Genomic DNA, 54983 nt, shown 5'->3' with positions numbered 1-54983 from the left:
GTCATCCCGGCAATGAAATCCGCGATATGCCGACTGCGCCGTGGCTCCCCGGCGGGCTTGGACGCGCGCCATTCGTCGGGCAGCGTGCCCGCGTCCTGATCGTATGCGGCGAACAGGCGGGAGACAACGTCGCGGGCCCGCTCGGCTGTCTCGATCTGGTCGGGGTGGTAGTAGAGCCGGTCGTACATGAAACGTTTGAGCCTGCGTTCGTCATTGGCCATGCCGGGCGAAAATCCGGCGAGCGCGCGGCCCGCAGCGCGCACGTCGCCGACAACCTCCAGGCCTTGCGTTGCCTTGCGGGTGGCGGCCAGCACATCGTTGACCATTAACCCGATCTGCGCGCGGACCAGTTCGCGCAACTGCCGCTCGCGCGGAGCATCGGGGAAACGCTTTTCGACGTCCCGCCACTGGTCTGCGACGAAGTCGATCTGGAGAAGGTCGTCGAGGTCGATGAAGCCCGCGCGCAGCCCATCGTCGATATCGTGATTGTCATAGGCGATGTCGTCGGCGACGGCAGCGACCTGCGCCTCCAGCGAAGCCCAGCTGCCAAGCTCGAGCGGAAACGCCTGGTCGATCTCCGCGAGCGCCCAGTTCGGCGCGGCCACGGGGCCGTTGTGCTTGGCCAGCCCCTCGAGCACTTCCCAGCTCAGGTTCAGCCCCTCGTGGTCGCAGTAGGGGCTTTCGAGCCGCGCGAGCATCCGCAGCGACTGTGCGTTATGATCGAAGCCGCCGTGCTGCTCCATCGCATCGGACAGCGCCTGTTCTCCGGCATGGCCGAATGGGGGGTGGCCGATGTCGTGGGCAAGGCACAGGGCCTCGGTCAGGTCCTCGTCGAGGCCGAGCTCGCGTGCGATCACGCGGCCGATCTGTGCCACTTCGAGCGAATGGGTCAGCCGCGTGCGATAATGGTCGCCATCTGGCGCGATGAAGACCTGGGTCTTGGAGCGCAGCCGCCGGAAGGCGATCGAGTGGATGATCCGGTCGCGATCGCGCTGGAATTCGCTGCGCGGACCACGCGCACCTTCGCGATCTTCGACGAATTCGCGGCCGCGCGAGCGGGCAGGATCGGAGGCGAGTGGAGAACGGGCCATGGGCCGGGTCCGCTTAGGTCAGGCGGGCAGGCCGAACAACGGGAACAGTGTGGGAACGGGCACGGTTTATCCCGCCCGCCAAGCGCAGCGACGTCAGTCTCCGCCCATGATCCAGTCGGTTGCGGCCTCGCAGTGGATCGTAGTGGAATCAAAGATCGGCAGCACATTGGCGTCGATATCGACGACCATTTCCAATTCGGTGCAAGCAAGCACGATGGCCTGCGCCCCGTCCTGTTCCTTGCGCGTGATGATCGTGCGCAGCGCCCGCTCCGCATCCCGCGTGACCTTGCCCAGCATCAGTTCCTTGTAGATGATCCCGTCGACCATCTCGACGATGTCCATGTCGGGCGGGACGAGGTCCACGCCGTGCTTGACCAGCCGCTGACGATAGAAACTTTCGGTCATCACGTAACGCGTGCCGAGCAAGGCAGCCTCGGTCGCCTCGGCCTGCTTCATCTTCTCGCCCACGCAATCCGCGATGTGGAGCACGGGCACGTCGACTGCCCCGGCCACCTTGTCGTAGATCTTGTGCATGGAATTGGCGCAGATCAGCAGGCAACCGGCGCCGGCATCGGCCAGGCGCTTCGCGCTATCGATCAGGATGCCCGCCGCACGATCCCAGTCTTCCTGCGTCTTGAGCCCGTAAAGCGGCGCAAAGTCGAGGCTTTCGATCAGCAGCGGCGCGCTCGACATCGGCGTGGCGCGCTTCTGGACCATGTGATTGATGCGATTGTAATAGGTGTAGGTCGAGACCCAGCTCATACCCCCGATCAGGCCTAGTTTCCGCAAGTCTGCCCCCTGAAAGCGCTGGATCCGTGTACGGGGAGCTTATGCGCCCCCTCATTTCAAAGGCCTAAACGCTCGGGACGCAGTTGGTTTCCAAGAGCCTTCAAAGCCCGTGCGATGACGGAGCTTCTCGCTCTATCCCGGAGAGGAACTTGCGAAGATCCGAAGCCGAGCGGTCCGGCGCTTCCTCCATCGGAATATGGCCGATACCCGGATAAACCACGAGGGTGCTGTTCGGCAGCAGTCCGTCGTACCAGCGCGCTGCCTCGACCCGGATCAGCGAATCCTCCTCGCCCCACATGACCAGCGTCGGCACGCTTACTGCGCGCAACTGCGCCTCGGCGAAGGGAATGCGGGGGGCGGAGAAGCGCTTGCGCGTGGCACCGCGGTTTCCGGGATAGCGCGCCAGTTCCCAGTAGCGGTCGACCGCCTCGTCGGTGACGATCGCCTGGTTGGAAACGCTCTGGCGGAAGCTCTTGTCGACCAGGCTGCGCGGCAGCAGCTGGCTCAGCACATCGCCGACGACGGGCATGCCGGCCAACGTGAAAGCGAGATTTCCGCCGCCTTCGCGCTGGATGTCGGCCCCTGCGGCGTCCACCAGCACCAGGCCTGCCAGCCGTTCCGGGTGATCGATCGCGTAGCCCATCGCGATCCCGCCGCCCATCGAGTTGCCAGCGAGCACGAAGCGCTCGAGCCCCAGCTTGCCGGCGACCTGGTCGATGGTCTTCTCGAACTCGGCGCGCTCGTAGTTTCCCGATACCGACGGCCCCGTCAGCCCATGGCCGATCTGGTCGTAGCGGATGACCCGGTAATCGGCCTTCAGACGATCGACCCAGGGCTGCCAGGTGTGGAGGTCCGCATTGGAGCCGTGGAGCAGGACCACCGGCAGCGCATCCTTCGGCCCTTCGTCGCGCAGGTGAACCACCTGCCCGTCGTCGAGCGTCAGGAATTGCGACGGCGCAGCGCCGTATTTCGCGCGCATTTCCGCCGGATCGGTATCCGGCACCCGCAGCACGAGAAACGCGACCACGAGGAGCGCGACCAGTCCAAGCAGCATCCTGCCGAACAGTTTCACAGGCCGGCAATCCAGTCGCGCACGACCTTCAGGCCGTCCTCGTCGACCGTCGACTTGCCGAGTTCTGGCATGGCCACCCCGCCTTCGAGATTGCCCATGCGATAGGTCATGATCGATTCCTCGGGCTTTCCTGGCACGATGTCGAACAAATGCCCGCCCGCGCCGCGGCCGGCTGCGACGGGTCTTTTCATGATCCCGATCGCCTTGGGATCCGTCTGCTCCCAGCGCAGGTCCAGCCCGGAGTTGGATGCGGTCGCGCCCGGCCGGTGGCAATGCGCGCAATTGACGTCGAGATAGCCGCGCGCCGCGCTGTCGAGATCGGCACTGGCGCGGGCTTCCCAGACCGGAAGGCCGGCGGCGACTTCAGGCACCATGTCGAGCCTGCCCGCATCATGCAGCGCCGAGAGCCAATCGCGCGACAGATTGCGCGCCTTGGGTCCGATCGGGATGACGGCGCCGTTGAGGCCGTGGCATTCCTTGCACTGGTTCTTGTTCGGCACGCGGTAGCTGATCGTCTTGCCAGCAGGGGTCACGACATCGCGCCGCCCGCCCGCGATGGATAGCTTCGCGTCGGTCTGTGCCTCGTCCCAGATATAGGGCAGTGCCACCCAGCCGTCGGCGCGGTGCAGCAGAACGCGGGTTTCGATCAGGCGGCGATCGTCGCCTTCGCCGAAGGCAAAGGTCTTGATGAGCGCAGCCCCGACCGGAAGGTCGAGCAGGTTTTCGCCATCGGCCTTAGCCTGCGCGCCCGGCGGCAAGTAGACAAAGCGCAGTTTCTCGGCCCCGTCGGAATAGAGCGGCGTGTTGAGGCGATAGGGCGTCACGCTCTTGCCCGGCACCTGCGCGACCGCATCGGCAAAGAAACCATAGTCGCTCAGTTGCGCGGGCATTCCCTCGAGCACGGCCTGCTGGTTCACGCTGCCGATCGGCGTCGCGCGCGCCATGAAGGCTCCGGCGAGCGCGGCAATGGAAAGGACAAGGGCGACCCCGGCGCGTTTCACTTCAGCCGCGCCTCCAGATCCGCCGTTGCGCCGACCTGGCTGCGGTCGAGCGCATCGGCAAAGGCGGCGAAGGTGGCCGGCGACGGGCTAGCCCCTTCGAGGCCGACGCCCTGTCCCGTCACGCCGACGTTCCAGCCCTGCAGACTGGGCACGACCGTGATGGCATTTTCGCCCAGCCCGTCCCACATCACGGTCGGCAGCTGGCCGCCGAATGCCGCGAGCAGCATGTCAGCCCCTTCGAACTGCGGCTCGTAACCGCTTCGATTGTCGAAGTTTTCGCCGATCGCCACGCGGCGCGGATAGGGGTTGTAGGTCTTGTCGTCGTAAGGCTGCGGATAGGCGATCACCATGATCCCGGCGGTGGGGTTGTTGTCGAGCACGTTGCCTTCCACCGTGACCGCATCGTTCGCCATCACCATGATCCCGGTACCGCGGCGCACGCCGGCGACGATATTGCCCGGCGGCGCGAAATTGGGCGTGTCGTTGTCGACCACCAGATTGCGGCGGACGAGGACGTTGCCGCCGCCCATCACCGGCAGGTTCGGCAGGTCGAAGATCAGAATGCCGCCGGTATTGCGGGTGACCATGTTGTTCTCGACCACCGCGTTGCGGCTGTTCTCGATCTCGATCCCGGCGACATTGCTTTCGGCGAGCGAGTTGCGGACGGTGATGCGGTCGCTCTGTCCGACATAGATGCCGGCATCGGACGCGCCGGAGACCTGCGCCCCGTCGACCAGCACGTTGGTGCTTTCGACCGGGTAGATGCCGTAAGCGCCGTTTTCAGGGTCCGGTCCGCCAGTCCAGGCGACGCGGATCCGATGGTAGATGATGTTGTCCGCGCCCTTGGACTTGATTCCGTCGCCCGCGGTGTTCTCCATCGCGAAATCGCGCAAGGTGACATTGTCGCTGGTGACCAGCAGCCCCTCGCCCGCGCCCTGCTGGCCGGAGAAGTCGAGGATGGTGGCGTCCATCCCCTCGCCGCGCACCGTCACGTTGTCGACATCGAGGCTGAGCCCGTCGGTGAGGGTGTACCGACCCGCGCCGATGACGATCTCGTCCCCCGGCTCTGCCATGATGAGCGCTTCCTGCAGGCGCTCGGCAGCATCGTCGCCCGGCGCGATCGTGTGCGTTTCGGCCAGCAGCGGCGATGCGCTCGCCAGCAGCACGGCGGCAAAGGTCAATGTCTTCATGTGAGTCTCTCCCTTGCAACCCATTGTGCCGCAAGGAATACGGAATGCAAGAAGGACGCTGAACGCGCGCCCGGGTGCGCACGATCTTGCCGCGCTCAGTCCAGCGCCTTGACGATTTCCTCGACCATCTTCTTCGCATCGGCGAGCAGCATCATGGTTTGGTCCATGTAGAAGACGTCGTTGTCGACGCCAGCATAGCCCACGCCGCCCATGCTACGCTTGATGAAGAAGACCTGCTTGGCCTTATCGACGTCGAACACGGGCATGCCGTAGATGGGGCTGGACTTGTCGGTCTTGGCCGCCGGATTGACCACATCGTTCGCGCCGATGATGAAGGCAACGTCGGCCTGCGCGAATTCGGAGTTGATGTCCTCCAGCTCGAACACGTTCTCGTACGGCACCTGCGCTTCGGCGAGGAGCACGTTCATGTGCCCCGGCATCCGGCCCGCGACGGGGTGGATGGCATATTTCACCTCGACGCCCTTTTCCTCGAGGATATCGGCCATCTCGCGCAAGGCGTGCTGCGCCTGCGCCACCGCCATGCCGTAGCCGGGGATGATGATGACCTTTTCCGCCTGTTCGAGCATGAAGGCCGCATCGGCCGCGCTGCCCTGCTTGTATGGGCGCTGTTCCTTGGCCTCGCCCCCGCCCGCGCCGGCATCCGCGCCGAACCCGCCCGCGATCACGGAGATGAAACTGCGGTTCATCGCGCGGCACATGATGTAGCTGAGGATCGCGCCCGAAGAGCCGACCAGCGCGCCGGTGATGATCATCGCCGTGTTGCCGAGCGTGAAGCCCATCGCCGCTGCCGCCCAGCCCGAATAGCTGTTCAGCATCGAGACGACGACCGGCATGTCCGCCCCGCCGATGGGGATGATCAACAGGAAGCCGATAAGGAAGGCCAGCACCGTGAGCGCGACGATCAACGGCATGGTCTCGGCGGGGCCGGCCATGGCGAAGAGCGCGGTCAGCACAATGATCGCCGCCAGCGTGCCGAGATTGATGACGTGCCGCGCGGGCAGCAGGATCGGCGAACCGCTCATCCGACCCGAAAGCTTGGCGAAAGCGATGACCGAGCCGGAGAAGGTGATCGCGCCGATGGCGATGCCGAGGCCCATCTCGACCTTGGAGACCGCTCCGATGCCGCCGTCGACCAGCAGCCCGAATGCGCCCGGATTGAGATAGGCCGCCCAGCCCACCAGCACCGCAGCGAGGCCGACCAGCGAGTGGAACGCCGCGACCAGCTCAGGCATCGCGGTCATCGCGATGCGGCGGGCGATGGTGATCCCGATGATCGCACCGATGACGATGGCGATGAGGATTTCGCCTGCGCTGAACCAGTCCGGGTATGACATGTAACCACACGGCCCTGGCCCGTCGAAGGCGAACGTCGAACCATCGCTAGAAACATTCCGAATTTGCGCGCACTTCGCCGCATCCGGTCTGATCCACGGGAAATGCGTCACCAGCGTCGTCACCACCGCTACAGCCATCCCGATCATGCCGAAGCGGTTGCCCGTCCGGCTCGTCGCAGGGCTCGAGAGGCCACGCAGCGCGAGGATGAAGAACACGCCCGACACGAGATAGGCCAGCGCGACCCACGGGTTCACTGCCTCGCCGGTCGAGGCGTGGGCGGGGGTGGCCCACATCGTCATCCCAGCGAAAGCTGGGATCGCTGTCCATATAGCGCGGAGCGTGCCGAGGCGGATCCCAGCTTTCGCTGGGATGACGGAGAAGAGCGAGCCCATCACTTCTTCTCCTTCTTCTTGTACATGGCGAGCATTCTCGCCGTCACCGCAAAACCGCCGAAGATATTCACGCTGGCGAGCACGATGCCAAGCAGCCCCAGCCACTTCGCCCCCGGCACATCCGCCGCCGCCGCCGCGATGAGCGCGCCGACGATGATCACCGAGGAAATCGCATTGGTCACCGCCATCAGCGGCGTGTGCAGCGCGGGCGTGACCGACCAGACCACGTAATAGCCGACGAAACACGCCAGCACGAAGATCGATAGGATGCTGATGAAGTCCATGTCAGTCCCTTCTGGCGGTCCATGGCAGGACGAAGTCGCGACCCTCGCTCCAGCTCTGGCCCACGATGGTATCCCCTTCGAGGCAGCCGGAATGCTGATAGGGTCCGCTATTGTCGAATGTGCGCCATGCCGCACAAACGCGGCCTTGGCCGGCTCCCGCACGGCCTTCGCTTATCTCGCTGCCGTAAAATGTCCCCGTCATCTCGCCGGACCGCGATACCGTCAGAACCATCTGCTGGTCATATGGAGCATCCTCGAAGGAGGGGCGCAGATCGACTGTCCATTCGCCCGATAACGCCTGGACCGGCGCAGGATCTTTCGATGTCAGGGTTTCGCACCCCGCAAGCGGGATCGCAACGAGCGCCAAGGCCGAGGCATAAGCCCTCACCCCTGAAGCCTCTCGTTCACGATCTTGCCACCCTGCGTCAGCCGCACGGCATCGCCGATCTCTTCGTCGAGCACGGGCTTGCCTGCCTCGGCGTCCCAGAACGCCGACAGAAAATTGTAGAGATTGCGCGCATAAAGCGCCGATGCGTCCGCCGCCAGGTGTCCGGCGGTGTTCGAATAGCCGACGATCTTCACCCCGTGCTTCTCGACCACCTCGTCCGGCCGCGAGCCCTCTACATTCCCGCCTTGGGCGACCGCGAGGTCGAAGATCACGCTGCCCGGCTTCATGCTCGCGACCTGCGCGTCGGAGACAAGCCGCGGCGCGGGCTTGCCCGGGATGAGCGCGGTGGTGATCACGATATCCTGCTTGGCGATATGCTCGGAGACCAGCTTGGCTTGGGCGGCCTGGTATTCCTCGCTCATTTCGGTGGCATAGCCGCCCGAGCCTTCGCCTTCGATACCGGCCACTTCCTCCACGAAAACGGGCTTCGCGCCGAGCGACTGGATCTGCTCTTTCGTGGCGCTACGCACGTCGGTCGCGGAGACTTGCGCGCCGAGGCGCTTGGCCGTGGCGATTGCCTGCAGGCCCGCCACTCCCACGCCCATCACGAACACCCTGGCCGCCTGCACCGTGCCGGCAGCGGTCATCATCATCGGAAAAGCGCGGCCGTATTCGTTCGCGGCGGTCAGCACCGCCTTGTAACCGGCGAGGTTCGACTGGCTGGAGAGCACGTCCATGCTCTGCGCACGCGTGATGCGCGGCATGAACTCCATGCTCAATGCCTCGAGCCCCGCATTCGCATAGCTCTCGACCAGCGCGCCGTTACGGAACGGATCGAATGTCGCCGCGACCCATGCGCCCGGCCTCGCGCCCGCCAGCAGGGCCGGATCGGGCGCGACGACTCCCATCACGATGTCGGCGTTCGCCACCGCATCGGCAGCGGAAACGACTTCGGCACCGGCTTCGGCATAGGCCGCATCGGGGATCGAAGCCCCTGCACCCGCCCCGTGCTCGACCGCGACAGTCGCGCCGAGGGCGGCAAATTTCTTCACCGTCTCGGGGGTCAGCGCGACACGGTGTTCACCGGCCGCACGCTCTTTCAGGACTGCGATCCGCAACTGCGCGGGCTCAGCCCGAGATCAGGATGACGACGATGAAAGCGATGACCGCGATCAGGGGGACCATCCATTTCAGTTTCGCGATGAACCCGGCGTAGGTGCCGGAATGCGCCTTCATGTCGTTGCCCGAAGCCATTTTACCCTCTTGAGAATGGAATGCGTTGAATGTCGGGCGTGGGCTTAACCCGCGCGCGCACGCACCTCAAGCCCCACGGCCACCCTCGCCCGCAGGCTTAACAACCTCTTTACTCCGAACCGCTAAAGCGTGGCTTCGTACCGATGCGGGACGGATGGGAGATCATGGCGGACGATTCGCGCCTGCTGATGCTGATCGACAGGGAACCGGCGCAGAGCCGGCTCATCACGGCTGTCGCCCTGCGTGAAGGCTGGCGTACGCTGGTCGTGCGCGATGCCGAAGCCGCACTCACCGCCCTCAAGAGCGCCGAAGGCAAGGCGGTCACCGCGATCATCCTCGACCAGGCTGCGATCGGCGACCAGGCCTGCAGCCTGATCGGTGCGCTCAAGGACAAGCGGCCCGATGCACCGGTACTGATGCTCACCGGAAGCGCGTCGCCGCTGCTCGCGGTCGAGGCCATGCGCGCCGGAGCCAACGACTATCTCATCAAGCCGGTCGCGCCGGAGCGGCTGATGCAGTCGCTGCGCGCCGCGACGCAGGTCGAGGCACCGCGCAAGGAACTCCAGCCGCTTGCCGAAAAGATGCAGGGGACGCTCGACTTCGATTCGATGATCGGCACTTCTCCGCCATTCCGCTCTGCACTGGCGCAGGCGGCGAAGACCGCGCGCGGCAACGGCTCGGTGCTGATCGAGGGGGAAAGCGGCACCGGCAAGGAAATGCTGCTGCGCGCGATGCATGGCGCAAGTGCGCGGGCCAAGGCGCCGCTGCGGATCGTCAACATCGGCAGCGCATCTGCCAGCGCCATCGAATCGCTATTGTTCGGGCACGAGCCCGATGCCTTTCCGGGCGCTTTCGACCGCCAGGTCGGCGCGATTCAGCATGCCGATGGCGGCACGGTGGTGCTCGACGACATCGACCGGCTCGAACCGGCGACACAGGAAGCGCTGGCGACCATGATCGAGAGCGGCATCGTGCGCCCGGTCGGGGCGAGCCACGGCTTCCGCGTCGACGTGCGCTTCATGGCGACCAGCAACCTGCCGCTCGCCGACATGGTTTCCGAGGGCCATTTCCGCCGCGACCTGTTCGAGGCGATGTCGGGCACGCGCATCGAATTGCCGCCGCTGCGCGAGCGCGCGGGCGACATTCCGGCGCTCACTCGCCATTTCCTCGCCCGCATCGGCGAACAGCCGGGCCTGCGGCATCTGTCGATCTCCGACAGCGCATTGTCGCTGCTCGCCGCCTTCGACTGGCCGGGCAATGTCCGCCAGCTCCAGGCGGTGCTTTTCCGCGCCGCCGTGTTCTGCGACGCGCAGACGCTGACGCCGGAAAGCTTTCCCGATCTCCACGCGATCCTCGGCGATCGCGAGGACGGTGCGGGCGCGCCCTCGCAGGACGGCATGGGGGTGATGCTATACCAGCCGGACGGCAACTTGCGCCCGCTCGAGGAGATCGAGGCGGACGTCATCCGCCTCGCCATCGGCCACTATCGCGGACGTATGACCGAAGTCGCCCGGCGGCTCGGCATCGGGCGCTCGACACTCTATCGCAAGCTTTCGGACCTCGGCATCGACAATGCGGCCTAGAGACCGCGTAGGAATCGACGGGATCGTCTGACCCGGAACCCGCAGTCCGACCCTCCGTTTGGCGATCGAACCGTCAAACGAAGGAAGACCACGATGGACATCGTCGACTGCATTCTCGCCGACCACGACCGCCAGCGCCGCATGTTTGCCGCGCTCGACATGGCCCGCGACGACACCGAATCGCTCGGACAGATTTTCAACCGCCTGCGCAATTTCCTCGAGGCCCATGCCGAGGCAGAGGAACTCTATTTCTACCCCCGCCTGCTGCAGTGCGGCTCGGGCGCGCTCGACAGCGACAGCGCCGAAGAAACCACCGACGATGCGATCGACGATCACAACAAGATCGCGCACGCGGCGGAAGCTGCCGGCAAGGAGGAAGTCGGCTCAGATGCTTGGTGGAAATGCGTCGACCAGGCGAACCTGCAGAATTCAAAGCACATGAGCGAGGAAGAGCGCCAGGGCCTCACCGATTTCCGTCGCCGCGTGCCGCTGGAAGAACGTATCGCGCTCGGCATCAAGTATCTCGCCTTCGAATCGAAGCATTCGGGCCACTACGACCGCGAGGACAAGGATCCCGACGCTTACATCAAGGAAAACGAACACGCCTGAGCCTGGGCGCACAGCCATCGAGGGGCTGCTTGCCGATAGGCAGGCGGCCCCTTATCACGTCCGGTCATGGGAAAACTCGACGGAAAGATCTGCGTCGTCACCGGCGGCGCGCGGGGCATCGGCAAGGCCGTGTGCGAGGCTTTCGCGCACGAGGGCGCGCATGTCGTCCTGACCGACGTCGACGCCGATCAGGGGGCGCGGACTGCTGCCGCGCTCGGTTGCGAGTTCCTGAAGCTCGACGTCGCTAGCGAGGACGAGTGGCTCGCTTTTGCCGAGGCGCATCCGGCTATCGACGTGCTGGTCAACAATGCGGGGATCACCGGTTTCGAAGACGGCCCGGCACTACACGATCCCGAACATGCGAGCCTTGCCGAATGGCACCGCGTCCACGCGGTCAACACCGACGGCTGCTTTCTCGGTTGCCGCTATGCCCTGGGCGCAATGAAGCAGGCGGGCACGGGCGCGATCATCAACATGTCCTCGCGCTCGGGCCTCGTCGGAATACCCGGTGCGGCGGCCTATGCGGCGAGCAAGGCGGCGATCCGCAACCATACCAAGTCCGTGGCACTCTATGCGGCGCAACAGGGCTGGCAGATCCGCTGCAATTCGATCCATCCTGCCGCGATCCTGACCGACATCTGGGAGCCGATGCTTGGCGACGGGCCCGACCGCGATGCGAAGATGGCGGCGCTGGTCGCCGATACGCCGTTGAAGCGCTTTGGCACGGTAGAGGAAGTCGCCGCGCTTTGCGTGTTCCTTGCCAGTGACGACAGCGCGTACATGACCGGGACGGAGCTGACGCTGGACGGTGGATTGCTCGCCGGGAGCGCCGCCTCGCCGGGTTGATCAGTCTTCGGGCAGCATCGAGAAATCGGTCAGCGCGGCATCGCGCAAGCCCCGCCAGACGTCCCTCGCCTGGACCGTTTCCGCCACGTCGTGGACGCGGACAAGCTGAACGCCGGCGTTCATTCCGGCCACGGACAGCGCGATGCTGCCGCCGAGCCGCGCATCGACGGGTGCTTCCTTGCTCAGCGCGCCGATCATCCGCTTGCGGCTCGCGCCGAGTAGCAAGGGCTGGCCGAGCGCGTGGAACATCGGCAGCGCGTTGATCAGCGCCAGGTTTTCGGCCAGCGACTTGCCGAAGCCGATGCCCGGATCGAGCACGATCTTGGCGCGCGAGATGCCCGTCGATACCGCGCGGTCGCGCGCCCGGGCCAGCCAGTCGAACACATCGAGGACGACATTGGCGTAATTGCCGTCGGCGTGCGGATCCTCGCCTTTGCCGGGCGCGTGCATCAGCACGACCGGACAGCCACGGGCCGCGCAGAGCTCGGCGCTCCGCGGATCGAAGCGAAGGCCCGACACGTCGTTGACCACGTGCGCGCCCGCATCGAGCGCGGCTTCCATAACCGCCGCGCGCCGGGTGTCGATGCTGATCGCCGCGCCCATCCCCGCGCAATATTCAACTGCTGGCACGACCCGGGATATCTCGTCGCCTTCCCATGTCGCCGGCGCGCCCGGACGCGTGCTCTCGCCACCGATATCGACCAGCGATGCGCCCGCCTCGAGCATGGCAGCGGCGTGCTGCCGACCTGCTTCGGGATTGTCGAGAAACTGGCCGCCATCGCTGAAACTGTCGGGCGTCACGTTGAGGATGCCCATGACTTGCGGCTGGTCGAGCCGGACCGTCCGTCCCCCCAGTTCGAGCGGCGGATGCGCGAGGGTGAGATTGGTCCACTGCGCCTCGGCATCGGCCGCCAGCTCGTCGGGCAGGCGCGCCATGACGTCGTCGATCGTATCGCGGGTCGCGCGCCAGCGTTCCACGATCTCACCATCGCGCCGCACCAGCACCACGAAGCGGTGGGCATAGACCATCCCTCCGGCAAGGCGGATGCAGTCGCCCTCCTCGCTCTGCGGGCTGGCTGCAAGGCCGATCGGCTGGATGTAGACGGTGTCCGACAGTGGCAAGATGCGTCCTAACGAATGGCCGAGGCCGAATGGAAAGGTGGCTTCAGTCCTCGACGCTCAGTAGGTAGAGCTGGCGCGCGGCATCGATGGGCCTGATCTCTCCGCCGCTCTCGTAGTGCCAGAAGGTCCAGCCGTTGCAGCTGGGCGCTCCCTGCAGTTCCTTCCCGAGGCCGTGGATCGAACCCGTCTGCTTGCCGCCCGAACCCTTGAGTTCCAGCGAACCGTCGGTGCGCACGGTGGCAGTCCATCGCTGCTTCTTGTCGAACAGCTGCGTGCCCGGCTTGAGCAGGCCGGTTTCGACCAGCGCGCCGAAAGCGACCTTGGGCGCGCTGCGGCCCGCCTGCATGGTCGTGAGCGCGCTCTCGTCGAGCGGCAGCTCCTTCTCGATCCGTTTCAGCGCGGCGTCAATGTACACGCCCTCGCGCTCGCAGCCGATCCATTCGCGGCCCAGCCGCTTGGCGACCGCACCGGTCGTTCCCGTGCCGAAGAACGGGTCGAGCACGACGTCGCCCTTCTCCGTGGTGGAGAGCAGCACGCGGTAAAGCAGGCTTTCGGGCTTCTGCGTCGGGTGGACCTTGTGGCCGCCCTCCTTCAGCCGTTCGGCTCCGTTGCAAATCGGCAGGACCCAGTCGCTGCGCATCTGGAGCTCGTCGTTCAGCGTCTTCATCGCGCGGTAGTTGAAGTGATACTTCGCCTTCTCGCCTTGGCTGCACCACAGCAGCGTCTCATGCGCATTGGTGAAGCGCGTGCCGCGGAAATTGGGCATCGGGTTGGACTTGCGCCAGACGATGTCGTTGAGGATCCAGAATCCCAGATCCTGCAGGATCGCACCGACGCGGTAGATGTTGTGATAGCTGCCGATCACCCACAGCCCGCCGTCCGGCTTCAGCACGCGCTTGGCCTCGACCAGCCAATCGCGCGTGAATTCGTCATATAGCGCAAAGCTGTCGAAATGATCCCAGTCATCGGTCACGGCATCGACATGGCTGCCGTCGGGCCGGTTCAGGTCGCCGCCGAGCTGCAGGTTGTACGGCGGATCGGCGAAGACCAGGTCGACACTCGCATCGGGCAGCGACCGCATCGCCTCGATGCAGTCGCCGACCAGGATCTGCCCCAGCGGCAGGTCCCCCTTGTCGACCGGTTTCGCGCGTGCCGCGCGCCTGTTCGCAGCCGCTGGCCGCAGCTTCGTGATCTCGCCCATACCGAGACGTTCCCCCTTGAGTTATCCACAGGGTGAGTCCTCGCGGACACCGCGTCAAGCGCGAAGTGATCGCAGGATATGGTTAACGCCTCGCTAACTAGAGAGAACAGAAGGTGTCCGGCACAAGATGTTGAGTCTGTTCGGAATCCCGGGACTCGACATGCTGGGGTGTGGCCCCGAGGACTCGCTTCGGAAACGATCAGGCCGCGGCAGGTGGCAGGCCCGGATCGACGCCGGTCAGTTCTACAGACTTTGCCCACAAGCGTGCTGCCAGAAGCGGATCGCGCGCCGTCGGGGTGGCGTAAGCCGCGCCGGAGGTGTTCCCGCTCATTTCGCGCAGCCCGTAGGGTCCGTAATAGTCCCCGCCCTCGGCAGCCGGATCGGTCGCGGCCTGCAGCGCGGGAAGCGCGCCCTGCGCGCTCGTATTCAGAAAGATGCCCACCGCCGGTCCGAAGATCTTGCCCAGCACGCCCATGTGGCGCGTCAGCTCGCTCTGCGCGACGCCGGGGTGGCAGGCAATCGAGACTACCGGCGAGCCTGCCGCGCGCAAGCGCCGATCGAGTTCGAGCGCGAACAGCAGGTTGGCGAGCTTGCTCTGCCCGTAGAACTGGGTCCGCACATAGCCTCTGGAGCCGTCGAGATTGTCGAAGTCGATCTTCGCCCCGCGATGGGCGATGGACGACTGACTGACGACCCGTGCGCCCCCATCTGCCGCCAGCTTGCCCAGCAGGAGGCCGGTCAGCGCGAAATGGCCGAGGTGATTGACAGCGAACTGGCTCTCCGCCCCGCCGATCGCGTGATCGAGCGGCGGGATCATGATCCCGGCATTGTTCACCAGCATGTCGATCTTGGGCTCCTCGCCAGCCAGCCGGGCCGCCTCGCGGATCGAGGCCATGTTGGCGAGGTCGAGCGGCAAGAAGTCGAGATCGACCCGCTCCGGCCCGCGCGAGATATCCTCGATCGCAGCGGTCGCCTTGTCACCATCGCGACAGGCGAGCAGAACCCGCGCGCCCTTGCGCGCCAGGCCGCGGGCGATTTCCAGCCCGATTCCGGTGTTGGCGCCGGTGACGATGGCGGTCTTGCCGCTGAGTTCGGGAATGTCGGAAAAGGCAAAGCTCACGTGGATAATCTCCGGTATTCGGGTGTCGTGCATACAACGTGTCGAACCACGGGGCCGTTCCGAAGCCCGTCGCTCCTCGGATCGGCGTGCCAGCTTCGGATGGACGTGAGAACCGGTCTTACAGCAGCTCCAGTTGCGCGACGGGCGCGAAGCTGCGTCGATGGAGCGGACTGGGGCCGTGGACGCGCAGCGCCTCCATATGTTCGGCAGAGCCGTAACCCTTGTTGCGTTCCCACCCGTAGTGCGGATGTCGCTCGGCCGCGTCACGCATGATGCGGTCCCGATATTCCTTGGCCAGGATCGAGGCCGCTCCGATTGCGGCCTCCTTGCCATCCCCGCCGACGATCGCGCGCGCCGGCCAGCGCCAGCCTGCGTTGCGCCCCTGCGGCGTCAGGTTCCCGTCGATCAGTGCCTGGTGGCAATCGGCCCCGATCGCCTCGCACAGCCGCTCCATCGCCAGCGTCATCGCCAGCATCGTCGCGCCGAAGATGTTCAGCCGATCGATGTCGTCCACACCGACGACGCCGATGCCGAAAGCGCAGCGCCTCCTGATGACGCCCTCCAGTTCGCCCCGCCGTTTCGCAGTGAGCTTCTTGGAATCGTCCAGCCCGGAGGGACGCGGCCTGCACAAAACGACCGCCGCGGCCACCACCGGCCCTGCCAGCGGACCGCGACCGGCCTCGTCGACGCCGGCGACGATGCCATCAGCAAGCTTGGCACAAAACTCTGGCGTGGGCGTTCCGGACAACATGCAGACATCGATCCTCGGCATCGCCCTATCCCCCATCGCCCTCGTGCTCGCAAGCTGCGGACCGACCGGAGCCGGGGATAGCGAGGCGACTACCACCTCGACCCCCTCGCCCGCGACCGCCACGGGTGGCGAAAGCATCGAGCTTCAGAAAACCTCCCCCTTCGCCGCCGCCAGCTTCGGGCGCTTCGCAGAGCCATGGGCGCTGGCCATCGAGCCAGGGACCGGCAACGTGTTCATCACGGAAAAAGCCGGCACGATGAAGTTCTTCCAGCCTCGCACCGGCAGAACCGGAACGGTCAGCGGCTTGCCCAGGGTCGATTATGGTGGCCAGGGCGGCTTGGGCGATTTCGTGTTCGCGCCTGACTACGCGTCGAGCAAGACGGTTTATCTCAGCTGGGTCGAGGCCGGTGACGGCGACACGCGCGGTGCGGTCGTCGGGCGCGGCAATCTTGCGTGCCAGGACCAGGACCGCTGCGCGATCAGCGACCTGCGCATCATCTGGCGGCAGGCACCCAAGGTGACCGGCCGCGGACATTACTCGCACCGCATCGCCTTTTCTCCCGATGGACGATACCTCTTCGTCTCCAGCGGCGAGCGGCAGAAACAGGACCCTGCGCAGGACCTGTCGAACAATCTCGGCACGATCGTCCGCCTGAACCTCGACGGCACGCCCGCGGCTGGCAACCCGTTCTCCGACCGCGGCACGCCCACCGACCAGGTCTGGTCATATGGTCATCGCAACACGCTCGGCCTCGCGTTCGACCCGGATGGGCAACTGTTCAATCTGGAGCACGGCCCCGCGGGCGGTGACGAGATCAACCGGATCGAACCGGGCGAGAATTATGGCTGGCCCGTCCGCAGCAACGGCGACAATTACGACGGTTCGAAAATCCCGAACCACTCGCCGGATGACGGTTTCACCAAGCCGGTGATCTACTGGACGCCCGTTATCGCTCCCGGGGACATGATCTTCTACACAGGGGCTATGTTCGCCGACTGGCGCGGACAGGCGCTGGTTGCAAACCTGCGGACCACCTCGATCAGCCGCGTCAGCTTCGCTGCCGACAAGAACTCGGCCAAGGAAGAATCGCGCTACGAATTTCCCGAGAGACTGCGCGACATCGCACAGGGACCGGACGGTTCGCTCTGGGTGATCGAGGATGGCGAGAAGGGCCGCCTCCTGAAGCTGACCAAAGCCAGATAAGCGCGGCGGCAATGCGAAGTTGATCGACTTCGCCATCGCACCCGCATATCGGCGCGGCGCCTATGCCCACGCTCATTCCTCTGTCCCAGGTCGAACCCGCCCTGGTCGAGCAACTGCTCGACGACGCCTTCGGGCCCGACCGTCATGCGCGTACCGCCTATCGTATCCGCGATGGAATGGACTGGCTCGAGGGTTTGAGTTTTGCCGCGCTGGACGACGACGACCTGCTGGTCGGCACGATCCAGTGCTGGCCGGTCGCGCTCACCGATCCGGAGGGGCGTCGCCATCCGCTGGTGATGGTCGGTCCGGTGGCGGTCGTCCCCGGGCTCCAGGGTGAAGGCTACGGCAAGGCGCTGGTCGCCGCCTCGCTCGGTGCTATCGATAGCGGGGTGGACGAAGGCTCGATGCCGATGCCGCAAGTGCTCATCGGGGACGAATCCTATTACGGGCGCTGGGGCTTCTCCGCGGTACATACCGGCAAGTGGCATTGCCCCGGCCCCTACGATCTCGCGAGATTGCTCGTGCGCAGCTACAATCCCGGCGTCTTGCCGGTGGAAGGGATGCTCGGCCCGTGGTCGCCGCACTTGGCGAGCGATAGCTGATCTGGCATCGCACGCCGCAGATGCCTTACGAACCTCCACCAGAACTCGCCGGCATGACGCTGGCGCAAATCGCCGACCTGGTCGCCCAGCGCAAGCTGCCCCCGGTCGAAGGCTGGGCTCCGCAGCAGGATGGCGACAGCGGGATGCGGATTGCCGCCGACGGCACCTGGTACCACGACGGATCGCCCGTCACCCGCGGCGCAATGGTCCGCGCCGTTTCGGGCCTGCTCACGTGCGATGCGGACGGGCAGCACTGGCTGGTCACGCCGTTCGAGCGGCTGACCATCGAGGTCGAGGATGCCTGCTTCATCGCGACCGACGTGACCGAGCGTGACGGTGCGCTGGCCTTTCGCCTGAATACCGACGACCTGGTTCTGGCCGGTCCGGAACACCCGATCCGCGTTGCGGGCACGCCGGAAGAGCCGGCTTGCTACGTCATGGTCCGGCGTGGCTGCGAAGCCCGGCTGAACCGCAGTACCTGGGCGCAACTGGTCGAAATCGCGATCGCGCAGGGTGGCAGCGAGGCCGATGGCTGGGCAGTGACCAGCCAGGGCGAGAACTTCCCGCTGACGCCGCCATGAGCGCGCTGTTCGATCGCCTCTCGCACCTGTTCCACCATGGACACCGCGAGGACATTCCCGACCTGCTGACAGATGCACGCTTTGCCGACCTCGACCGGACGGCCGACGCGGCCGTGTTGATCGCGGTGACCGAGCGCGCGGAACCCGGCGTCATCCTCACCCAGCGACCCACGCAGATGCGCGACCACCCTGGTCAGGTCGCTTTCCCCGGGGGGAAGCTCGATCCCGGGGAGGACGCGATCACGGCAGCATTGCGGGAGGCGCATGAAGAGCTCGAGATGCGTCCTGCCGACGTTCGCGTCATCGGGAGCACCGACCGCTACCAGACCGGAACCGGTTTCGACATAACCCCGGTGCTGGGCATCATCCCTCCCGATTTGCCACTCGTTCCCAATCCGGGAGAGGTCGAAGCATGGTTCGAGGTCCCGCTCGCGCACCTGATGCTGCGGGAGAACTGGAAAACCAATTCGGTGTGGTGGAAAGGCGCCGAGCGCGAGTATCTCGAGATGCACTACGAAGGTTTCCGCATCTGGGGCGTGACTGCCGCGATCATCGCCAATCTTTCGCGCCGTCTCGCCTGGCACGAACTGGTGGAGCGCTGACAATGGCAAGGCTGCCCGCCGCCGAATGGACCGGGCGAGAAGAACTCGCGGCACTGGTGGACGCCCTGGGTCACGGCAAGGTGCGCTGGGTCGGCGGTGCCGTGCGCGACACGCTGCTCGGCAGCCCGGTGCACGACATCGACGCGGCGACCCCGCTTTCCCCGCAGGAGGTCATTGCCGCCTGCACCAAGGCCGGCATACGCACGGCACCGACCGGGATCGAGCACGGCACGATCACCGCGATCGTCGAGGGCGGAAACGTCGAGATCACCACGCTGCGCAAGGATGTCGAGACCGATGGACGGCGTGCGACGGTCGAGTTCGCACAGGAATGGCGCGACGATGCGGCCCGACGCGATTTCACCATCAACGCGCTCTATGCCGACCCTGAGACGCTCGAGATCCACGATTATTTCGGCGGCCTGGACGATCTGGCGGCACGGCGCGTCCGCTTCATCGGCGATGCTCGCGAGCGCATCCGCGAGGATTACCTGCGCCTCCTGCGCTATTTCCGGTTCCAGGCGCGATTCGGCTCGCAGCTGGATGCCGATGCGGAGGATGCCTGCAAGGATCTTGCCGAGGGCTTGCGCGGCCTTTCGCGTGAGCGGGTCGGCTGGGAATTACAGAACCTGCTTGCCCTGACCGATCCATCGGCCACCGTCGCGCGAATGCGGACACTGGGCGTGCTGCAGGTCGTCTTGCCGGAAGCCAGCGCACGCGAAGTCGCGGCGCTGGCGGCTCTTGTTGCGGAAGAAAGCCGCCAGGATGTCCAGCCCGATGCCATGCGCCGGCTCGCCGCTCTCCTCCCCGCGCTTCCGCCCGTCGCCGAGCAGGTCGCAGCGCGCCTGCGCCTGTCTCGCAGCCAGCGCGCGCGCCTTGGCTGTGTCGCCGCGCGAACGTCGGACGATCCAGCCGACCCACGGGGTCTCGCCTATCGCGAAGGGCTAGCCTGTGCGACCGATCGGTTGCTGCTGCTGGGTGCGAGCACCAGTCCACTCGACGGATGGGAACTGCCGGAACTGCCGCTGAAGGGAGGCGAGATCGTCGCCCGCGGCGTCGGCAAGGGGCCGGAAGTCGCGCGGATCCTCCAGGCAGTCGAACGCCGGTGGATCGAGGCAGGATTCCCTGGCCGCAAGGCGGTCGAGGCCATGCTTGACGACGAGTTGTTGCAGACCCGCGACGAAAGCTGACAGCGAAGGCTCCGCTTCAGCTTCGCTTCAGCCGCGCGCCGCTAAAAACTTGGCACAGGGGTTGCTTCGACCGATCGGTCTTGGATAAGCAAACCCGTCGCGCCTTGGCGCGGCATTCGCGCATGATCGCTCCTGAAGCGGGCAATCGCCGGCCTCGCGGTCACTCGCGCAGACATTTTAACGCACTCCTGCTGGGCGCGCGCTTTCGCGTGTGGGGGGAGCGCACCTTTTGAACCGAACAGGAGTCACCGAATGAAAATCGCGAAACTCGCTATTGCCGCAGCAGCGCTTGCCGCCGCTCCCGCTCTCGCCAACGACCAGGTCGTCGCGGGCGCAACCGTTACCGGACCGGAAGGCAACACGGTCGGCACCATCGAGACTGTCGCCGACGGCCAGGTCGTCCTCGACACGGGCAAGCACAAGGTTCCGCTGGCAGTCGACAGTTTCGGCAAGGGTGAAACCGGCCCGACGATCACCGTTACCAAGGCGCAGATCGACCAGATGATGGACGAGCAGGTCGCCGCCGCCCACGCCAAGCGCGATGCCGCACTCGTCGCGAGCGCGGCGGTGGTCAGCGCCAAGGGTGCGCCGCTCGGCGTGATCGACAGCGTCGATGGCGACGACGTGATCGTTGCCCTGGCCGAAGGCCCGGTCGCCCTGAAGCGCGAACATTTCGCGGTCGACGCCAACGGGCAGTTGATGGCGCTGTTCACGGTCGAGCAGATCGAGCAGGCAGTAGCCGCTGCAGCGCCGGCGGCAGACGCAGCGAGCTGAGCCTGGCATCATTCGAGCAAGAAAGGCCGGAGGAGTGATCCTCCGGCCTTTTTCGTTATCCGAACCTGTTGTCCCGCGGGAATCCCTGCGGCGGCAACCGTCCGGCGCCTCCGCGCGCCACCTTCCACTGCCAGATGTCGCTCTCGGTCCGCGTCCGGTCGCCCTTGCCGCCCATCCTCCAGGACAAGCCGTCTTCCAGCCGGAAGGTCCGCGCATCGGCAAGCCCGCCATCGCGATAGCGCTGCAAGGTAACGCCCTGCCCGCGCCCCAGTTCGGGCACTTCCTCGAGATTGAAGACGACCAGCTTCCGGTTGTCGCCGACCGCTGCGACGTGATCGTCGGTTTCGGCGATCGGATAGACGACCACCAGCTTCGCGTCGCCCTTCAGGTTGACGACCTGGCGCCCTTTGCGGGTTTCGGCGAGAAGGTCGGTCGTGTTGGCGACGAAGCCCTTGCCGGTCGAAGCCACCAGCAGCAGGCGACGCTTGTCGCCATGCGGCACCAGCGCGACGATTTCGGCCTCGGCATCGATGTCGAGCGTGTTGCGCAGCGGTTCGCCGAAGCCGCGCGCGCCAGGCAGCTTGTCGGCACCAACCGTGAAGAACCGGCCGTCGTCGGCAGCGACCAGCAGCTTGTCGGTCGTCTGGACATGCAGCGCGAAGGCGTGCTCGTCCCCCTCCTTGTACTTGAAGTCGCCGCAGCCATCCTCGCCCAGATCGACGTGGCCCTTGGCGGCTCGGATCCAGCCCTTCTTCGAAAGGATGACCGTCACCGGCTCCTTCTCGATCATCGCGTCCATGCTGAATTCGACCACCGGGGCCGCTTCCGCAATGGTCGTCCGCCGCGCGCCGAGCGGGGTATCGAGCGCATAGTCCTTCTGCAGCGACTTGAGATCGCGCTTGAGGCGGGTGCGCTGGCGCGCCGGGCTGTCGAGCAGCTTCTGCAGTTCCTCTTGTTCGGCGAGCAGGTCGTCCTTCTCGCCGCGCAGCTGCATTTCTTCCAGCTTGCGCAAGGAGCGCAGGCGCATGTTGAGGATCGCTTCGGCCTGCCGGTCGGTCAGGCTGAATTCGGCCATCATCACCTGCTTGGGCTCGTCCTCGGTGCGGATGATCTCGATCACCCGGTCGAGGTTGAGGAAGGCGATGATGTAGCCTTCGACCAGTTCCAGCCGCCGGGCGATCTGGTCGAGCCGGTGCAGGCTGCGCCGTTGCAGGATGTCGATTTGGCTGCGGACCCAGTGCTCCAGCAATTCCTTCAGCCCCATGACCATCGGGGTGCGGGTCGCATCGAGGACATTGAGGTTGAGGCCGAAGCGCGTTTCCAGATCGGTCAGCTTGTAGAGCGATTCCTTGAGCAGTTCGGGATCAACGTTGCGGCTGCGCGGCACCAGCACGATGCGGACCTGCTCGTCGCTTTCGTCGCGCACGTCTTCCAGGATCGGCAGCTTCCTGTCGGCGATCGCCTGCGCGATCTGCTCGATCAGCTTGCCCTTGGCGACCTGGTAGGGAATCTCGGAAATGACCAGCTGGTAGCCGCCACCCTTCAGCCGCTCGATCCCGGCCTCGCGATCCTCCGCCTTCTCGGCTTCGGCGGCATGGAAACGGCCGCGCAGACGGAAGCTGCCGCGACCAGTCTCGTAGGCTTGCGAAATGCTCTGCGCACTGTCGACGACGAGCCCGCCGGTGGCAAAGTCGGGCCCCTGGAACAGCTCCATCAATCGGGCGTGTTCGACGTGCGGATTGTCGATCAGCTCGAGCGTCGCATCGATCACCTCGGAGACATTGTGGCTGGGGATGCTGGTGGCCATGCCGACCGCGATCCCGCTCGCCCCGTTGGCAAGCAGGTTCGGGAACAGCCCGGGCATGATGTCGGGCTCTTCCTCCTCGCCGTTGTAGGTCGGGATGAAGTCGACCGTGCCTTCGTCGAGCCCGGCCATGAGCTGCATCGCCGTCTTGGTCAGTCGCGCCTCGGTGTAGCGATAGGCCGCCGCGTTATCGCCGTCGATATTGCCGAAGTTGCCCTGCCCTTCGACCAGCGGATAGCGGAGCGAGAAATCCTGCGCGAGGCGGACCATCGCATCGTAAGCCGCGGTATCGCCGTGGGGGTGGTACTTGCCGATCACCTCGCCGACCACGCGGGCGGACTTCTTGAAAGTGTTGGTTGGATCGAGCTTCAATTGCCGCATCGTCCACAACAGGCGGCGGTGGACCGGCTTCAACCCGTCGCGCAGGTCGGGCAGCGAGCGCGCCGTAATCGTGCTGAGAGCATAGACAAGATAGCGCTCCTCGAGCGCGGAATCGAAGGGCGCATCAACGATCGCGTCGAACGGATCTTTTTCGTCTTCAAGGACTGCCATGCGGCTCGCCCTATCACCGCAACAGCTCGGCTAACAGGGCGGAACGGTCTGCTGTCCCCACGCATTGAACGGGTAACACGAAATAAGGAGTTACCCATGAAACGCGTACTGATTATCGCCACCGACGGCTTCGAACAGAGCGAGCTGATGAAGCCGCGCAAGAACCTCGACAACCAGGGTTTCGAAACGACCGTAGCCAGCCTCGAAGACGGAGAGATCAAGGGCTGGGATCAGAAGGATTGGGGCGAAAGCGTTGCGGTCGACCTGACCGTCGACGAGGTCGCTGTCGGCGATTACGACGCACTTCTGCTGCCCGGCGGACAGATGAACCCGGACATTCTTCGCATGAATGACAAGGTCATCGACCTGATCCGCCAGTTCGACAGCGCGGGCAAGCCGATCGCCGCGATCTGCCACGCGCCTTGGCTGCTCGCCGAAGCGAATCTCGTCAACGGCCGCACGGTGACGGGTTGGCCCTCGATCCGCACGGACCTCACCAATGCCGGTGCCAAGGTCGTCGACCAGGAAGTCTCGGTCGATGGCAATCTCATCACGAGCCGCAAGCCGGAAGACATCCCCGCCTTCAGTAAGGCGCTGATCGAAATGCTCGGCGAAAGCGCGGAAAAGCGCGAGATGGAAACCGCCTGATCACCACATGTTTCATCGCCCGCCAGTGACGTAGAGGCACTGACCGGTGATCCAGCTAGCCGCTGGCGAGGCGAGGAACACAACTGCCGACGCGATATCGCGCGGCTCTCCGTATCGACGCATCGGGATCCCGATGTGCTTGAGGAGAGCCGCGCGTTTTTCTTGGGTGTCCGTGCCCATGCAGTCGTCGAAATTCTCGGTCGGGATGGGGCCCGGCGCGACAGCGTTGACCCGGATTGTCGGGGCAAGTTCCCACCCGAGTGTCTCGGTCAGACTGTTGGTCGCCGCTTTTGCCGCCCCGTACGGGCCGTTCTTGACTTGCGGACCATAAGCTGCGCGCGACGAGATGTTGACGATCGCGCCACCTGCCTCGCCCATCGCCCGCGCGGCCACGGTCGAACCCATCCACACCGCCTTGAGGTTGAGATCGATCTGCGCGTCGAAGCTCTCTTCACTCGTCCGGGTGAGGTAATCGGGCGTTCCGCCGGGTATGCCGCCGGCATTGTTCACCCATATATCCAACTTGCCGAACTGCGCGATCGCGGCCTGTGCGAGTGCCTCGAGCGCTGAGCGGTCGGTGGCATCGCTCGCCACCGCGAGTGCGCGGCGGCCGGTTGCGCGGATTTCGTCGGCGACCGTGTCGAGATCGGCCTGGGTGCGGGAAGCGACCACGACGTCCGCCCCTGCCTCTGCCAACCCGATGGCGATCGAGCGGCCGATGCCCTTGCCTGCCCCGGTCACGACGGCGACCTGACCGTCCAGCGCGAATTGGTCGAGAATTGCCATGCACGTCTCTCCTCTTTCTGGCGGACAGTGGCGCGCACAAAAGCCTGGTGAAACTGCCCGATCAGCTAGGACAGCGGAACCGAACTTGACCTCGCGGCTTAATTATGGCGAGAATGTGGCAAAACTTTGGCGCAATTGAGGCAAGAGAGGAAGCAATATGGCTAAGACAATGACAAGCATGGCGCTCGGCGGAGCGGCTGCACTGGCGCTGCTGGCGGGATGTTCGGAAACTGGCGACCCCTACGAGGTTTCCGGCGAAGAGGCCGCCACCGCCGACATGGCGATGACCGAATCGACCGAAAACGAGGACACGCAAGCCTCGTCGAGCGGCGAAATGCGATCGATTTCCGCCGCCCCGGACATTCCCGTCTCGCTGCCGAAGATCGCCTACGTTTTCGATTACGGCTTCCGGCTGGCGGGCGAAGACATCCCCACGCTGCAGCAGAAGCACGCCGACATGTGCGAGGCGCAGGGGCCGTATGCATGCCGAATCCTGTCGATGAGCCAGGACGGCGAGCCGGGCAATTACACCAGGGGCACGCTCCAGCTGGCCGTCGTTTCGGACAAGGCGCGCGGTTTCGGCACGAAGCTTGGCGAAGCTGCCCAGGCGGTCGAGGCCGAGGCGACCGGGGCGACCATCGCGGGCGAGGACCTGTCGAAGGCGATCGTCGATACCGAGGCGCGGCTGCGTTCGCGAATGGTCCTGCGCGACCGGTTGCTCGAGGTGCTGCAGACCCGGCGGGGCACGGTCGCCGAACTGGTCGAGGCGGAGCGCAGCGTTGCCCGCGTCAACGAGGAGATCGACCAGGCGAGGAGCTGGCTGGAGGAAATGAAGACCCGCGTCGCCTACAGCCGGGTCAATATCGCCTACGAATCCGGCGCCCCACCCGCGAGCGGATTCGTGGATCCGATCCGCGATGCGCTCGGCTCGGTCGGAGCGATCCTCGGCACGGTGATCGCGGGCCTGATCCTGTTCGGGGCGCTCGCGATTCCGCTCGCGCTGCTGGTCTGGCTCGGGCTTAAACTGCGCCGCCGATTTGCCGGAGCCGGGGCCGGAGCCGAGCCCGAGGCGGTCTAGATCCGGCGCATGTCGTTGCTCTCGGCGGGGATGGTCACTGCCAGCCCGTCGAGAGCATCGGACAGCTCGATCTGGCACGACAGCCGGCTCGTCGCGCGAGCGCCGGCGGCAAGGTCGAGCATGTCCTCTTCTTCATCGCTCGCCGGTACGAGCCGGTCGAACCAATCCTTGTCGACGATCACATGGCACGTCGAACAGGCCATCTGCCCTTCGCAGGTGCCTTCCAGCGGCATCCCCGCCGCCTGGCCGACGCGCAGCAGATTATCGCCCGCAGCGCCCTCGGCTTCCACGGTTTCGCCCCGCGGTGTCGTGAAAGTGACGCGAACCATCAGCCCAGCCCCTGTGCCTTCGCTGCCTCGGCGATCTTGCCGCAGCCCTTCTCGATCTCGTCCATCGTGGTGTAGCGTCCGAAGCCGATCCTGATCGAGCTCTTAGCGGCCTTGTCCGACAGGCCGACGGCTCTCAGCACGTGACTGGTACGGCCCGATCCGCTGGCGCAGGCGCTGCCGGCGGAGAACATCACGTCGCGGCAGTCGCTCATCAGCCTTGCGACGTCGAGGCCGTTCTTGCGCAGGTTGAGATTCCCGTGCCACCGGGCGCTCTCGCTGCCGTTGACGACCCAGTTGTCGAGGATGTCGCGCGCCTTCGTCCAGAGCTTATCGATATGCTCGGCATCGCGCTCCATCCGTTCCTTCGCTTCCTTCGCAGCAATTCCGAAGCCGGCGCACAATGCAGGGCTAAGCGTGCCCGAACGCAGGCCTTCCTCCTGCCCGCCCCCGGTCTGCACCTCGTCGATATCGAGACCGCTGCGGATCCACAGCGCACCCACCCCCTTGGGACCGTGCAGCTTGTGCGCGGATACGGCGATCATGTCCGCGCCGGTAACGTCCATCTTGCCGTAAGCCTGCACCGCGTCGCACAGGTAGAGCGCGTTCGCCTGCTTGGCCTTGCGATGCCAATCCACCGTCGGCTGGATCGTGCCGATCTCGTTGTTGACCTGCATCACCGCGACCAGCCGCGTGTCGGCAGGCAAGTCCTGCTTCGTGTTGCACTGGCCGTTCTTCGCGACATTCAGTTCGTGGCAATTGCCGAGCGATCGCGCGGTATCGAGCACGGCTGCGTGCTCGATCGCGGAGACGGAGATGGTGCCCGCCTGCTGCGCTGTCCCTCTCATGGCGAGATTGATCGCTTCGGTCGCGCCGCTGGTGAAAATGACCTTGCCGCCTGCGGGGAACAGCGCCGCCACCCTGTCGCGCGCGACCTCGATCGCCGCCGCGGCCTGCCGGCCCATGCGATGCGCGCTGTGCGGATTGCCGAAGCCCGAGCCGCCCGGCCCATCGAGCCAGCGCAGCATTTCGTCGCGCGCTTCTGGAGCGAGCGGAGTGGTCGCCTGATAGTCGAGATAGATCATGTGAGCGACTTCCAAGCGTTTGCGAAGGCATCGAGTTCCGCGGCGGTCGTGTTCCAGCCCATGCTGACGCGGATCGTGCGGCTGGCGGTGTCGTCGTCGATCCCGAATGCATCGAGCACGCGGCTCTTCTTGAGCGTGCCCGAAGAGCACGCGCTGCCCGCCGAGACGGCCAAGCCCATTGCATCGAGCCGGATCAATTGCGCCTGCGCGCTGAGCGACTGGTGGGTGATCGCAAAGATATGGTCGCTGTGGACCTGCCCCGTCACCAGCATCTCGCCTGCGAGCTGATCCATGAAGCCCGACCGTTGTTCGCGCGTCGATCGCCAGCCATCGAAGCCGCCTGTTTCCAGCGCAGCAGCCATGCTCAGTGCGGCGGGCAGGTTTTCCGTCCCGGCGCGGTAGCCGCGCTCGTGCCCGCCTACAGGTTCGAGCAGGGCGAAGTCGCGTACCAGCAATGCGCCGATCCCGATGGGTCCGCCGAATTTGTGCGCGCTGACCACCGCCATGTCGCAATCCGGAAGCTCGATCTTGCCGGCCCCTTGCGAGCAATCGACAAGCAGTACCCCGCCGGCATTTGTTACGCGGGCGAGCACTTCGCCCATCTCGTGAAACATGGCTCCGGTTTCCGGATTGACCTGCTGGATCGCGACGACCGCTGCGCCGAGGTCCGCATCCAGCACGACCTCACCGTTCTCGATCGGCAGCACCTCGGCATCGGGCGCGGCGCGGAACACCGCGTCGTGCTCCACCGCGCTGACGATCCGCCGCCTGGCCTTTGCGCGGTTGAGGGCAATCCACAGCGCCTCGCTCGCACCGCTAGTGAAGATCAACTCGCCATCCCACGCCAGAGCCTGCTTTACCCTGTCGCGCGCATCCTCCAGCGCGGCCTTCGCCCGGCGCCCTTCGGCATGGGGCGAAGAGGGGTTCGCCCAGAGCCCGATACCCTTTTCCATCGCCGCCTGTGCTTCGGGGCGAAGCGGGCTGGTCGCGGCATGGTCGAGATAGATGCGTTCGGGGATGGGACGGGCCTGACGTGGGAAAGCGTGAAACAATTGCGATTTTTGCGCGAAACCCTATATAGCCCGCGACTTCGCGCGCGCCACCCGGACCGCGCGGCCCCGACATCATCTGACAGGTTCCTGCATGCCCTCAGTCATCTTTCCCGGCCCCGAAGGCCGTCTCGAAGGTCGTTTCTCTCCCGGCCCGCGTCCGCGCGCGCCCGTGGCGATGATCCTGCACCCGCATCCCCAAGGCGGCGGCACGATGAACGAACGGATCACGCAGGAGCTCTACAAGACCTTCGTCGACCGCGGTTTTGCGACCCTTCGCTTTAACTTTCGCGGCGTCGGCCGCAGCCAGGGCAGTTTCGACAATGGTATCGGCGAGCTGTCGGATGCGGCATCGGCGCTCGACTGGGTCCAGTCGATCCATCCCGAAGCGCAGACCACCTGGGTCGCCGGCGTCAGCTTCGGAGCGCTGATCGGGATGCAATTGCTGATGCGCCGCCCCGAAGTGCGCGGCTTCATCTCCATTGGCGCGCCGGCCAACATGTATGATTTCAGTTTCCTCGCGCCCTGCCCCGCAAGCGGCATCTTCATTCAGGGTGCGGCCGATACGGTCGTCCAGCCGAGCGCCGTGCAGAAGCTGGTCGACAAGCTGCGCACGCAAAAGCACATCACGATCCACCACGAGGAAATTCCCCGCGCCAATCACTTTTTCGAGAACGAACAGAAGGAGCTGATGGATTCGGTGAACAACTACCTCGATTTCCGTCTCTCACCGGATTGCCCGATCAAGTAATTCCGGCATCACGATGAAAAAGCAAACGGGCGGTCCTGCATGGGCCGCCCTTTTCTGTTCATGCGGTCGCATTTCGGCCAGGGTGCTCTACGCAAATAAGCTGTTAAGCTGGGATCTCCCGCCGGGCGGGACAGACCGGCCATTTCCGTCCGACCTCAGGTTCCGTTGCATCGGGAAACGCGAAAGTCCTTGCAAACATATGTAACTTCATATCATTTAGGTAATGTTGTAACATAAAGGTTGGGGGCCGGCTCTATCCACCCTGGGGTCGGTTCCCGCCAGCAAGCGAGAGGAACCCGCCATGGCCTATGCCGATAACTTCAACCGAGCCGCCCGCCCCGGGCCCATCGCCGCCGTGATCGCGATCCATGCCGGCATCGGATATTTGCTGGTAACCGGGCTCGGCGGCGCGATCATGGATCGTATCATCCAGCAGAATCCCGATGTGATCGATATCCCGATCGATCCGCCCACGCCGATCGACGAGCCTCCCCCGCCGCAGCCCGAGGATTCGGCCGTCGATCCGATCGTGCAGGTTCCCGCTCCTCCGCTGGACTTCAACAAGCCGGCCGATTTCAAGGTGGAGCCTGCCGACCTGCCGCCGGTCGACGACTTCATCATCACCAAGATCCCGGTACCGATGCCGACGCCGGGCCCGAGTGTGGCTCCCAAGCCCAGCTTCGATCCGGTCGCGGCGCGTCCGCGCAACGATCCTTCGCGCTGGGTGACGACGGACGACTACCCGTCCGCCGAGATTCGCAAGGGTAGCGAGGGAACCGCGCGGTTCCGGCTCCAGATCGCGGCGAATGGCAAGGTCGAGAGCTGCACCATCACCCGATCGAGCGGGTCGGCCCGGCTCGACGAAGCCACATGTCGTAATGTCGAGCGGCGAGCCAAGTTCGATCCGGCGCGCAATGGCGAAAACCAGCCGGTGGCCGGTCGTTACGAAAGCTCGGTCAAATGGGTACTGCCGGAGTAGCGGCCTGCCGTTGCTGCTCCTCCACCCGGTCGAGCGGCGCATCGCCGCTCGCATCGGGGACCGTCCAGATCGCCACATTGGCGAGCATGATCAGCGCGAGCAGGATCATCAGGAATACCTGCCTGGTGCTCCCTCCCTTCCGCCAAAGCACGAATGCGCCGCCGAGCAACAGGACGGCGCCGAGAACCACGACTGACAGGACGGTATCCATCGGGTCACCTTTCGCCGCCCGCGCCGCGTGGCGCAAGCCCGGTCGAAATTCTCGAAACCGGCGGGGCAAAGCTGCGTTGATAAAGCGAAGCGGGAGTCATTTCTCCGGCGGAGCAATTCAGGAGCAGTGCCCCATGAGCATTTTCAGCAAGATCAAGGACGCCATCTTCGGCAAGAAGGACAAGCCGCAAGACGGCGTCATGCCGCCGCCGACACCGCAGCCGACACCGACCCAGGCCGCCCAGGCACACGCGGTGGACGTGGTCGATGTCGAGAACAATCTCGATTCGATGCCCGGCGCGGACCGGCTTAACTGGCGCACGTCGATCGTCGACCTGATGAAGCTGATCGGCGTCGATTCGAGCTATGAGAACCGCAAAGCGCTCGCGCACGAGCTGGGCCGCGAGGATTATTCCGGCACGGCCGAAGACAACGTCTGGCTCCACCGCACGACGATGCAGCATCTTTCGCGCAATGGCGGCAAGGTCCCGGCCGAGTTTCTCGACTGACAGTCCGAGCCTTGCGAAAGAATCGGGACCGGTAGCGCAAGCTATCGGTCCCTTTTTTTTCGCGCGTGCGCTAGCGGCGCAGCATTCCTCCGACGACCTGTCCCAGTATGCCGCCCAGTGCGCCGCCGATCGGACCTCCTGCATCCTGCCCGCCTCCGCCAGTCTGCCCGCCCTGCTTCTGGTTGAGCATGTAGCCGACCACGGCCATCGCCAGGATCGGAAGCATTTTCTTGATGAGTTCGGGCGCGATACCGGTCGAGCCGGCGGCCTCCTCGGCCACACCGCGGCTGACATCCTTGTTGCCGAAAATCTCGCCGAGAATGTCGTTGCCGGGCTGCGTCGGGGTAGGCTGCTTCTTGAGCACGGCGTCGAGCAGGACACCGCCGAGGCCGCCACCAAGGGCGTCGCCCAGCCCGCCTCCGCCGGCAGGTGCCGACTGACTGCCGAGCGACCTGGTCAGGATGTCGGCAAGGCCGCCGAAATTGTTCGTCCCGTGGGCCGTCTGCCGCCCCATCCCTGCGACCAGCGCGGGCAGCACCGCCTGCGCGCCCGCCATGGCGGTCTGCTGGTCGATACCGAGTTCATCGGCCATGCTGGCGATCGTGCCGTTCTGCTGAAGGGCTTGGGTTAGGCTCATATCGGGTCTCCGGTGGGCGGAATGCCCTACCCTCCCTGAACAAGCGAACCCCCGGTCCGGTTTCCCGGCCGGGGGCTGTCAGCTTGTTTCAGCGGTCAGTCCGCCCACTGGGCCCGACCAGCCGTCCGATCGGTTCAGGCGGCGACGGGAGTGTTCGGTGCCGCGTCGCGCACTCCTTGGTCGACGTGGTCGGCGAAGGGCGCGAAATTCTCAATGAAGAGCCGGACCAGTTTCTGCGCGGTCCGGTCGTATTCTTCCGGATCGGCCCAGGTCGAGCGCGGATCGAGGATCGCCGAATCGACACCAGGTACGGATACCGGCACGTCGAACCCGAAGTTCTCGTCCCTGCGAAACTCGGCATCGTTGAGCGATCCGTCGAGCGCTGCATTGAGCAGCGCGCGGGTCGCCTTGATGGGCATCCGGTTTCCGGTGCCGTATTTGCCGCCGGTCCAGCCGGTGTTGACCAGCCAGCAATCGACCTGCCCCTCGGCGATCCGCTTCTTGAGCAAGTTGCCGTAGACGCTCGGATGACGCGGCATAAAGGGCGCGCCGAAGCAGGTGCTGAAGGTCGCTTCGGGCTCGGTCACGCCAATCTCGGTACCGGCTACCTTGGCGGTATAGCCCGACAGGAAGTGATACATCGCCTGGTCGGGCGTAAGCTTCGCGATCGGAGGCAGCACACCGAAGGCATCGGCCGTGAGCATGATCACGTTGCTGGGCGGCGGGCCCATGTTGTCTTCGGACGTATTGGGAATCGAGGACAGCGGATAGGCGCCGCGGGTGTTTTCGGCGAGGCTGTTGTCGTCGAGATCGATGTTGCCGTCTTCGTCCATCACGACGTTCTCGAGCACGGTGCCTTCCATGCGCGTGGTCGCGTAGATTTCCGGTTCGGCCTCTTCCGACAGGCGAATCATCTTGGCGTAGCAGCCGCCTTCGAAGTTGAAGACCGCCGTGTCCGACCAGCCGTGCTCGTCGTCGCCGATCAGCGTGCGGCTCGCATCGGCCGACAGCGTCGTCTTGCCGGTACCGGACAGGCCGAAGAAGACCGCCGTCTTGCCGTCCGGGCCGATATTGGCCGAGCAGTGCATCGGCATCACGCCTTGCGGCGGAAGCAGGTAGTTGAGGATGCCGAAGACGCTCTTCTTCATCTCGCCGGCATATTTGGTGCCGCCGATCAGAATGAGCTTTTCCTTGAGGCTGACCGCGATCACCGTCTCGCCGCGGCAGCCGTGGCGCGCGGGATCGGCGCGGAAGCTCGGCAGGTCGATGATCGTGTATTCTGGCTCGAAGCCTTCCAGCTCAGCCGCAGTCGGCCGCACCAGCAGCGTGCGGATGAACTGGTTGTGCCAGGCGAGCTCGTTGATGACCCGCACGTTGACCCGGTATTCCGGCTGCGAACCGCCGAACAGGTCGGCGACGTAGAGCCGGTCCTTGTCGGCGACGGCCGCCATGAAGTCTTCCTTCAACGCCGCGAAATGCTCCGGCGTCATGGATGCGTTGTTGTCCCACCAGACGGTGTTCTCTGTCTCGCTGTCGCGGACGATGAACTTGTCCTTGGCGCTACGACCGGTGTGCTGGCCGGTTTCGACGACCAGCGGGCCGCCCTTGGCCTTGCGGCCTTCGCCGTTGGCAAGTGCTGCCTCGGTCAGTTCGGCGGAGGAAAGGTTCGCATGGATTTCGGCATTGGTGGCAATGCCCTGCTGCGACAGGGAAACGGATAACGGCGCGGTCATGCTCTCTCCTGAGGACCGAGATGTGAGAAAACCCCGCGTCGCCGAGCGAGCGGACACGCGAGCCTTGCACCTTGCAATACTGTTGTTCGCCACAAGCGTCAAACCGCGCGATGCTAACGTTCCCAATCGCCGAATCCCATGGAAATCCGGGCGAATGCTGGCCTTGGTAGCCACGATTATGCACAATCGAGGTTGCCGGGCGCGGCCCGCGTTGTTTCACCGCAGGCAAAGCGCTAGGTCACAGGGCGCAGCCTACTAAATGGACCAAGCCAGATGACCAATGCCGACGAAGCGCCGGTGGAGAAGACCGAAACCGTGATCGCGCTGGTCGATGACGATCGCAACATCCTGACGACCGTGTCCATCGCCCTGCAGGCCGAGGGTTTCGCCACGCGGGTTTACTCCGACGGCGAAACGGCGCTGAAGGCGCTGACCGACAATCCGCCCGACCTGGGCGTCTTCGACATCAAGATGCCGCGCATGGATGGGACGGAATTGCTGCGTCGCGTGCGCGAACGGTCCGACCTGCCGGTGATCTTCCTGACCAGCAAGGACGACGAGCAGGACGAGGAGGCCGGGCTCGAAATGGGCGCGGACGACTATATCTCCAAGCCGTTCAGCCTGCGCCTGCTGCTCGCCCGCATCCGTGCGATCCTGCGCCGCCGCGACATCCACGTGCCGGGTACCGCCCGCGACGAGGGGGGCGACGCAAGCGTGGAGATCGTGCGCGGCCCGCTGGTGATGGACCCGGCCCGCCACCGGGTGACATGGGACGGCAAGACCGTTTCGCTGACCGTGACCGAGTTCCTGATCCTGGAAGCCCTCGCGACCCGCCCCGGTGTCATCAAGAGCCGCAACCAGTTGATGGATGCGGCCTACCCGGACGATGTCTTCGTCGACGATCGTACTGTGGACAGTCACATCAAGCGCATGCGGCGCAAGTTCCGCAGCGTTGCGCCCGAGTTCTCGGCGATCGAGACGCTCTACGGTGCCGGCTACAGCTTCAACGATGGCTGAAACCAGCCGCCTGCGCGACGGGCTGGAGCGGATCAGCTGGTCGCCCAGCCTCTCGCTCACGACCAAGATTCTCGCCGTCAACGTCCTGCCGCTGCTGCTGCTCGGCGGCGGCACGTTCTATCTCGACACCTATCGCAAGCAGCTCCTTTCCGAACGCTACAAGCTCGCGCGGATCGAGGCGCAGATCACCGCCGAGGCGCTGGCAGGCGCGTCGAGGGAGCGGCAGGAGGCGCTGCTGGTACAGATCGGCAAGGAACAGCAGATGCGCCTGCGGATGTTCGATGCCGAGGGCTTGCTATGGGCCGACAGTTTCGTCCTCGACCAGCCGGCTTTCACGTTCGACGATTCGGGCGACAAGCCATGGCGCGAAGACGTCGCCCGCGTGCTCGACAAGGCGGTCGACACTGTGGTCGGGGCCGACCCGATCCCCGATTACATCGAGCCGGAGGATACGCGCGCAGATGTCTGGCCCGAACTCGAGCGGGCTCGCAACGAGAACCTCAGCCAGATCCAGTTGCGCGATGCGCCCGACGGAACGCCGGTCATCAATGCCGCCGCGCCGGTCGGCCTGATCGGCGCGACGCTTCTGACTACCCGCAAGGCTACCGACATCCGCGACAGCGTGCGCGAAGCCCGCACCACGCTGGTCAGCGCGGTCGGGCTGGCCATGCTGATTTCCGTCCTGCTGTCGCTCTACATGGCGCGCACGATCGCCCAGCCGCTGCGCCTGTTGGCCAGGGCGGCGATCCGCGTGCGGCTCGGGCGCGACCGGCAGGTCGAGGTCCCTCGCCTGCCCGAACGGCGCGACGAGATCGGCCTGCTGGCGCGCGCGGTGTCCGACATGACGGATGCCCTGCGCCACCGGATCGACGCGGTCGAAAGCTTCGCCGCCGACGTCGCGCACGAAATCAAGAACCCGCTCGCTTCGCTGCGCAGCGCCATGGAATCGCTTGGCCGGGTCGAGGATCCCGACCTGCGCAAGCAACTGACCGACATCGCTACCCACGACGTACGGCGCATCGACCGGCTGGTGACCGAGATATCCGATGCGAGCCGGATCGACGCCGAGATGTCGCGCGCGGTTTTCGAGCGGATCGACTTGGCGAAGCTCGTCGTCAACATTCTCGGCTCGCGCGAGGACCGGGCGGAAAATGCCGGCCAGACCATTCGTTTCGAGCCCCCGGAAAGCCCGCCGATCGTGGGCGGCGTCCCCGCCCGGCTCGAACGCGTCATCGAGAACCTGCTCGACAATGCGGTTTCCTTTTCCCCTCCCGGCGGCGCGGTCACCGTGTCGATCGTGCGCGATGCCGACTGGTACGTGCTGACGGTCTGCGACGAGGGGCCGGGGATCCCCGAGGAAGAGCGCGAGAAGGTGTTTCGACGGTTCCACTCGGTGCGCCCAGAAGACGAGGATTTCGGGCAGCACAGTGGCCTTGGCCTCGCGATCGCCCGCACGATCGCCGAGGCCCACGACGGGGCGCTTTCCGCCCACGGCCGCGACGATGGCAAAAGCGGCGCCTGCCTGCGGCTCGAACTGCCGGTCGCGCGGTGAACGAGCAGACGAGCATTGCCGGAGTAACCGTCGTCGCGGTCGACGGACACGCGATCATGCTGTCCGGCCCACCGGGAAGTGGCAAGAGCACCCTCGCCCTCGGCCTCATCGATCGCGGTGCGGTGCTGATCGGCGACGATGGCATCTCCCTCCTTCGCGAAAGCACCCGCCTGCTCGCGACGCCGCCGCCGAACATCGCCGGGAAGATCGAGGTGCGAAATGTCGGGATCGTCGAGATCGCGACGACGTCCGCACCGCTCGCGCTGGTGCTAAAGCTGACCCCCGATGCGCCGCGGTTTCCCGAAACCGTTTCGCACGAGGTCCTGCTCGACGTGGCGATCCCGGCGCTCGCCTTCGATCCGGCGCTGGCCGCCGCGCCGCTGCGTGCGGAGTGGGCGCTGCGCACGCATGGCGCATTTGTCTGACCCGGCGATTTTGACTTGCCCGGCAGCCCTGGCACCCTCATGCTTGCTCACGATCCGGGTCGCATCGGATTGAGATTCCTCGAATCATGCATAGCGACGAGCCCCCTGTCCCTCCCCAGCCGATCCTGCTGGTCACCGGCATGTCGGGCGCGGGCAAGACCACCGCGCTGCGCACGCTGGAAGACCTCGGTTGGGAAGCGATCGACAATTTTCCGGTCCGCTTGCTCGGTCGCCTGATCGGGAAAGACCACCCCGGGCGTACGCCGCTGGCGATCGGTTTCGACAGCCGTACCCGCGGGTTCGACCCGAAAGACATCGTGGAACTGGTCGACAGGATGTCGCAGCGCGAAGACCTCGCCGTCCATACGCTCTTTCTGGATTGCGCCAGCGGCGAGCTGGAACGGCGCTACAACGAGAACCGCCGGCGGCATCCGATGGCCCAAGGCCGACCCGTGCTCGACGGGATCAAGGCCGAACGCGAATTGCTGGAGCCGCTTCGCAGTTGGGCCGAGGCCGTCGTGGATACCACCGATTATTCGACCAACCAGCTGCAGCAGGTCATGCGCGACCGTTATCACGACAGCGCGCCGGTAGAGATGGTGATTACCGTGTCCAGTTTCGGTTTCGCGCGCGGCATGCCCCCGCTCGCCGACCTGGTGTTCGACATGCGCTTTCTCGCCAATCCGCACTGGGACGCCGCCCTGCGCGAGCAGACCGGGCTCGACGCCGAAGTCGGGGACTATATCGAGGCTGACGAGGCTTTCGTCCCCGCATACGAGCGGATCCGTGATCTCCTGCTGTTCCTGATACCGCAGTATCGCGACGAAGGACGCAGCTATCTCAATGTCGCGTTCGGCTGCACCGGCGGCCGGCACCGTTCGGTTTTCACCGCCGAGCGGATCGCTCAGGCCTTGCGCGATGCGGGTTTTTCGCCCACTGTCCGTCACCGTAATTTGACCACCCGGGCCGCGGACGAGCTGGAAAAGCCCCGCAGGCAGGCGAATGGATAGAGACTTCCCAAATGATTGCAGCTGGTAGCAACGCATGATCGGCATGATCCTGGTCACGCATGGCAATCTCGCCGAGCAATTCGTCGAGGCGATGGAGCACGTCGTCGGCAAGCAGGACGCGATCGAGACCGTCTGCATCGGCCCCATCGACGACATGGAACAGCGCCGCGGCCAGATCGCCAAGGCGATCACCGCGGTCGATTCGGGCGAAGGGGTGATCGTGCTGACCGACCTGTTCGGCGGGACGCCCTCCAACCTGGCGATCTCGCTGCTCGACGCGGGCCGGGTCGAGGTCATTGCAGGCATCAACCTGCCGATGCTCATCCGCCTGGCCGGCGCGCGCAAGTGCATGGGCGTGGTCGAGGCGGTGGAAGCCGCACGCGACGCGGGCCGCAACTACATCACCATCGCATCCGAATTCCTCGAGGGCGAGCCCGGCAAGGCCAAGGCCGGGGCGCGGTGACCGGACCATGAGCGAAGCGCGGCGCGAGGTCACGATCGTCAACAAGCGCGGCCTTCACGCACGCGCGAGCGCCAAGTTCGTGACCGCAGTGGCCGAACTCGACGAAAGCACGCGGGTCCATGTCGCGCGCAAGGGGACCGAAGCAGCGGGCGGATCGATCCTGGGCCTGATGATGCTCGGCGCCGCCAAGGGCGATACCGTCGAGATCATCGTCGAGGGCACCGACGCCGAAGCGGTGCTCGCACAGCTCGTCGAGCTGGTCGAGGACGGCTTCGGCGAGGAATGATTCCATGGCGATCGATCGCCGCGAAATCACCGGCTTCTCCAATCCGACGGTCAAGGCCCTGCGCGCACTGCGCGTGAAAAAGCATCGCAAGGCTGCCGGCAAGTTTCTCGCAGAAGGCCTGCGGCTGCTGACCGATGCGCGGGAGAATGGGCGGATACCGGAAACCCTCGTCGTGGCGAGCCGGCGCGACACGCATCCCCTGCTGACGGAACTGGAAAGCGCGGTCGCCGGATCCGGCGGCGAAGTGATCGAGACCACTCCGGACATCCTCGCCAAGATCAGCGGAAAGGACAATCCGCAGGCCGTACTGGGGGTTTTCGACGAATTGGACACCCCCCTCGAAGCGCTCGATCGGGCGAGCGCGAACATCTGGCTGGTGGCGCAGGCGCTGCGCGATCCCGGCAACCTTGGCACCATGCTGCGCACCGGCGATGCGATCGGTGCAGGCGGACTGATCCTGATCGACGATTGCGCCGATCCGTTCAGCGTGGAAGCCGTGCGCGCCAGCATGGGCGCCGTCTTCACGCAGCAGATCGCGCAGGCCCGGTGGGAGCATTTCCTGCCGTGGTTGCGGTCGGGCGACGGGCAACTGGTTGCCGCAAGCTTGCGCGACGCCGTGCCCTATCGCGGCGCAGCTTACGCGGCCCCGTGCTTCGTGATGGTTGGCAATGAATCGCAAGGTCTTCCGGGAGACTACGAGATTGCCTGCGACCTGCGCGTCACCATGCCGATGCGCGGCCGTGCCGACAGCCTCAATGCCGCGGTGGCGGCTGCAGTACTGGGTTACGAAGTTCTCGCGAGCCTCGAAGGCTGATCACTCCGCGGCGTCGCGTTCCTCGCGGCCCGCGTCTTCGATCTGAGCGGCGTCCTCGGCGTTGTAGCGCGGCGTGGCCTCGACAATCGGCACTTCCTCGATTTCGCGCTTGCCGATCTCGATCCCCTTGTCTGCCAGTCGCCGGCCCGACGACAGGACATTGCGTTCGAAACTGCCGACAAATTTGTTGTAGTTGTTGACCGCCGTTTCCAGGCCGCCACCCACGCGCTTCATGTGCTCTGCGGCGACCGCCAGCCGGTCGTAGAGCTCGGCCCCCGCCTTGCCGATCTCGACCGCCTCGCGAGCGATCGTATCCTGCCGCCAGACCTGCGCGACAGTCCGCGCGATTGCGACAAGATTGGTCGGCGTTGCCAGCAGCACCTTGTTGCGAAACGCGAAGTCCCACAGCTCGGGATCGTGTTCGAGCGCGGCGGCCACGAAATGCTCGCCCGGGACGAACATGACGACGTAATCGGGCGCATCGTCGAACTGGCTCTGGTAGTTCTTGGAACCGAGCGTCTGGACGTGACCGCGCATCGACTTGGCGTGCAGGTCGAGATGCCTCACCCGATCCTCGTCATTGTCCGCCTCGAACGCGGCCTGGTAGGCGTTGAGCGACACCTTGGCATCGATGACCAGTTTCTTCTGGCCGGGCACGTTGACGATCGCGTCGGGACGCAGTCGTCCCTCGTCGGTATCCATCGATTGCTCGAGGATGAAATCGGTGTGCTCCGACAGGCCGCATTGCTCGAGCACGTTCTGCAGCGCCCGCTCGCCCCAGCGGCCCCGCGCCTTGGGCGCATTGGTCAGGCTGTTGCCGAGCCGCTGCGCCTCGCGCCGGACCTCTTCCTGCCCGCGCTGCATCTCGGTGATCTGCTGGTGCAGCCGCCCGAAGGCATCGGTGCGCTTTTCCTCCAGCGCGGCGACCTGCTTTTCATAGGCCTCGAGCCGCTTGCCGACCGGGTCGAGCAATGCGCGCAGCTTTTCCTCCGAGGTCTTCTCCGAATGACCGAACCGCTCGTTGGCGCGCTCGAGAAACGCCTCCTGCGCCTTGCTGAGGACGGCCGATCCGGTGTTCTGGAACTCCTTGAGCAATTCCTCGCGCGCTTCGACCAACAGCCGTTTCTGCTCATCGAAATTGGCGGTCTTTTCCTTGAGCGTAGCCAGTTCCGATGCCAGCGCACCGTTGGTCCGGCGAAGGTCTTCCAGCGCCGCGTCGTGCGCTGTCCGCGTCTCGCGCAATTCGGCATCGAGCGCATCCGCCCGGCCAGCCCGCACGGTCGCATTCTCCAGATCGACGATCGCCTTGCGGAACTTCTCATCGAGCGCACGTGCTTCGGCGTCGCGTTCGCCGTGGCGCGCCTTCCAGTCCGCGACCGGGCGAGAGCCGAAGAACCAGCCTGCCGCGATGCCGCAAGCAAGGCTGATGACGAGTACGATTATGGTGAGAAGCGTCGGATCCATCCGCACATGTTATGCGGAACGGAGAGGGAACGCCAGCGACATTCCCACAATTTCAACCGTTTCGGACGATCAAGCCGCTTCGCGCAGTTTCTTGAGCTTCTTGAGCGCCATGTTGCGCTTCAGACGGCTGAGGTGATCGATGAACAGGATCCCCTCAAGGTGGTCCATCTCGTGCTGGATGCAGGTCGACATCATTCCTTCGAGGTCTTCCTCGTGCGTGTTGCCGTCGAGATCCTGGTAGCGGACCCGGCAGGTCGAGGGGCGATCGACGTCGGCATAGATCTCGGGGACCGACAGGCAGCCTTCCGAGTAGGTAGAGAGTTCTTCCGCCGGATCGAGAATCTCGGGATTCACGAAAACCCGCGGCTCCTTCTTGGTAGCGGGATGGGTGTGCTTGTGCCCGTCGTGATCGCATTCGACCGGCGGCGCATCCGGATCCTCGGGCTGCAGGTCGATCACCAGCAGGCGCTTGGGCACGCCGACCTGGATCGCGGCGAGGCCGATGCCATAAGCATCGTACATCGTCTCGAACATGTCGTCGACGAGCGTGCGCAAATCGTCGTTGAACTCTTCCGGCTTCACCGGTTCGGACACGATCTTGAGCCGGGGATCCGGCACCTCGAGAATCTCACGTATGGCCATGGGTGGCGATTTAGTGTCGGCTTCGCCAAACGGCAAGGTCAGGAAACGGGTCTTCTCGCCCTGAGCGCCTGCGCCAACGTGCCCTCGTCCAGGTAGTCGAGCTCGCCGCCGACCGGCAGGCCATGGGCGAGCTGGGTGATGCGGATCGGGAAACCCTCGAGCCGCTCGGCGAGATAATGCGCGGTCGTCTGCCCTTCGAGCGTGGCGTTCATGGCGAGCACGACCTCGTCCACCCCGCCCTGCTCGACCCGGGCGAGCAGTCCGGCGATATTGAGATCTTCGGGTCGCACGCCGTCCAGCGCGGACAGCTTGCCGCCGAGCACGTGATATTTGCCGGTGAACAGCTTCGCCCGATCGAGCGCCCACAGGTCGGACACGTCCTCGACCACGCAAATCGAACGGGTGTCGCGGCGCGGATCGGCGCAGATGCCGCAGGGATCGCGCGTGTCGACATTGCCGCACACGGAGCATTCCACCAGCGTGTCGCGCACCGCGGCCAGCGCATCGACCAGCGCGCCGAGCGAGCTGTCGCGCCGCTTGACCAGCCACAGGACCGCGCGCCGGGCCGACCGTGGCCCGAGGCCGGGCAGCCGCGCCAGCGCCGATGCGAGCGTCTCGATCTCTTGTGAAGCCAAAGCGCCTCGCCCTTTTTTTGTTCGCCCTGAGCCTGTCGAAGGGCCGTACTTCCTACTAGCCTTGCCGCAGAAGAAAAGGCAGGGCTTCGACAAGCTCAGCCCGAACGGTGGAATTACAAGGCCTCGCTATGCGGATAGTTTTCATGGGAACGCCAGAGTTCGCCGTTCCGACGCTCGACGCGCTGGTCGAAGCGGCACACGAGGTGGTGTGCGTATATACCCAGCCGCCGCGCCCCGGCGGCAGACGTGGGCGCGAACTGGTCAAGACGCCGGTGCATCAGGCAGCCGAACGGTTGCATATCGAGGTGCGCCATCCCGAGCGGCTGAAGGACATCGATACGCTGGCCGATTTCGCCGCGCTCGAACCGGACCTCGCGGTGGTCGCAGCCTATGGCCTGATCCTTCCGCAGGCAGTGCTCGACGTGCCGAGGTACGGCTGTCTCAACGTCCACGCCTCGCTGTTGCCTGCATGGCGCGGCGCGGCACCGATCCAGCGCGCGATCCTGGCGGGCGACCCGGTGACGGGAATCACGATCATGCAGATGGAAGCGGGTCTCGACAGCGGCCCCATGCTGGCGACCGCCCGCACCCCGATCGAGGACAAGACCGCCGGCGAACTAACCGCGGAACTCGCGGAAATCGGCGCGCAACTGATGGTCGGCACGCTGATCGACCTGCCCGCGCTTCGGCCGGTCGAGCAGGACGACAAGGAAGCGACCTATGCCGCGAAGATCGACAAGTCCGAGGCGCGCATCGATTTCACGCGCGCAGCCGGCTTCATCGAGCGGCAGGTTCGCGCCTTCGCGCCCGCGCCGGGTGCCTGGTTCGAGCTCGACGGCGAACGGATCAAGGTCTTCGCCGCCGACGTGATCGGGCGCGCGGGCAAGCCGGGCTATGTCCTGGACGACGAACTGACCATCGCCTGCGAACACGCCGCGATCCGCCCGACCCGAGTCCAGCGCGCAGGCAAGCCGGTGATGGACGCGGCCGATTTCCTGCGCGGCAAGCCGGTGCCGGAGGGCACGCTGGTCCGGTGACGCGCTGATGAAACGTTTCGCCCTGACCCTCGAATTCGACGGCACACCCTTCTTCGGCCTGCAGCGCCAGCCGCATGGCCCAAGCGTGCAGCAGTCGGTCGAAGAGGCGGTGCTGGGCATTACGGGCGAGCAGGTGACGCTCGCCTCGGCGGGTCGCACCGACACCGGCGTCCACGCACTTGCGATGCGCAGCCATGTCGACATCGCCAAACCGATCGAACCGTTCCGGCTGATGGAGGCGCTCAACGCGCATCTGCGACCCGATCCGATCGCAGTCACGCACTGCGAGATCGTGCCCGACGACTGGCACGCGCGCTTTTCCTGCACGGGTCGCGCTTACATCTATCGTATCGCCAATCGCCGCGCGCCGCTGACGCTGGAGAAGGACCGGGCGTGGCAGGTAACGCAGCCGCTCGACGAAGAGGCCATGCACCGCGCCGCACAGGCGCTGGTCGGCCACCATGATTTCACGACCTTCCGCTCGGTTCATTGCCAGTCGGCCAGTCCGGTCAAGACGCTCGACCGGCTGGATGTCGAGAGAGATGGCGAGCACGTGCTGATCCATGCCGAGGCGCGCAGTTTCCTGCACCACCAGGTCCGCAGCATCGTCGGCTGCCTGGCGCTGGTCGGCATGGGGCGCTGGCGCGAGGAGCAGGTGGCACAAGCGCTGGTCGCGAAGGACCGGCAGGAACTGGGTCTCAATGCCCCGCCCCACGGCCTGTATTTCGTTCGCGCCACATATCCCGACTCACCGCTGCCGGTAGGAGGGGATCAGTCCTCCATCTTGCCGCCGTAGAACTTCGCGAAGAAATCACCTTTGCGCCACAGCGGTGCCTCGTCCATGTTGGCAACGCCCACGACGATGTCGCGATAGACATCGGTGAAGCGTGCCAATTGCCTGAAATCGACGTTCCCGACCTCGTCCGAAGGCTGGTGATAATGTTTCCCGATGAAGTCCTTGTAGGCCTTGTCGCCGCCGTTGCCGAAGCCCGGGTTGACGTAGACCGACGGGATTCCCTGCTGCACGAAACGATAGTGGTCCGAGCGGGTGAAATAGCTTTCCTCGGGCTGCGGATCGGGCACGATGACCAGTCCGGCACTGGCGACAGACTGGCGGATGACCGGTTCCATGGTGGTCCGTTCGACGCCGTAGACCACCAGGTCGGTGAATTCCCAGGATGATAGCGGCATGTCGACGTTGATATTGGCAACGACCTTGTGCGTGCCCGCCATGACCGGGTTGCGCGCAAGGTAATCGGCGCCCCACAGGCCCTTTTCCTCGGCGGTCAACGCGGCGAACACCAGCGTGCGGCGCGGCGGGGTCGGGGCGAGCAGGCGGGCGATCTCCGTGATCGCGGCAACGCCTGTCGCATTGTCCATCGCGGCATTGACGATCTCGTCGTCGCCTTCCTTCTCGGTGACGTGGGTGCCGACGCCGTCGAGATGCGCGGTGACGACGACGATCTCGTTCGCGAGCGCAGGATCGCTACCCGGCAACACGCCGACGACATTGTAGCTGTTCTGCTGCCACAGCCGGTTGCCCGCGGTCAGGCGCGCGCCGAACCCCAGCTCGAAGGCCGGTAGGCGTTTCTTGCCATCGGCTTCGGCCGCTGCCGCTTCTTCCCAGCTGACCGGCTGGCCTTCCATCAGGCGCCGGCCGAGTTCCTCGCTCGCGAAAGCGCGGATGAAGCTGTCGGGAACCTCGGCGAAGGGTGTTCCGTCAGCCCTCAGCCAGGCCATGTTGACGGCCGGTTCGAAATCGCTCTTGAGCATCTCGAACTTGATGCCCTTCTCGTAAGTCGGCGTAACGAGGACGATCATGCCGACGGCACCGCGCGCTGCCAGCCGCTCGGCCTGCGTGTTGCGATAGTAACCGTACTCTTGGTCGCCCATGATCTTCGGCGGATTGCGCAGGACGACCGCGATCTTGCCCGCGACATCGACGCCGGAGAAATCGTCCCAGCCCAGCCCGTCATCGGCGAACCCGCTGCCGACGAATACCAGCGGCGCCTCGATGCTGGCGGAAGCGACCGCGGCCTCGGTTCCGATCATGATCTCGTCGCCCGGGACCAGCGTCTGCGCACCGTCGCGCCCGATGATGGTCATCGAAAGCTTCGACGGATCGTCCGCCTGGAAAAAGCGGAACGGCATGGTCTGGAAATAATGGTTGCCGATCGCGGGATCGAGCCCGATCGCTGCAAATTCTCCCCCGACGTAGCCCGCCGCCAGATTGTATCCTTCGGTCCCCGCCTCGCGCCCGCCCAGGGCATCGTCGGCAAGCAGGGTGACGTCCGCCTCAAGGCGTTCTGCGGAAACCTCGCCGTCGTGGCCCAGTGCGGTCGCGCCGTGCAACAGGGCCAGGGCGGCAACCGAAACGGTCAGTAATCTGCGCATGGGCATTCCTTCGATGATATCCGTGCAACGGCGTCTGGCCTGCAGCACGCCGCTTGCCAATAGCCGCGACGCGGGTTGACGCAACGGCACCCTAGCCACGCGCTCCCGTAGCGACTAGCCAGACCACAACAGTCACAGGAGAGATCGACATGGCCACCACCGGCAAGCAACTTTTCACCACGCTGACAAGCGACGGCACCCTCACGCTGGAGATCGCAGAAAGCGAGTTCCGCGATCCGACCGGAAACCAGGTGCTCGTCCGCATGGAAGCCGCTCCGATCAACCCGAGCGACCTGGCCATCCTGACCGGCGCCGCCGATTTCGAGAACGCCGAATATTCGCCCGGCAAGGTCGTCGCCAACATGCCCGAACCGTTCAACACCGGGTCCAAGGCGCGCCACGGGCAGCGCCTGCCGGCAGGCAACGAAGGGGCCGGCACCGTCGTCGCCACCGGCGATTCCGACATGGCCAAGGCGCTGATGGGCCAGCGGGTCGCCTGCGTGCCCGGCCACGCGTTCAGCCAGTATGCGCTGGTCGATGCGACCATGTGCCTGCCGCTCGGCGACCATTCCTCGGAAGACGGCGCTTCGAGCTTCGTGAACCCGATGACCGCGCTCGGCTTTGCCGAAAACGCCAAGATGGACGGCCAGAAGGCGATCCTGCACACGGTCGGCGCGTCCAACCTCGGCCAGATGCTGGTCAAGATCTGCCAGGAAGACGGGCTCGGCCTCGTGAACATCGTGCGCAAGCAGGACCAGGTCGACCTGCTCAAGGATCTCGGGGCGACGCATATCGTCAATTCCTCGGACGGCGACTTCATGAACCAGCTCAAGTCGGCGATCGACGAAACCGACGCTTTCTACGGCTTCGATCCGATCGGCGGCGGGACGATGGTCGACAGCTGCTTCAAGGCGATGGAGCAGGTCGCGGTCTCGAAGATGAGCGAATATTCGCGCTACGGCTCGAACCAGGCGAAGCGCATGTTCATCTATGGCCGCCTCGACTTCTCGCCGACCACGCTGACGCCCAGCTACGGCTTCGGCTGGACGCTGTCGGGCTGGCTGCTCACGCCGTTCCTGCAGCAGGCCGGGCAGGAAACCATGATGCGGATGCGCAAGCGCGTGCTGGACAATCTGACGACCACTTTCGCCAGCAGCTACAAGTCGAAAGTCGATCTCGAAGGCATGCTGACCAAGGACGCGATCATGGACTACAAGCAGATGAAGACCGGCGAGAAGTATCTCGTCGTGCCGAACGGCTGAGGTTCAGCGACGGTCGAATTCTGCCTGCACGGCGGCGGGGTCGGTGATCCCGCTCGCCAGCAGCAACGCCAGCAGGATCCGCGCCTTTTGCGCCGTCAGCGCGCGCGATGCGACGAAGCCGGATTGATCGTCGTCCGGCTCCCGGTCGATCAGCGCTTCCTCCACCCGGCTGGCGCGCACGACCGCCAGCCCATCGCGCACCTTGTCCGCCAGCATCGCGCGCACGCCGGCAGGCATGTTGCCCTCGCCGACGCCCGCAACCACGACTCCGCGCGTCTCCGGCGCGATCTGGCGGGCAGCGATCTGTGCCGTCATCCCGGCGGTAACGAAGATCACTGCCACCTCCGGCCATTGCCGGGGCAAGTCGAAGCGCGCGCATTCGCCCACGCGCCACGGCGCGCCGAACCATTCGAGCTGGCTCGGCCGGGCGAGGCCGATCGCATCGCGCGGAAAACCGGCGAAGGCATCGGTACTGTCGGTCCGCGCCTTGCGGATATCGCGCGCGGCATAGACCCGGTCGCCCATCACCACGAGCACGCCCCGCCCCGCGGCATCGGACGCCGCCGCAACGCGCACCGCGCTCGCGAAATTGCGCAGTCCGTCCGAGCCGACAACGTCTGCCGGACGCATCGCGCCCACCAGCACCACCGGCTTGTCGCACGGCAACGTCTGGTCGAGCACGAAGGCGGTTTCCTCGACGGTGTCGGTACCATGGGTGATGACGACGCCCGCGCAATCCGCATCCGCGAGCGCTTCGCGGCAGGCGGCATGGAGTTGTGCCCACACTTCCTCGTCGATGTTCTCCGACCCGATATTCGCGATCTGTCGACCGTCGAGCCGGGCGTGAAGATCGAGAGCGGCGGCCTGCGCCAGGAATTCGGCAATGCCGATCTGGCCGGGCCGGTAATCGTGGCGAGTCGCAGAACCCGCCTTGCCGGCGATGGTGCCGCCGGTCGCCAGCACGGTGATACGGGGGAGGATCATCGCCCTGCCCTAGCGCCGTGCAGGCGCCCGCGCCATCGGCGATTGATTTTGCGCTCGCGCACGCTAGATAGCGCGCACGCCGCAAGGCCGTGGGGCGATTAGCTCAGTTGGTAGAGCATCTCGTTTACACCGAGAGGGTCGGCAGTTCGAGCCTGTCATCGCCCACCACGTTTTCGATATTTTTGCGGCTCAGCCACCGATCGCGGTGTCGATGGCGGCGCGCGCTTCCTCGCTCCCCCAGTCGTAGCCGCCCTGTACCCGCCAGACTTCCTGGCCTGCCGCGTCGTAGAGCACGGTCGTCGGCAACGCGACATCGCCCAGTGCGAAGCCGAAGGCAGTCTCCGGGTCGAGCCATGGTTCCAGATGCGTGAACCGGCGCGCGGCGAAGAACGGCTCCACCGCCTTCGCCCCGGTCAGGTCCTGGCTGACGGTGACCACGCGCAAGCGCCCGTCGTACTCGGCTGCAAGCTCGTCCAGCAAAGGCATTTCCGCGACACAGGGCGCGCACCAGGTCGCCCACAGGTTGACCAGCACCGGCTCGCCCTGGAGCGCCCCGGTATTGAGGGCGCCGCCGGAGGGATTGGTGAGCGCTATCGCGGGCATCAACTCGCCTGCGTATTCGGCATCGATTGTCCCGGTCAAAGCGCCCGTTGCCTCGGGCGAAGGTGCGTTTTCTTGCGCCTCTTGCGGCGCTTCCCTATCGCAGCCGCCAGTCAGCAGAAGGGCGGCAAGCGCGAGCGTGAGCAGCGAACGGGACAATTCGAAAGGCTCCAACCAGATGTGGGGCGGACGCTTTGCCGAGGGGCCGAGCGCGATCATGCGCGAGATAAACGCCTCGATTCCCTTCGACAAGGCGCTCTGGCGCCAGGACATAGCGGCAAGCAAGGCCCATGTCGCGATGCTCGGCGCGCAGGGCATCGTCAGCGCCGAGGACGCGGCGACGATATCCGACGGGCTCGACCGGGTTGCCGCCGAATACGAGGCGGACGGCGTTCCGGAAGACTGGGACCTGGAAGACATTCACATGACGACCGAAAGCCGCTTGTCGGAACTGATCGGCCCGGCGGCCGGGCGTCTTCACACGGCGCGCAGCCGCAACGACCAGGTGGCGACCGACTTCAAGCTGTGGGTGCGCGATGCCCTCGACCAGGCCGACGCGGGTCTGGCGGACCTGCAGCGCGCGCTCGTGGAGCAGGCAGGCGCCCATGCCGGCACCATCATGCCCGGCTTCACCCATCTGCAGACCGCGCAGCCGGTGACGCTCGGCCACCACCTGATGGCTTATTACGAGATGATCGCCCGCGATCGCAGTCGCTTCGCCGACGCGCGTGCACGGATGAATTTTTCGCCGCTCGGCAGTGCGGCACTCGCTGGGACGGGCTTTCCGATCGATCGCGAGGCGACGGCGCGTGCGCTCGGCTTCGATGCACCGACGCGCAACAGCCTCGACGCCGTATCGGACCGCGATTTCGCGCTCGACTACCTGATGGCGGCAAGCCAGTGCGCGCTCCATCTCTCGCGGCTCGCGGAAGAAATGATCCTGTGGGCCAGCCAGCCGTTCGGCTTCATCAGGCTGCCCGATGCGCTCAGCACCGGTAGCTCGATCATGCCGCAGAAGAAGAACCCCGACGCCGCCGAGCTGGTGCGCGGCCATGCCGGTCGGGTGATCGGATGCGCGACCGCGCTAATGATCACGATGAAGGGCCTGCCGCTCGCCTATTCGAAGGACATGCAGGACGACAAGCCGCCCGTGTTCGAAGCCTCCGGCCTGCTCGCCCTGTCGATCGCCGCGATGACCGGCATGGTCGCCGACAGCGCCTTCGATACGGCGCGCATGCGGCACGCGGCAGAGCTCGGCTATGCCACCGCGACCGACCTTGCCGACTGGCTGGTGCGCGAGGCGGACATCCCGTTCCGCGAGGCGCATCACATCACCGGCAGCGCGGTCAGGCTGGCCGAGAGCAAGGGCGTCGCACTCGACGCGCTCTCGCTGCAAGAACTCAAGGCTATGGACGACCGCATCGACGAGCGGGTTTTCGCCGCATTGTCGGTCGAGGCCTCGGTTGCGGCCCGCGCATCCTATGGCGGGACCGCGCCCGATCAGGTACGCGCCCGGGTAGCCGAAGCGCGCACCGCGCTGGGCATGGAGGAATGATGCGCAGATCCGCCTTTCTCACCGCGTCCGTAGTGGCGCTGGCCCTCGCCGGTTGCGGCCAGAAGCGGGCGCTCGAACCGGTCGCCAATGCCGAGTTGCCGCCGGCTCCCTATGGCGCGGGCGAACGGCCCGAAGCCGAAAAGCTGCTCGAGCTTGAGACGCTCGCGGCGCCCGAACGCAGCGTGGAACTGCGAAAACGGTCGGAGGAACGCGAAGACGATCCCTTTGACCTGCCTCCCGAGTAATTGCCGATGACCCATTTCCCGATCCGTGACGGTGTGATGCACGCCGAGGACCTGCCGCTGTCGCGCATCGCGTCCGAAATCGGCACGCCGGTCTATGTCTATTCGCGCGCCGCACTCGAAACCCGCGCACGGGAGTTTCGCGCGGGGCTGGCCCCGGTGGCCGAACAGTCGGGCCGCGAACCGCTGCTCGCCTTTGCCGTGAAGGCCAACCCCAACCTCGCCGTGCTGCGCATTCTCGCCAACGAAGGTTACGGCGCGGACGTGGTATCGGGCGGCGAGCTGATCCGTGCGCTCGCTGCCGGGATCCCGGCCGACAAGATCGTGTTCTCGGGTGTCGGCAAGAGCCGTGCCGAGCTCATCCTCGGGCTCGAGAAGGGGATCGGGCAATTCAACATCGAATCGCGCGAGGAAGGCCGCGAGCTGGCAGAACTGGCCGCATCCCTCGGCCTGCAGGCGCAGGCGACGCTGCGCATCAATCCCGATGTCGATGCCAAGACGCACGAGAAGATCTCGACCGGCAAGGCCGAGAACAAGTTCGGCATCCCGATGGTCCATGCCCGCGAAGCCTATCGCGAGCTGGCCGCGCTCGACGGGCTGTCGCTGCGCGGCGTGGCGATCCACATCGGCAGCCAGCTCCTCGATCTCGAGCCGCTCGAAACCGCCTTTGCCAAGACCGGCCAGCTGGTTGCCCAATTGCGCGAGGATGGCCACACCATCACCCATGTGGATCTCGGCGGTGGGCTCGGCGTCGCCTACAAGGCGGGCGAGATACCTCCGACCATGGCCGAATACGGTGCGATGGTGGCCCGCGCGACCGAAGGATGGGACGTGCAGCTGGCATTCGAGCCGGGCCGCGTCATCGCAGGCGAGGCCGGCGTATTGCTGACCCGCATCGTGCGCGTGAAGCGCGGCGGCAACGGCCCGCCCTTCGTGATCGTCGATGCCGCGATGAACGATCTTGCCCGGCCCGCGCTCTACGGCGCGTGGCACGACTTCGACGCGGTCGAGCCGAGCGGCGAACGGATGACCGCCAACATCGTCGGCCCGATCTGCGAGACCGGCGACACCTTTGCGCGCGACCGTGAATGCGACGCGGTCCAGTCGGGTGATCTCGCCGTGTTCCGTACCGCCGGGGCCTATGGCGCGACCATGGCCTCATCCTACAATTCGCGCGGTTTCATCGCCGAGGTGCTGGTCGATGGCGATCGCCATGCCGTCGTCGCCGACCGGATCGATCCGGCCGCGATCATGGACGCCGAGCGCGTTCCCGACTGGCTCGACTGAGGCCATGCGCAGCCTGCCGCTCTTCCACCGCATCGCCGGCACGCGCGTGGTGGTGGTCGGCGAAGGGGCGATGGCGGAAGCGAAGGCGCGGCTGGTCACGCGCGCGGGCGGCGAAGTCTGCAGCGAGGCCGAGGCGCATCATGCAAGGCTCGCCTTCGTCGCGGTGGAGGACGAGCGCGCTGCCACTGCGGCGGCGCTCCGGCTGAAGCGGCTCGGCCTGCTGGTCAATGTCGCCGACATGCCCGCGCTGTGCGACTTCACCCTGCCCTCCATTCTGGAACGCGACCCGGTGCTGATCGCGATTGGCACCAGCGGGGCATCCGCCGGGCTCGCCAAGCATCTGCGGCTGCGGCTGGAAGCGCTGTTGCCGCAGACCATCGGGACGCTCGCCGACAGGCTCGGCGCGGCGCGCGAGGCGCTGCGGGCCCGCTTTCCCACGACCGACGAACGCCGCAGGGCGCTCGACGAGGCGCTGGGTGAAGGCGGCGCGCTCGACGTGCTCGACGCCGCGTCCGCCGGGCGGCTGGAACCGTGGCTGGAGGAGACACTGGATGGCGCAGGGGACGCTCCGGCAGCAGGTCGCTACGAGTTCGTGCTCACGAGCGACGACCCGGAGGACCTGACCCTGCGCCAGGCGCGCCTGCTCGGCATCGCCGATGTCGTGTTTCACGATCCCGGGGTGCCGGAAGCGATCCTCAACCGCGCCCGCGCCGACGCCGTCCGGCGGGAACTACCGTGCGAGGGCGAGGATGGGGATGGATTGGTTATTGTTCTGCGGACCATTCGTTAGGTCACAGGGAATTTGCCGACAGAGAACATAAAAGTGTTCAAAGCATTTCTGACCTATCCGCATGTTTTGCTCCGAGTAAAAATTGTTTCCGCGTTTGCTAGCCAACGAGTTGAGACTTAGGTCTGATCGCCACCTGGAGTAGGCGCTCCACAGTCGGTTTGGCATGGCTGCCTCGTCCTCGATGCGCTTGACGTTGAACTTCGTGTGCTGGCCAGCGTGAGCAGGATCTCGTGACGTATCGCCAGCGACTGTGTCGATCGTTGATCCGAGGAACTCGAATTTTTTTCTCCATCATGCACGACGGCAGTTTTGCAAGCGCAGACCGCCCTTCTCGAATCTATACTTGCGTCTAAAGTCGACCTGGCAATGTCCATCCCAATTAGCGCAGCCGTCTCCGCTCTCACTATCCTTGTCATCTCATATGCATAAGGCACCAGTTTAGGATTGTTCCATTGAGATCATAATTTGAGGAAACTGTGCCCACGATCCGAAGGGAGCGACCGAGGCCTTGTAACCTCATGAGTGGCCGGTCTTGTTAGTAAATTAACCTACTTCAACATATGCGGGATGGCGCGGCAAACCAAGGACTGCCGATCACTAGAATGGCCTCGTCGATTTGCCCCTGAGATACTATATTATGATGTTTGACAGGCCGAAAATCTTGGGAAAACTGGCAAAACTTGGAAGCAGTGCTGCCAAACCCGCCACTGTATGCAAAAGAGGATCGCCTATGCTCGACGGACCTCAGGGAGGGCCTTGGAGGTACATCTCAGCACTAGTGAAAGAGGCCTGGATGTTCCGCGGGCAAAAGTCGAAACCTCAAGCAACGGACCGGTTGGGTTGGCTGACCCTACCACCGATCCTGGCAGCCTTTATCAGCCTTTTCCTTCTCAGTCGCACCTTCCTGAATCACGATGTCGCTTGGGTGCTCTATGGTTCCGGTATTTTGCTGGACGGTGGTTGGTTCGGTAGCGACATAGTGGAGTCCAACCCGCCCCTGATCTGGTGGATCTCCCACGTTCCGAACCTCGCCTCCCGACTGCTTGGCATTCCCGTCGAACATGCGTTTCGCACATTCATAACGCTCATAGCGGCGCTAACGCTCATCGTTTCGGACCGGCTTTTGCGCGTGGCCAACTATGACCGCGTCTGGCGGGCAATTTTCCTTCTCGTCTGCGCCACACTATTCACCCTTGGCGCTTACCGCGATTTTGGCCAGCGCGAACATGTCACCGTCATGCTGTCGCTGCCTTACATCCTTGCCGCGGGCATTCGTTATGACGGATTTAGTCTCAACAGACGCGCTGCTATCCTCATCGGGCTATTGGCGGGAATCGGTATTGCCCTGAAGCCATATTTTGGGTTGGTTCCCCTGCTAGTCGAAGCAGCGCTCCTTGTTCGCCAACGCCGCTTGGCCCTGTTATGGCGAGGCGAAGCGCTGGGTGCCGTCGTCGCCATCGCTGCATACGCCGTGGCAATTATGATCCTGGCTCGCGAATGGTTGTTCGAGGCGGCGCCTGCGATATTCAAGGCATACTGGGCATTCGAGGAGGCCTCGCTAGTTCATAATTCAAAAATTGCCGTGCTATTCGCTGTTCCGCTTTTCATGGGTTTGGCGGCATTGGTGATTTCGCGCAAAAGATTCTCGGGGATGTCGCTGCTCGCCCTCCTCGCTAGCGTAGCGTTCCTGCTCGCAGCCGTGATCCAAGCCAAATACTATTCCTATCATTTGTATCCAGCATACACTTTTGTGCTTATTGCTAATGTGCTGTTGCTGCGCGGTGTCGACAGGACGATCCGGATCGTTCAGGGTTCGCTCCTGGCTTTGGTCGTCGCAGCGTCGCTTGTAACGCCCATACTCTGGTTGATGGCCAGTCAGCCGGGCAAGCCATTGTATATGCGGACGGCGAAAGTAGTCGCTTTTGTCGAGGACATGGTTCCGGCCAACGAGCCTTACTTGGCGATAGCCACGCATCCCTTTCCGGGTTTTCCGGTGGCTGTCTACGCGGACCGACATTGGAGCTCGACGAGCAACAGTCGCATTTTCCTGCCCGCAGTGATCAAATTGCGTGAGAACGGGGCCCAAGATCCTGCGCTCCTTGCTTTTGTCGAGCGAAGTGAGCGCGCGGCAATGGCGAGAGATATAGCGGAAAAGCCCGCGCTTGTGCTTGTCGATGTGGCCAAAGTCCGGCACGCAATCGGTGCGCGCCAGTTCGACCATCTCGAATTCTATCTTGAGGATGAGGCATTTCGCGAATCTTGGAAGAACTACGAGCAGGTACCGTCACCCGTGCCAGGATTGGATGCTTATGTGCGCCGCGAGGATCAATAATTGACCGATTTGCATGTGACGACTGAAGGGTCCGACAGCATCGCAGTTGTGATACCCTGCTTTAAATGTAGTGAGACAATCGGCGAAGTCGTGAGTGCGGTCCCTCCGGCAGTGTCGATGATCATCCTCGTCGATGATCGAAGCGACGATGGGCAGGCGGAAGTAATGACCCGGCTGGCCGAAGCTGACAGCCGCATATCTGTTGTCAGGAATGCACGAAATCTTGGCGTCGGCGGGGCTACGGTGTCAGGCTACCGACGCGCCGTCGAACTTGGGGCAGCTGCTATTGTGAAGGTCGACAGTGACGGTCAGATGGATCCGATGTTCGCGCCTGAACTGGCCCGGCCTGTTCTCGAAGGAAAAGCGGACTACGTGAAGGGCAATCGCTTTTTCGATATCGAGAGCGTGCGCGCCATGCCGGGAACTGTCAGGATTTCCGTGTGTGGGCGGGCATAATGGGTAAGAAGGAGTCCCACTATGTCCCGACGCAAAGAACCTGCGATCCCGTCAGATTTGCTGGATCAACTTCTGGCTGGCGGCGATGCTGCTGCGGCCTTGCAGCAAGGCGGCTTGCTGGATTCGCTGAAGAAAGCCTTGGCTGAACGTGCGCTCAATGCCGAGATGGATCATCATCTCGGGCACGAAGACCAGGCTGGCAACAACCGCAATGGCTATGGCCGCAAGACCGTCGTTACCGACACCGGCAAGATCGAGATCGAGGTACCCCGCGATCGGCAAGGCAGCTTTGATCCACAACTGATCGCCAAGTACCAGCGGCGTTTTCCGGGTTTCGACGACAAAATCGTGTCAATGTACGCGCGCGGCATGAGCACCCGGGAGATCACAGGGCATCTGCGCGAACTGTACGGCATCGACGTCTCGCCGGACCTGATATCGACAGTCACCGACGCCGTGCTCGAGGAGGTCGCGGCCTGGCAGGCCCGGCCGCTCGATCCGGCCTATCCGCTGGTGTTCTTCGACGCCATCCGGGTCAAAATCCGCGACGAAGGCATGGTTCGCAACAAGGCGATCCACATTGCGCT

Annotated in this window: 59 protein-coding genes and 1 tRNA gene (1 of these 60 running past the window's edge); 32 read left to right on the top strand and 28 right to left on the bottom strand. The window is 65.0% G+C overall.

Translation table 11 applies throughout. The features are described from left to right. The 10 genes from GRI48_RS10870 to GRI48_RS10825 all read right to left on the bottom strand — a co-directional run. A protein-coding gene (locus tag GRI48_RS10870) for a deoxyguanosinetriphosphate triphosphohydrolase (RefSeq protein WP_160675853.1) crosses the window boundary here: on the bottom strand, positions 1-1091 show its 5' portion. The gene continues 70 nt to the left of window position 1, outside the view; 1091 of the gene's 1161 nt are visible here — the first part of the coding sequence; the start codon lies at positions 1089-1091; its stop codon lies beyond the left edge, outside the window. A gap of 93 nt (positions 1092-1184) precedes the next feature. Then, entirely contained in the window at positions 1185-1880 is a 696-nt protein-coding gene (locus GRI48_RS10865; protein ID WP_160675850.1) for an aspartate/glutamate racemase family protein, read from the bottom strand. A 100-nt stretch (positions 1881-1980) separates the two neighbouring features. After that, the gene (locus tag GRI48_RS10860) at positions 1981-2952 is read right to left on the bottom strand and encodes an alpha/beta fold hydrolase (RefSeq protein WP_337190817.1); all 972 of its coding nucleotides are present in this window, start codon (positions 2950-2952) and stop codon (positions 1981-1983) included. Beyond that, positions 2949-3953 (bottom strand): SO2930 family diheme c-type cytochrome, encoded by a 1005-nt coding sequence (locus GRI48_RS10855; RefSeq protein ID WP_337190816.1) that lies wholly within the window; start codon positions 3951-3953, stop codon positions 2949-2951. The genes GRI48_RS10860 and GRI48_RS10855 overlap by 4 nt, the downstream gene beginning before the upstream one ends. Then, positions 3950-5143, bottom strand: a complete 1194-nt coding sequence (locus GRI48_RS10850; RefSeq protein WP_160675847.1) for a parallel beta-helix domain-containing protein — start codon at positions 5141-5143, stop codon at positions 3950-3952. The genes GRI48_RS10855 and GRI48_RS10850 overlap by 4 nt, the downstream gene beginning before the upstream one ends. 95 nt (positions 5144-5238) lie before the next feature. After that, positions 5239-6792 (bottom strand): NAD(P)(+) transhydrogenase (Re/Si-specific) subunit beta, encoded by a 1554-nt coding sequence (locus tag GRI48_RS10845; RefSeq protein WP_160675844.1) that lies wholly within the window; start codon positions 6790-6792, stop codon positions 5239-5241. 98 nt (positions 6793-6890) lie between these two features. Next, positions 6891-7175, bottom strand: coding sequence for an NAD(P) transhydrogenase subunit alpha part 2 (locus GRI48_RS10840; RefSeq protein ID WP_006833497.1), 285 nt, complete (start codon positions 7173-7175; stop codon positions 6891-6893). 1 nt (position 7176) lies between these two features. After that, entirely contained in the window at positions 7177-7563 is a 387-nt protein-coding gene (locus tag GRI48_RS10835) for a hypothetical protein (RefSeq protein ID WP_160675838.1), read from the bottom strand. Then, positions 7560-8681, bottom strand: a complete 1122-nt coding sequence (locus GRI48_RS10830; RefSeq protein WP_160675835.1) for a Re/Si-specific NAD(P)(+) transhydrogenase subunit alpha — start codon at positions 8679-8681, stop codon at positions 7560-7562. The genes GRI48_RS10835 and GRI48_RS10830 overlap by 4 nt, the downstream gene beginning before the upstream one ends. Positions 8682-8691: 10 nt before the next feature. Beyond that, positions 8692-8817 (bottom strand): aa3-type cytochrome c oxidase subunit IV, encoded by a 126-nt coding sequence (locus GRI48_RS10825; RefSeq protein ID WP_160675832.1) that lies wholly within the window; start codon positions 8815-8817, stop codon positions 8692-8694. Positions 8818-8981: 164 nt separating this feature from the next. On the opposite strand from GRI48_RS10825, the gene GRI48_RS10820 reads away from it, so the two are divergent. From GRI48_RS10820 to GRI48_RS10810, 3 genes are all read left to right on the top strand, one after another. Next, entirely contained in the window at positions 8982-10400 is a 1419-nt protein-coding gene (locus GRI48_RS10820; protein WP_160676369.1) for a sigma-54-dependent transcriptional regulator, read from the top strand. A gap of 93 nt (positions 10401-10493) precedes the next feature. After that, on the top strand, positions 10494-11009 hold the full coding sequence (locus GRI48_RS10815) for a hemerythrin domain-containing protein (protein ID WP_160675829.1): 516 nt from the start codon (positions 10494-10496) through the stop codon (positions 11007-11009). 66 nt (positions 11010-11075) lie between these two features. Further along, on the top strand, positions 11076-11855 hold the full coding sequence (locus GRI48_RS10810) for an SDR family NAD(P)-dependent oxidoreductase (RefSeq protein ID WP_160675826.1): 780 nt from the start codon (positions 11076-11078) through the stop codon (positions 11853-11855). Here GRI48_RS10810 and folP read toward each other — a convergent pair whose 3' ends face one another. The 4 genes from folP to GRI48_RS10790 form a co-directional block, all read right to left on the bottom strand. Beyond that, positions 11856-12971 carry a dihydropteroate synthase gene (gene folP / locus GRI48_RS10805; protein ID WP_160676366.1) on the bottom strand — a complete coding sequence of 372 codons (1116 nt, stop codon included), beginning with the start codon at positions 12969-12971 and terminating at the stop codon, positions 11856-11858. It lies immediately after the preceding gene. Between the two features lie 49 nt (positions 12972-13020). Next, entirely contained in the window at positions 13021-14178 is a 1158-nt protein-coding gene (locus GRI48_RS10800) for a site-specific DNA-methyltransferase (protein WP_160675823.1), read from the bottom strand. Between the two features lie 199 nt (positions 14179-14377). Continuing rightward, positions 14378-15298 carry an oxidoreductase gene (locus tag GRI48_RS10795; RefSeq protein WP_337190815.1) on the bottom strand — a complete coding sequence of 307 codons (921 nt, stop codon included), beginning with the start codon at positions 15296-15298 and terminating at the stop codon, positions 14378-14380. A 118-nt stretch (positions 15299-15416) separates the two neighbouring features. Further along, complete coding sequence (locus tag GRI48_RS10790) at positions 15417-16049, bottom strand: ribonuclease HII (protein WP_160676363.1); 633 nt, start codon at positions 16047-16049, stop codon at positions 15417-15419. Here GRI48_RS10790 and GRI48_RS10785 point away from each other — a divergent pair. The 6 genes from GRI48_RS10785 to GRI48_RS10760 all read left to right on the top strand — a co-directional run bounded on the left by GRI48_RS10785 (position 16048) and on the right by GRI48_RS10760 (position 21002). Further along, positions 16048-17253: a PQQ-dependent sugar dehydrogenase gene (locus GRI48_RS10785; RefSeq protein WP_160675818.1), complete on the top strand. Its 1206-nt coding sequence runs from the start codon at positions 16048-16050 to the stop codon at positions 17251-17253. The two genes, GRI48_RS10790 and GRI48_RS10785, sit on opposite strands and share 2 nt — an antisense overlap. Positions 17254-17315: 62 nt before the next feature. After that, entirely contained in the window at positions 17316-17855 is a 540-nt protein-coding gene (locus tag GRI48_RS10780; RefSeq protein WP_160675815.1) for a GNAT family N-acetyltransferase, read from the top strand. 20 nt (positions 17856-17875) lie between these two features. Then, positions 17876-18436, top strand: coding sequence for a DUF1285 domain-containing protein (locus GRI48_RS10775; RefSeq protein WP_160675812.1), 561 nt, complete (start codon positions 17876-17878; stop codon positions 18434-18436). After that, on the top strand, positions 18433-19038 hold the full coding sequence (locus tag GRI48_RS10770) for a CoA pyrophosphatase (protein ID WP_160675809.1): 606 nt from the start codon (positions 18433-18435) through the stop codon (positions 19036-19038). The genes GRI48_RS10775 and GRI48_RS10770 overlap by 4 nt, the downstream gene beginning before the upstream one ends. 2 nt (positions 19039-19040) lie before the next feature. Continuing rightward, positions 19041-20228, top strand: coding sequence for a CCA tRNA nucleotidyltransferase (locus GRI48_RS10765; protein ID WP_160675806.1), 1188 nt, complete (start codon positions 19041-19043; stop codon positions 20226-20228). A gap of 252 nt (positions 20229-20480) precedes the next feature. Next, on the top strand, positions 20481-21002 hold the full coding sequence (locus tag GRI48_RS10760; RefSeq protein WP_160675803.1) for a hypothetical protein: 522 nt from the start codon (positions 20481-20483) through the stop codon (positions 21000-21002). Positions 21003-21057: 55 nt separating this feature from the next. Here the strand turns inward: GRI48_RS10760 and parC are convergent, their stop codons facing one another. Then, positions 21058-23358: a DNA topoisomerase IV subunit A gene (parC, locus tag GRI48_RS10755; protein WP_160675800.1), complete on the bottom strand. Its 2301-nt coding sequence runs from the start codon at positions 23356-23358 to the stop codon at positions 21058-21060. A gap of 96 nt (positions 23359-23454) precedes the next feature. Between parC and GRI48_RS10750 the strand changes: the two genes are divergently transcribed. Beyond that, positions 23455-24006 (top strand): type 1 glutamine amidotransferase domain-containing protein, encoded by a 552-nt coding sequence (locus GRI48_RS10750; protein WP_160675797.1) that lies wholly within the window; start codon positions 23455-23457, stop codon positions 24004-24006. Positions 24007-24018: 12 nt separating this feature from the next. Here GRI48_RS10750 and GRI48_RS10745 read toward each other — a convergent pair whose 3' ends face one another. Then, a complete protein-coding gene (locus GRI48_RS10745) occupies positions 24019-24792 on the bottom strand; it encodes an SDR family NAD(P)-dependent oxidoreductase (protein WP_160675794.1) in 774 nt (257 codons plus the stop codon). A gap of 157 nt (positions 24793-24949) precedes the next feature. On the opposite strand from GRI48_RS10745, the gene GRI48_RS10740 reads away from it, so the two are divergent. Beyond that, a complete protein-coding gene (locus GRI48_RS10740; RefSeq protein ID WP_160675791.1) occupies positions 24950-25870 on the top strand; it encodes a DUF4349 domain-containing protein in 921 nt (306 codons plus the stop codon). On the opposite strand, the gene GRI48_RS10735 is transcribed toward GRI48_RS10740, so the two are convergent. From GRI48_RS10735 to GRI48_RS10725, 3 genes are read right to left on the bottom strand one after another with little or no spacing between them, the layout of a single operon-like run. Continuing rightward, positions 25867-26199, bottom strand: a complete 333-nt coding sequence (locus GRI48_RS10735) for a 2Fe-2S iron-sulfur cluster-binding protein (protein ID WP_160675788.1) — start codon at positions 26197-26199, stop codon at positions 25867-25869. The two genes, GRI48_RS10740 and GRI48_RS10735, sit on opposite strands and share 4 nt — an antisense overlap. Beyond that, positions 26199-27281 (bottom strand): cysteine desulfurase family protein, encoded by a 1083-nt coding sequence (locus GRI48_RS10730; RefSeq protein WP_160675785.1) that lies wholly within the window; start codon positions 27279-27281, stop codon positions 26199-26201. Before GRI48_RS10730 ends, GRI48_RS10735 begins: the two co-directional genes overlap by 1 nt. Beyond that, positions 27278-28333, bottom strand: a complete 1056-nt coding sequence (locus tag GRI48_RS10725; RefSeq protein WP_202389318.1) for a cysteine desulfurase family protein — start codon at positions 28331-28333, stop codon at positions 27278-27280. The genes GRI48_RS10730 and GRI48_RS10725 overlap by 4 nt, the downstream gene beginning before the upstream one ends. A gap of 91 nt (positions 28334-28424) precedes the next feature. Between GRI48_RS10725 and GRI48_RS10720 the strand changes: the two genes are divergently transcribed. Both GRI48_RS10720 and GRI48_RS10715 read left to right on the top strand, forming a co-directional pair. Further along, positions 28425-29081: an alpha/beta hydrolase gene (locus GRI48_RS10720; protein WP_160675782.1), complete on the top strand. Its 657-nt coding sequence runs from the start codon at positions 28425-28427 to the stop codon at positions 29079-29081. A gap of 301 nt (positions 29082-29382) precedes the next feature. Beyond that, positions 29383-30060: an energy transducer TonB gene (locus GRI48_RS10715; protein ID WP_160675779.1), complete on the top strand. Its 678-nt coding sequence runs from the start codon at positions 29383-29385 to the stop codon at positions 30058-30060. Here the strand turns inward: GRI48_RS10715 and GRI48_RS10710 are convergent. Next, positions 30038-30271 (bottom strand): hypothetical protein, encoded by a 234-nt coding sequence (locus tag GRI48_RS10710; protein ID WP_160675776.1) that lies wholly within the window; start codon positions 30269-30271, stop codon positions 30038-30040. The two genes, GRI48_RS10715 and GRI48_RS10710, sit on opposite strands and share 23 nt — an antisense overlap. A 133-nt stretch (positions 30272-30404) precedes the next feature. Here GRI48_RS10710 and GRI48_RS10705 point away from each other — a divergent pair, with 133 nt between their 5' ends. After that, positions 30405-30779: a DUF3597 domain-containing protein gene (locus tag GRI48_RS10705; protein WP_160675773.1), complete on the top strand. Its 375-nt coding sequence runs from the start codon at positions 30405-30407 to the stop codon at positions 30777-30779. Positions 30780-30849: 70 nt separating this feature from the next. Here the strand turns inward: GRI48_RS10705 and GRI48_RS10700 are convergent, their stop codons facing one another. Continuing rightward, positions 30850-31416 (bottom strand): DUF937 domain-containing protein, encoded by a 567-nt coding sequence (locus tag GRI48_RS10700; protein WP_160675770.1) that lies wholly within the window; start codon positions 31414-31416, stop codon positions 30850-30852. 134 nt (positions 31417-31550) lie between these two features. Continuing rightward, positions 31551-33149: a phosphoenolpyruvate carboxykinase gene (locus GRI48_RS10695; protein ID WP_160675767.1), complete on the bottom strand. Its 1599-nt coding sequence runs from the start codon at positions 33147-33149 to the stop codon at positions 31551-31553. 273 nt (positions 33150-33422) lie between these two features. On the opposite strand from GRI48_RS10695, the gene GRI48_RS10690 reads away from it, so the two are divergent. The 7 genes from GRI48_RS10690 (at position 33423) to GRI48_RS10660 (ending at position 38716) form a co-directional block, all read left to right on the top strand. Next, entirely contained in the window at positions 33423-34166 is a 744-nt protein-coding gene (locus GRI48_RS10690) for a response regulator transcription factor (protein WP_160675764.1), read from the top strand. After that, positions 34159-35718 carry a sensor histidine kinase gene (locus GRI48_RS10685; protein ID WP_160675761.1) on the top strand — a complete coding sequence of 520 codons (1560 nt, stop codon included), beginning with the start codon at positions 34159-34161 and terminating at the stop codon, positions 35716-35718. Before GRI48_RS10690 ends, GRI48_RS10685 begins: the two co-directional genes overlap by 8 nt. Continuing rightward, positions 35715-36143, top strand: coding sequence for an HPr kinase/phosphorylase (locus GRI48_RS10680; RefSeq protein ID WP_337190814.1), 429 nt, complete (start codon positions 35715-35717; stop codon positions 36141-36143). The genes GRI48_RS10685 and GRI48_RS10680 overlap by 4 nt, the downstream gene beginning before the upstream one ends. A gap of 86 nt (positions 36144-36229) precedes the next feature. Beyond that, the gene (gene rapZ / locus GRI48_RS10675) at positions 36230-37153 is read left to right on the top strand and encodes an RNase adapter RapZ (RefSeq protein ID WP_160675758.1); all 924 of its coding nucleotides are present in this window, start codon (positions 36230-36232) and stop codon (positions 37151-37153) included. A 34-nt stretch (positions 37154-37187) separates the two neighbouring features. Continuing rightward, positions 37188-37616: a PTS sugar transporter subunit IIA gene (locus GRI48_RS10670; protein WP_160675755.1), complete on the top strand. Its 429-nt coding sequence runs from the start codon at positions 37188-37190 to the stop codon at positions 37614-37616. A 7-nt stretch (positions 37617-37623) separates the two neighbouring features. Beyond that, positions 37624-37902: an HPr family phosphocarrier protein gene (locus GRI48_RS10665; RefSeq protein WP_160675752.1), complete on the top strand. Its 279-nt coding sequence runs from the start codon at positions 37624-37626 to the stop codon at positions 37900-37902. Between the two features lie 4 nt (positions 37903-37906). Beyond that, positions 37907-38716, top strand: coding sequence for a TrmH family RNA methyltransferase (locus tag GRI48_RS10660; protein ID WP_160675749.1), 810 nt, complete (start codon positions 37907-37909; stop codon positions 38714-38716). Here GRI48_RS10660 and GRI48_RS10655 read toward each other — a convergent pair whose 3' ends face one another. The 3 genes from GRI48_RS10655 to recR all read right to left on the bottom strand — a co-directional run bounded on the left by GRI48_RS10655 (position 38717) and on the right by recR (position 41457). Further along, entirely contained in the window at positions 38717-40180 is a 1464-nt protein-coding gene (locus tag GRI48_RS10655; protein ID WP_160675746.1) for a DNA recombination protein RmuC, read from the bottom strand. A gap of 69 nt (positions 40181-40249) precedes the next feature. Further along, the gene (locus GRI48_RS10650) at positions 40250-40822 is read right to left on the bottom strand and encodes a peptide deformylase (RefSeq protein WP_160675743.1); all 573 of its coding nucleotides are present in this window, start codon (positions 40820-40822) and stop codon (positions 40250-40252) included. A 38-nt stretch (positions 40823-40860) separates the two neighbouring features. Then, positions 40861-41457: a recombination mediator RecR gene (gene recR / locus GRI48_RS10645; protein WP_160675740.1), complete on the bottom strand. Its 597-nt coding sequence runs from the start codon at positions 41455-41457 to the stop codon at positions 40861-40863. A gap of 128 nt (positions 41458-41585) precedes the next feature. Here recR and fmt point away from each other — a divergent pair, with 128 nt between their 5' ends. After that, positions 41586-42494: a methionyl-tRNA formyltransferase gene (gene fmt / locus GRI48_RS10640; RefSeq protein WP_160675737.1), complete on the top strand. Its 909-nt coding sequence runs from the start codon at positions 41586-41588 to the stop codon at positions 42492-42494. 7 nt (positions 42495-42501) lie between these two features. Then, positions 42502-43290, top strand: coding sequence for a tRNA pseudouridine(38-40) synthase TruA (truA, locus tag GRI48_RS10635; protein ID WP_160675734.1), 789 nt, complete (start codon positions 42502-42504; stop codon positions 43288-43290). Here the strand turns inward: truA and GRI48_RS10630 are convergent. Continuing rightward, a complete protein-coding gene (locus tag GRI48_RS10630) occupies positions 43266-44888 on the bottom strand; it encodes a M28 family peptidase (RefSeq protein WP_160675731.1) in 1623 nt (540 codons plus the stop codon). The two genes, truA and GRI48_RS10630, sit on opposite strands and share 25 nt — an antisense overlap. A 149-nt stretch (positions 44889-45037) precedes the next feature. Here GRI48_RS10630 and GRI48_RS10625 point away from each other — a divergent pair, with 149 nt between their 5' ends. Then, the gene (locus GRI48_RS10625; protein WP_160675728.1) at positions 45038-46150 is read left to right on the top strand and encodes a zinc-binding dehydrogenase; all 1113 of its coding nucleotides are present in this window, start codon (positions 45038-45040) and stop codon (positions 46148-46150) included. 3 nt (positions 46151-46153) lie between these two features. Here GRI48_RS10625 and GRI48_RS10620 read toward each other — a convergent pair whose 3' ends face one another. Continuing rightward, positions 46154-47134, bottom strand: coding sequence for an asparaginase (locus GRI48_RS10620; RefSeq protein ID WP_160675725.1), 981 nt, complete (start codon positions 47132-47134; stop codon positions 46154-46156). Positions 47135-47226: 92 nt separating this feature from the next. Between GRI48_RS10620 and GRI48_RS10615 the strand changes: the two genes are divergently transcribed. Then, positions 47227-47302 (top strand) — tRNA-Val (locus GRI48_RS10615). A gap of 21 nt (positions 47303-47323) precedes the next feature. Here the strand turns inward: GRI48_RS10615 and GRI48_RS10610 are convergent. Next, positions 47324-47893: a TlpA family protein disulfide reductase gene (locus tag GRI48_RS10610; protein ID WP_237451909.1), complete on the bottom strand. Its 570-nt coding sequence runs from the start codon at positions 47891-47893 to the stop codon at positions 47324-47326. A 19-nt stretch (positions 47894-47912) separates the two neighbouring features. Between GRI48_RS10610 and argH the strand changes: the two genes are divergently transcribed. The 7 genes from argH to GRI48_RS10575 all read left to right on the top strand — a co-directional run. Next, complete coding sequence (argH, locus tag GRI48_RS10605; RefSeq protein WP_160675719.1) at positions 47913-49289, top strand: argininosuccinate lyase; 1377 nt, start codon at positions 47913-47915, stop codon at positions 49287-49289. Next, complete coding sequence (gene lptM / locus GRI48_RS10600) at positions 49286-49534, top strand: LPS translocon maturation chaperone LptM (RefSeq protein WP_160675716.1); 249 nt, start codon at positions 49286-49288, stop codon at positions 49532-49534. The genes argH and lptM overlap by 4 nt, the downstream gene beginning before the upstream one ends. Positions 49535-49540: 6 nt before the next feature. Further along, positions 49541-50818 carry a diaminopimelate decarboxylase gene (lysA, locus tag GRI48_RS10595; RefSeq protein WP_160675713.1) on the top strand — a complete coding sequence of 426 codons (1278 nt, stop codon included), beginning with the start codon at positions 49541-49543 and terminating at the stop codon, positions 50816-50818. Between the two features lie 4 nt (positions 50819-50822). Beyond that, positions 50823-51608 (top strand): precorrin-2 dehydrogenase/sirohydrochlorin ferrochelatase family protein, encoded by a 786-nt coding sequence (locus GRI48_RS10590; RefSeq protein ID WP_160675710.1) that lies wholly within the window; start codon positions 50823-50825, stop codon positions 51606-51608. 793 nt (positions 51609-52401) lie between these two features. Further along, positions 52402-53940, top strand: a complete 1539-nt coding sequence (locus GRI48_RS10585) for a hypothetical protein (RefSeq protein WP_160675707.1) — start codon at positions 52402-52404, stop codon at positions 53938-53940. A 15-nt stretch (positions 53941-53955) separates the two neighbouring features. Next, the gene (locus tag GRI48_RS10580; RefSeq protein ID WP_337190825.1) at positions 53956-54396 is read left to right on the top strand and encodes a glycosyltransferase family 2 protein; all 441 of its coding nucleotides are present in this window, start codon (positions 53956-53958) and stop codon (positions 54394-54396) included. Positions 54397-54417: 21 nt separating this feature from the next. Then, the coding region (locus tag GRI48_RS10575) for an IS256 family transposase (RefSeq protein ID WP_202389317.1) at positions 54418-54983 on the top strand (566 nt) is incomplete at its 3' end.

Source organism: Qipengyuania oceanensis (assembly GCF_009827535.1).
GTDB lineage: Bacteria > Pseudomonadota > Alphaproteobacteria > Sphingomonadales > Sphingomonadaceae > Qipengyuania_C > Qipengyuania_C oceanensis.
The sequence above is the reverse complement of the archived record's forward strand: the minus strand, read 5'-3'. Positions and strand labels throughout refer to the sequence as shown.

What these genes read in the sequence shown, in the direction of transcription:
- GRI48_RS10625 (WP_160675728.1), top strand. Translation starts at nt 45,038, where the DNA reads ATGGCCACCACCGGCAAGCAACTTTTCACCACGCTGACAAGCGACGGC.
- lysA (WP_160675713.1), top strand. Translation starts at nt 49,541, where the DNA reads ATGACCCATTTCCCGATCCGTGACGGTGTGATGCACGCCGAGGACCTG.
- GRI48_RS10620 (WP_160675725.1), bottom strand. Translation starts at nt 47,134, where the DNA reads ATGATCCTCCCCCGTATCACCGTGCTGGCGACCGGCGGCACCATCGCC.
- GRI48_RS10740 (WP_160675791.1), top strand. Translation starts at nt 24,950, where the DNA reads ATGGCTAAGACAATGACAAGCATGGCGCTCGGCGGAGCGGCTGCACTG.
- GRI48_RS10785 (WP_160675818.1), top strand. Translation starts at nt 16,048, where the DNA reads ATGCAGACATCGATCCTCGGCATCGCCCTATCCCCCATCGCCCTCGTG.
- GRI48_RS10650 (WP_160675743.1), bottom strand. Translation starts at nt 40,822, where the DNA reads ATGGCCATACGTGAGATTCTCGAGGTGCCGGATCCCCGGCTCAAGATC.
- GRI48_RS10770 (WP_160675809.1), top strand. Translation starts at nt 18,433, where the DNA reads ATGAGCGCGCTGTTCGATCGCCTCTCGCACCTGTTCCACCATGGACAC.
- GRI48_RS10630 (WP_160675731.1), bottom strand. Translation starts at nt 44,888, where the DNA reads ATGCGCAGATTACTGACCGTTTCGGTTGCCGCCCTGGCCCTGTTGCAC.
- GRI48_RS10825 (WP_160675832.1), bottom strand. Translation starts at nt 8,817, where the DNA reads ATGGCTTCGGGCAACGACATGAAGGCGCATTCCGGCACCTACGCCGGG.
- GRI48_RS10730 (WP_160675785.1), bottom strand. Translation starts at nt 27,281, where the DNA reads ATGATCTATCTCGACTATCAGGCGACCACTCCGCTCGCTCCAGAAGCG.
- rapZ (WP_160675758.1), top strand. Translation starts at nt 36,230, where the DNA reads ATGCATAGCGACGAGCCCCCTGTCCCTCCCCAGCCGATCCTGCTGGTC.
- argH (WP_160675719.1), top strand. Translation starts at nt 47,913, where the DNA reads ATGTGGGGCGGACGCTTTGCCGAGGGGCCGAGCGCGATCATGCGCGAG.
- GRI48_RS10685 (WP_160675761.1), top strand. Translation starts at nt 34,159, where the DNA reads ATGGCTGAAACCAGCCGCCTGCGCGACGGGCTGGAGCGGATCAGCTGG.
- GRI48_RS10665 (WP_160675752.1), top strand. Translation starts at nt 37,624, where the DNA reads ATGAGCGAAGCGCGGCGCGAGGTCACGATCGTCAACAAGCGCGGCCTT.
- GRI48_RS10715 (WP_160675779.1), top strand. Translation starts at nt 29,383, where the DNA reads ATGGCCTATGCCGATAACTTCAACCGAGCCGCCCGCCCCGGGCCCATC.
- GRI48_RS10690 (WP_160675764.1), top strand. Translation starts at nt 33,423, where the DNA reads ATGACCAATGCCGACGAAGCGCCGGTGGAGAAGACCGAAACCGTGATC.
- GRI48_RS10705 (WP_160675773.1), top strand. Translation starts at nt 30,405, where the DNA reads ATGAGCATTTTCAGCAAGATCAAGGACGCCATCTTCGGCAAGAAGGAC.
- GRI48_RS10760 (WP_160675803.1), top strand. Translation starts at nt 20,481, where the DNA reads ATGAAAATCGCGAAACTCGCTATTGCCGCAGCAGCGCTTGCCGCCGCT.
- GRI48_RS10735 (WP_160675788.1), bottom strand. Translation starts at nt 26,199, where the DNA reads ATGGTTCGCGTCACTTTCACGACACCGCGGGGCGAAACCGTGGAAGCC.
- GRI48_RS10840 (WP_006833497.1), bottom strand. Translation starts at nt 7,175, where the DNA reads ATGGACTTCATCAGCATCCTATCGATCTTCGTGCTGGCGTGTTTCGTC.
- GRI48_RS10845 (WP_160675844.1), bottom strand. Translation starts at nt 6,792, where the DNA reads ATGTGGGCCACCCCCGCCCACGCCTCGACCGGCGAGGCAGTGAACCCG.
- GRI48_RS10820 (WP_160676369.1), top strand. Translation starts at nt 8,982, where the DNA reads ATGGCGGACGATTCGCGCCTGCTGATGCTGATCGACAGGGAACCGGCG.
- lptM (WP_160675716.1), top strand. Translation starts at nt 49,286, where the DNA reads ATGATGCGCAGATCCGCCTTTCTCACCGCGTCCGTAGTGGCGCTGGCC.
- GRI48_RS10700 (WP_160675770.1), bottom strand. Translation starts at nt 31,416, where the DNA reads ATGAGCCTAACCCAAGCCCTTCAGCAGAACGGCACGATCGCCAGCATG.
- GRI48_RS10775 (WP_160675812.1), top strand. Translation starts at nt 17,876, where the DNA reads ATGCCTTACGAACCTCCACCAGAACTCGCCGGCATGACGCTGGCGCAA.
- truA (WP_160675734.1), top strand. Translation starts at nt 42,502, where the DNA reads ATGAAACGTTTCGCCCTGACCCTCGAATTCGACGGCACACCCTTCTTC.
- GRI48_RS10695 (WP_160675767.1), bottom strand. Translation starts at nt 33,149, where the DNA reads ATGACCGCGCCGTTATCCGTTTCCCTGTCGCAGCAGGGCATTGCCACC.
- GRI48_RS10590 (WP_160675710.1), top strand. Translation starts at nt 50,823, where the DNA reads ATGCGCAGCCTGCCGCTCTTCCACCGCATCGCCGGCACGCGCGTGGTG.
- GRI48_RS10810 (WP_160675826.1), top strand. Translation starts at nt 11,076, where the DNA reads ATGGGAAAACTCGACGGAAAGATCTGCGTCGTCACCGGCGGCGCGCGG.
- GRI48_RS10660 (WP_160675749.1), top strand. Translation starts at nt 37,907, where the DNA reads ATGGCGATCGATCGCCGCGAAATCACCGGCTTCTCCAATCCGACGGTC.
- GRI48_RS10780 (WP_160675815.1), top strand. Translation starts at nt 17,316, where the DNA reads ATGCCCACGCTCATTCCTCTGTCCCAGGTCGAACCCGCCCTGGTCGAG.
- GRI48_RS10750 (WP_160675797.1), top strand. Translation starts at nt 23,455, where the DNA reads ATGAAACGCGTACTGATTATCGCCACCGACGGCTTCGAACAGAGCGAG.
- GRI48_RS10800 (WP_160675823.1), bottom strand. Translation starts at nt 14,178, where the DNA reads ATGGGCGAGATCACGAAGCTGCGGCCAGCGGCTGCGAACAGGCGCGCG.
- fmt (WP_160675737.1), top strand. Translation starts at nt 41,586, where the DNA reads ATGCGGATAGTTTTCATGGGAACGCCAGAGTTCGCCGTTCCGACGCTC.
- GRI48_RS10745 (WP_160675794.1), bottom strand. Translation starts at nt 24,792, where the DNA reads ATGGCAATTCTCGACCAATTCGCGCTGGACGGTCAGGTCGCCGTCGTG.
- GRI48_RS10585 (WP_160675707.1), top strand. Translation starts at nt 52,402, where the DNA reads ATGTTCCGCGGGCAAAAGTCGAAACCTCAAGCAACGGACCGGTTGGGT.
- GRI48_RS10815 (WP_160675829.1), top strand. Translation starts at nt 10,494, where the DNA reads ATGGACATCGTCGACTGCATTCTCGCCGACCACGACCGCCAGCGCCGC.
- parC (WP_160675800.1), bottom strand. Translation starts at nt 23,358, where the DNA reads ATGGCAGTCCTTGAAGACGAAAAAGATCCGTTCGACGCGATCGTTGAT.
- GRI48_RS10790 (WP_160676363.1), bottom strand. Translation starts at nt 16,049, where the DNA reads ATGTTGTCCGGAACGCCCACGCCAGAGTTTTGTGCCAAGCTTGCTGAT.
- GRI48_RS10670 (WP_160675755.1), top strand. Translation starts at nt 37,188, where the DNA reads ATGATCGGCATGATCCTGGTCACGCATGGCAATCTCGCCGAGCAATTC.
- GRI48_RS10765 (WP_160675806.1), top strand. Translation starts at nt 19,041, where the DNA reads ATGGCAAGGCTGCCCGCCGCCGAATGGACCGGGCGAGAAGAACTCGCG.
- GRI48_RS10710 (WP_160675776.1), bottom strand. Translation starts at nt 30,271, where the DNA reads ATGGATACCGTCCTGTCAGTCGTGGTTCTCGGCGCCGTCCTGTTGCTC.
- GRI48_RS10720 (WP_160675782.1), top strand. Translation starts at nt 28,425, where the DNA reads ATGCCCTCAGTCATCTTTCCCGGCCCCGAAGGCCGTCTCGAAGGTCGT.
- GRI48_RS10850 (WP_160675847.1), bottom strand. Translation starts at nt 5,143, where the DNA reads ATGAAGACATTGACCTTTGCCGCCGTGCTGCTGGCGAGCGCATCGCCG.
- GRI48_RS10655 (WP_160675746.1), bottom strand. Translation starts at nt 40,180, where the DNA reads ATGGATCCGACGCTTCTCACCATAATCGTACTCGTCATCAGCCTTGCT.